Source organism: Micromonospora sp. NPDC048999 (genome assembly GCF_040649295.1).
Classification (GTDB): Bacteria; Actinomycetota; Actinomycetes; order Mycobacteriales; family Micromonosporaceae; genus Micromonospora.
The window spans coordinates 115,344-158,488 of sequence record NZ_JBEZFI010000013.1 but is presented as its reverse complement, the minus strand read 5'-3'; the positions used below and the strand labels follow the sequence as shown (position 1 = coordinate 158,488).

Annotated in this window: 44 protein-coding genes (1 of these 44 only partly in view); 17 read left to right on the top strand and 27 right to left on the bottom strand. The window is 73.4% G+C overall.

The features are described 5' to 3' along the window. Positions 1–76: 76 nt before the first annotated feature. Positions 77–913: an undecaprenyl-diphosphate phosphatase gene (locus AB0C02_RS16920; RefSeq protein ID WP_357549066.1), complete on the bottom strand. Its 837-nt coding sequence runs from the start codon at positions 911–913 to the stop codon at positions 77–79. Further along, entirely contained in the window at positions 910–1,962 is a 1,053-nt protein-coding gene (locus tag AB0C02_RS16915) for an LLM class F420-dependent oxidoreductase (protein WP_357549065.1), read from the bottom strand. Before AB0C02_RS16915 ends, AB0C02_RS16920 begins: the two co-directional genes overlap by 4 nt. Before the next feature lie 169 nt (positions 1,963–2,131). On the opposite strand from AB0C02_RS16915, the gene AB0C02_RS16910 reads away from it, so the two are divergent. Together AB0C02_RS16910 and AB0C02_RS16905 are read left to right on the top strand one after the other, a co-directional pair. Beyond that, positions 2,132–3,103, top strand: coding sequence for an aldo/keto reductase (locus AB0C02_RS16910; protein ID WP_357549064.1), 972 nt, complete (start codon positions 2,132–2,134; stop codon positions 3,101–3,103). Between the two features lie 69 nt (positions 3,104–3,172). Continuing rightward, positions 3,173–3,364, top strand: a complete 192-nt coding sequence (locus AB0C02_RS16905; RefSeq protein WP_036378156.1) for a DUF5703 family protein — start codon at positions 3,173–3,175, stop codon at positions 3,362–3,364. Between the two features lie 68 nt (positions 3,365–3,432). Here the strand turns inward: AB0C02_RS16905 and AB0C02_RS16900 are convergent, their stop codons facing one another. Continuing rightward, positions 3,433–4,089, bottom strand: coding sequence for a hypothetical protein (locus AB0C02_RS16900; protein ID WP_357549063.1), 657 nt, complete (start codon positions 4,087–4,089; stop codon positions 3,433–3,435). A 62-nt stretch (positions 4,090–4,151) separates the two neighbouring features. Further along, entirely contained in the window at positions 4,152–5,486 is a 1,335-nt protein-coding gene (locus tag AB0C02_RS16895; protein WP_357549062.1) for a M20/M25/M40 family metallo-hydrolase, read from the bottom strand. A gap of 182 nt (positions 5,487–5,668) precedes the next feature. On the opposite strand from AB0C02_RS16895, the gene AB0C02_RS16890 reads away from it, so the two are divergent. After that, entirely contained in the window at positions 5,669–6,655 is a 987-nt protein-coding gene (locus tag AB0C02_RS16890; RefSeq protein WP_357549061.1) for a LysR family transcriptional regulator, read from the top strand. Positions 6,656–6,674: 19 nt separating this feature from the next. Further along, entirely contained in the window at positions 6,675–6,905 is a 231-nt protein-coding gene (locus tag AB0C02_RS16885) for a hypothetical protein (RefSeq protein ID WP_357549060.1), read from the top strand. 74 nt (positions 6,906–6,979) lie between these two features. Here AB0C02_RS16885 and AB0C02_RS16880 read toward each other — a convergent pair whose 3' ends face one another. The 3 genes from AB0C02_RS16880 to AB0C02_RS16870 all read right to left on the bottom strand — a co-directional run bounded on the left by AB0C02_RS16880 (position 6,980) and on the right by AB0C02_RS16870 (position 10,109). After that, on the bottom strand, positions 6,980–7,330 hold the full coding sequence (locus AB0C02_RS16880) for a DUF3140 domain-containing protein (RefSeq protein ID WP_357549059.1): 351 nt from the start codon (positions 7,328–7,330) through the stop codon (positions 6,980–6,982). Beyond that, positions 7,330–7,503, bottom strand: a complete 174-nt coding sequence (locus AB0C02_RS16875; RefSeq protein WP_357549058.1) for a hypothetical protein — start codon at positions 7,501–7,503, stop codon at positions 7,330–7,332. The genes AB0C02_RS16880 and AB0C02_RS16875 overlap by 1 nt, the downstream gene beginning before the upstream one ends. Positions 7,504–7,565: 62 nt before the next feature. Further along, on the bottom strand, positions 7,566–10,109 hold the full coding sequence (locus tag AB0C02_RS16870) for an ATP-dependent Clp protease ATP-binding subunit (RefSeq protein ID WP_357549057.1): 2,544 nt from the start codon (positions 10,107–10,109) through the stop codon (positions 7,566–7,568). Between the two features lie 145 nt (positions 10,110–10,254). Between AB0C02_RS16870 and AB0C02_RS16865 the strand changes: the two genes are divergently transcribed. The 5 genes from AB0C02_RS16865 (at position 10,255) to AB0C02_RS16845 (ending at position 15,361) form a co-directional block, all read left to right on the top strand. Beyond that, entirely contained in the window at positions 10,255–10,641 is a 387-nt protein-coding gene (locus tag AB0C02_RS16865; protein ID WP_357549052.1) for a hypothetical protein, read from the top strand. Positions 10,642–10,874: 233 nt separating this feature from the next. Then, positions 10,875–11,135: a hypothetical protein gene (locus AB0C02_RS16860; RefSeq protein WP_357549050.1), complete on the top strand. Its 261-nt coding sequence runs from the start codon at positions 10,875–10,877 to the stop codon at positions 11,133–11,135. A gap of 8 nt (positions 11,136–11,143) precedes the next feature. Beyond that, positions 11,144–12,031, top strand: coding sequence for a hypothetical protein (locus tag AB0C02_RS16855; protein ID WP_357549047.1), 888 nt, complete (start codon positions 11,144–11,146; stop codon positions 12,029–12,031). Next, positions 12,024–14,696 carry an FtsK/SpoIIIE domain-containing protein gene (locus AB0C02_RS16850; protein WP_357549045.1) on the top strand — a complete coding sequence of 891 codons (2,673 nt, stop codon included), beginning with the start codon at positions 12,024–12,026 and terminating at the stop codon, positions 14,694–14,696. The genes AB0C02_RS16855 and AB0C02_RS16850 overlap by 8 nt, the downstream gene beginning before the upstream one ends. Then, the gene (locus tag AB0C02_RS16845; RefSeq protein ID WP_357549042.1) at positions 14,693–15,361 is read left to right on the top strand and encodes a hypothetical protein; all 669 of its coding nucleotides are present in this window, start codon (positions 14,693–14,695) and stop codon (positions 15,359–15,361) included. Before AB0C02_RS16850 ends, AB0C02_RS16845 begins: the two co-directional genes overlap by 4 nt. 68 nt (positions 15,362–15,429) lie before the next feature. On the opposite strand, the gene AB0C02_RS16840 is transcribed toward AB0C02_RS16845, so the two are convergent. The 10 genes from AB0C02_RS16840 to AB0C02_RS16795 form a co-directional block, all read right to left on the bottom strand. Beyond that, the gene (locus AB0C02_RS16840; protein WP_357549039.1) at positions 15,430–16,707 is read right to left on the bottom strand and encodes a cupin domain-containing protein; all 1,278 of its coding nucleotides are present in this window, start codon (positions 16,705–16,707) and stop codon (positions 15,430–15,432) included. A 9-nt stretch (positions 16,708–16,716) separates the two neighbouring features. Continuing rightward, complete coding sequence (locus AB0C02_RS16835; RefSeq protein WP_357549034.1) at positions 16,717–17,004, bottom strand: hypothetical protein; 288 nt, start codon at positions 17,002–17,004, stop codon at positions 16,717–16,719. Positions 17,005–17,193: 189 nt separating this feature from the next. Then, positions 17,194–17,622, bottom strand: a complete 429-nt coding sequence (locus AB0C02_RS16830; RefSeq protein ID WP_357549032.1) for a DUF2267 domain-containing protein — start codon at positions 17,620–17,622, stop codon at positions 17,194–17,196. Between the two features lie 341 nt (positions 17,623–17,963). Further along, on the bottom strand, positions 17,964–18,362 hold the full coding sequence (locus AB0C02_RS16825; protein WP_357549030.1) for a TraR/DksA C4-type zinc finger protein: 399 nt from the start codon (positions 18,360–18,362) through the stop codon (positions 17,964–17,966). 257 nt (positions 18,363–18,619) lie between these two features. Then, the gene (locus AB0C02_RS16820) at positions 18,620–19,249 is read right to left on the bottom strand and encodes a uridine kinase (protein WP_357549028.1); all 630 of its coding nucleotides are present in this window, start codon (positions 19,247–19,249) and stop codon (positions 18,620–18,622) included. 79 nt (positions 19,250–19,328) lie between these two features. Then, on the bottom strand, positions 19,329–19,934 hold the full coding sequence (locus tag AB0C02_RS16815) for a winged helix-turn-helix domain-containing protein (protein ID WP_357549026.1): 606 nt from the start codon (positions 19,932–19,934) through the stop codon (positions 19,329–19,331). A 283-nt stretch (positions 19,935–20,217) separates the two neighbouring features. Continuing rightward, the gene (locus tag AB0C02_RS16810; protein ID WP_357549024.1) at positions 20,218–20,781 is read right to left on the bottom strand and encodes a winged helix-turn-helix domain-containing protein; all 564 of its coding nucleotides are present in this window, start codon (positions 20,779–20,781) and stop codon (positions 20,218–20,220) included. A gap of 52 nt (positions 20,782–20,833) precedes the next feature. Then, positions 20,834–21,319 carry a rhodanese-like domain-containing protein gene (locus AB0C02_RS16805; protein ID WP_357549022.1) on the bottom strand — a complete coding sequence of 162 codons (486 nt, stop codon included), beginning with the start codon at positions 21,317–21,319 and terminating at the stop codon, positions 20,834–20,836. Positions 21,320–21,356: 37 nt separating this feature from the next. Continuing rightward, positions 21,357–21,800: a cysteine dioxygenase family protein gene (locus AB0C02_RS16800; RefSeq protein ID WP_357549018.1), complete on the bottom strand. Its 444-nt coding sequence runs from the start codon at positions 21,798–21,800 to the stop codon at positions 21,357–21,359. Between the two features lie 120 nt (positions 21,801–21,920). Then, on the bottom strand, positions 21,921–22,298 hold the full coding sequence (locus AB0C02_RS16795) for a signal peptidase I (protein ID WP_357549016.1): 378 nt from the start codon (positions 22,296–22,298) through the stop codon (positions 21,921–21,923). Between the two features lie 96 nt (positions 22,299–22,394). Between AB0C02_RS16795 and AB0C02_RS16790 the strand changes: the two genes are divergently transcribed. Then, positions 22,395–23,345, top strand: a complete 951-nt coding sequence (locus tag AB0C02_RS16790; RefSeq protein WP_357549015.1) for a DUF3500 domain-containing protein — start codon at positions 22,395–22,397, stop codon at positions 23,343–23,345. Between the two features lie 125 nt (positions 23,346–23,470). Here AB0C02_RS16790 and AB0C02_RS16785 read toward each other — a convergent pair whose 3' ends face one another. The 6 genes from AB0C02_RS16785 to AB0C02_RS16760 form a co-directional block, all read right to left on the bottom strand. Next, on the bottom strand, positions 23,471–24,229 hold the full coding sequence (locus AB0C02_RS16785) for a class I SAM-dependent methyltransferase (RefSeq protein WP_357549014.1): 759 nt from the start codon (positions 24,227–24,229) through the stop codon (positions 23,471–23,473). Positions 24,230–24,271: 42 nt separating this feature from the next. Next, positions 24,272–24,766, bottom strand: a complete 495-nt coding sequence (locus AB0C02_RS16780; protein ID WP_357549011.1) for a DUF2231 domain-containing protein — start codon at positions 24,764–24,766, stop codon at positions 24,272–24,274. A 76-nt stretch (positions 24,767–24,842) separates the two neighbouring features. After that, positions 24,843–25,583 carry a GAF and ANTAR domain-containing protein gene (locus AB0C02_RS16775; protein WP_357549008.1) on the bottom strand — a complete coding sequence of 247 codons (741 nt, stop codon included), beginning with the start codon at positions 25,581–25,583 and terminating at the stop codon, positions 24,843–24,845. Between the two features lie 191 nt (positions 25,584–25,774). Continuing rightward, positions 25,775–28,069 carry an accessory Sec system translocase SecA2 gene (secA2, locus tag AB0C02_RS16770; protein ID WP_357549006.1) on the bottom strand — a complete coding sequence of 765 codons (2,295 nt, stop codon included), beginning with the start codon at positions 28,067–28,069 and terminating at the stop codon, positions 25,775–25,777. Between the two features lie 73 nt (positions 28,070–28,142). Then, the gene (locus AB0C02_RS16765; protein WP_357549003.1) at positions 28,143–29,231 is read right to left on the bottom strand and encodes a zinc-binding alcohol dehydrogenase; all 1,089 of its coding nucleotides are present in this window, start codon (positions 29,229–29,231) and stop codon (positions 28,143–28,145) included. Continuing rightward, complete coding sequence (locus AB0C02_RS16760) at positions 29,224–30,303, bottom strand: Gfo/Idh/MocA family oxidoreductase (RefSeq protein ID WP_357549002.1); 1,080 nt, start codon at positions 30,301–30,303, stop codon at positions 29,224–29,226. The genes AB0C02_RS16765 and AB0C02_RS16760 overlap by 8 nt, the downstream gene beginning before the upstream one ends. A gap of 224 nt (positions 30,304–30,527) precedes the next feature. Between AB0C02_RS16760 and AB0C02_RS16755 the strand changes: the two genes are divergently transcribed. The 4 genes from AB0C02_RS16755 (at position 30,528) to ctaD (ending at position 35,702) form a co-directional block, all read left to right on the top strand. After that, positions 30,528–31,508, top strand: coding sequence for a glucosyl-3-phosphoglycerate synthase (locus AB0C02_RS16755; protein ID WP_357549075.1), 981 nt, complete (start codon positions 30,528–30,530; stop codon positions 31,506–31,508). A 24-nt stretch (positions 31,509–31,532) separates the two neighbouring features. Further along, the gene (locus tag AB0C02_RS16750) at positions 31,533–32,687 is read left to right on the top strand and encodes a glycosyltransferase (RefSeq protein WP_357548999.1); all 1,155 of its coding nucleotides are present in this window, start codon (positions 31,533–31,535) and stop codon (positions 32,685–32,687) included. A 458-nt stretch (positions 32,688–33,145) separates the two neighbouring features. Continuing rightward, entirely contained in the window at positions 33,146–33,613 is a 468-nt protein-coding gene (locus AB0C02_RS16745; protein ID WP_357548997.1) for a DUF4383 domain-containing protein, read from the top strand. Positions 33,614–33,701: 88 nt separating this feature from the next. After that, positions 33,702–35,702, top strand: coding sequence for a cytochrome c oxidase subunit I (ctaD, locus tag AB0C02_RS16740; protein ID WP_357548996.1), 2,001 nt, complete (start codon positions 33,702–33,704; stop codon positions 35,700–35,702). A 92-nt stretch (positions 35,703–35,794) separates the two neighbouring features. Here the strand turns inward: ctaD and AB0C02_RS16735 are convergent, their stop codons facing one another. From AB0C02_RS16735 to AB0C02_RS16725, 3 genes are all read right to left on the bottom strand, one after another. Next, positions 35,795–36,928, bottom strand: a complete 1,134-nt coding sequence (locus tag AB0C02_RS16735) for a SigB/SigF/SigG family RNA polymerase sigma factor (RefSeq protein WP_357548994.1) — start codon at positions 36,926–36,928, stop codon at positions 35,795–35,797. Between the two features lie 222 nt (positions 36,929–37,150). Beyond that, on the bottom strand, positions 37,151–38,542 hold the full coding sequence (locus AB0C02_RS16730; RefSeq protein ID WP_357549074.1) for a hypothetical protein: 1,392 nt from the start codon (positions 38,540–38,542) through the stop codon (positions 37,151–37,153). 152 nt (positions 38,543–38,694) lie between these two features. Further along, the gene (locus AB0C02_RS16725) at positions 38,695–39,819 is read right to left on the bottom strand and encodes a Vms1/Ankzf1 family peptidyl-tRNA hydrolase (RefSeq protein ID WP_357548992.1); all 1,125 of its coding nucleotides are present in this window, start codon (positions 39,817–39,819) and stop codon (positions 38,695–38,697) included. Between the two features lie 142 nt (positions 39,820–39,961). On the opposite strand from AB0C02_RS16725, the gene AB0C02_RS16720 reads away from it, so the two are divergent. From AB0C02_RS16720 to AB0C02_RS16710, 3 genes are all read left to right on the top strand, one after another. Further along, positions 39,962–40,495 (top strand): hypothetical protein, encoded by a 534-nt coding sequence (locus AB0C02_RS16720; RefSeq protein WP_357549073.1) that lies wholly within the window; start codon positions 39,962–39,964, stop codon positions 40,493–40,495. A gap of 126 nt (positions 40,496–40,621) precedes the next feature. Next, a complete protein-coding gene (locus tag AB0C02_RS16715) occupies positions 40,622–42,100 on the top strand; it encodes a glutamate--cysteine ligase (RefSeq protein WP_357548988.1) in 1,479 nt (492 codons plus the stop codon). Positions 42,101–42,163: 63 nt separating this feature from the next. Then, positions 42,164–43,015: a hypothetical protein gene (locus AB0C02_RS16710; RefSeq protein ID WP_357548986.1), complete on the top strand. Its 852-nt coding sequence runs from the start codon at positions 42,164–42,166 to the stop codon at positions 43,013–43,015. Between the two features lie 4 nt (positions 43,016–43,019). Here the strand turns inward: AB0C02_RS16710 and AB0C02_RS16705 are convergent, their stop codons facing one another. Further along, on the bottom strand, positions 43,020–43,145 hold the end of the coding sequence (locus tag AB0C02_RS16705) for a hypothetical protein (RefSeq protein ID WP_357548985.1). It continues 1,887 nt past the right edge of the window; 126 of the gene's 2,013 nt are visible here — the last part of the coding sequence; the start codon falls outside the window, past its right edge — the gene reads right to left on this strand; it ends in the stop codon at positions 43,020–43,022.

Below are 43,145 nucleotides of genomic sequence, written 5' to 3'. Positions count from 1 at the left end.
GAACAGCTGACCCCGCTTGAACGACACGTTGGCCGGCACCCCGAACCCGGGGTGCCGGCCAACGGCGTCCTGCGGATCAGGTAGGGGAAAGCACCCCGGTGAGGAGCAGGCAGAGGACCAACGACCCGAGTGCCACCCGGTAGAGGACGAAGAGGTACAGGGTGTGGTGGGCGACGTAACGCAGCAGCCAGGCGATGGCCGCGTACCCGATGACGAAGGCGATCAGCGTCGCGACGGCCATCTGGGCCGTGCTCGGCGCGGCGGTCCCCGGCGCGGACGGTTCGAAGACGTCCGGCAGGCTGAACACGCCGGAGATCACCACCGCCGGGATCGCGAGCAGGAACGAGTATCGCGCCGCCGTCTCCCGGGTCAGGTTGAGCAGCAGGCCGGCGGTGAGCGTGCCGCCGGATCGGGACACGCCGGGAATCAGCGCCATGGCCTGGGCGAAGCCCATGACGACGCCGTCGCGCATCCGGAAGTTCTCCAGCGTGCGGGTCTGCCGCCCCCAGTACTCGGCAAAGGCCAGCACCAACGCGAAGAAGATCAACGTGAAGGAGATCAGGTACAGGTTCCGGCCGGCGGTGCGGATCTGGTCCTTGAACAGCAGCCCGAAAATCCCGATCGGGATGGTGCCGACGATGACGTACCAGCCCATCCGGTAGTCGAGGCTGGCGCGCACCGAGCGGTCGAACAGGCCGACCACCCAGGTACGGACGATCCGCCAGATGTCCTTGGCGAAGTAGATGAGCACCGCCGCCTCGGTGCCGAGCTGGGTCACCGCGGTGAACGAGGCGCCCGCGTCCCGGTTGAAGAAGAGCGCCGAGGTGATCCGCAGGTGCCCGGAGGACGAGACGGGCAGGAATTCCGTGAGCCCCTGGACGATGCCCAGGACGATGGCCTCTACCCAGGTCACTCGCCAACTCCAGCAAGCTCGAATGCCTCGGCGACGGTGCGCAGGGTCTGCACACCGCTCTCCCGGTCGGCGGCGAACAGGGACACCGACAGGGTGGTCACGCCGGCCGCGGCGTACTCCCGCATCCGATCGGCGATGCGCTCCTTGGGACCGAGCAGCGAGGTGCGGTCGATGAACTCCATCGGCACCGCGGCGGCGGCGTCGCGCTGCCGCTTGGCCAGGTAGAGGTCCTGCACCTCACGGGCGGCGTCGCCGTAGCCCATCCGGGTGGCCAGCTGGTTGTAGAAGTTCTGCTGTCGGCTGCCCATGCCGCCGACGTAGAGGGCGGCGTACCAGCGGACCAGCTCGGCGCAGGAGGCGATGTCGTCGCCGACCACCACCGGGACGGACGGCACCACGTCGAAGCCCGCCAACTCCTTGCCGGCCTTGGCGCGGCCCGCGCGCACAGGGGCGAGCTGCTCCTCGGCGAACTCGGGCGCGTAGAAGACAGCCAGCCAGCCGTCGGCGATCTCGCCGGCCAGCTCCAGGTTCTTCGGGCCGACTGCCGCCAGATAGATCGGAATGTGCTGGCGTGGTGGATGGAAGCCCAGCCGCAGCGCCTTGCCCGGCCCGTCCGGCAGCGGCAACGTGTAGTGCTCCCCGTCGTACGCGACCTCCTTGCGGGCGACCGCCAGCTTCACGATGTCGACGTACTCGCGGGTGCGGGCCAGGGGCTTGGCGAAGCGGACGCCGTGCCAGCCCTCGGAGACCTGCGGACCGGAGACGCCCAGGCCGAGGCGGAACCGGCCACCGGAGAGCGCGTCGATGGTCGCCGCGGTCATCGCGGTCATCGCCGGCGTACGGGCGGGGATCTGCATCACCGCGCTGCCCACGTCGATCCGCTCGGTCTGGCCGGCGATCCAGGCCAGCATGCTCGGCGAGTCGGAACCGTAGGCCTCCGCCGCCCACACCACCGAATAGCCGAGCCGGTCTGCCTCCTGGGCCAGGGCCAGATGATCGGCCGGACTACTCCACGCCGTCTGGTATCCGAGGCTGAGCCCGAGTCGCACTGGTCCTCCCACCGTCCGCACCACAGGTCGCATCAGGTTACGCAATACGGGTGGCCGGGCCGACCCCGGCTTACCTCGAACGGATCACCGAACCCGGCCCGACGGTGGAGCAGGAACTTGACTCCGGGCGAGGATATCCGTGACGCGAGGTTCGAAATAAGGTTCACCCATGCAACAGCGACCGCTCGGCCGAAGCGGGCTGGCGGTTTCGCGGCTCGCGCTCGGCACCATGACCTGGGGACGGGACACCGACGCCGACGACGCGGCCGCCCAACTGAAGAGCTACCTGGACGCGGGGGGCAACCTCGTCGACACCGCCGACGTGTACGCCGACGGCGACGCCGAGTCGGTGATCGGCTCGCTGCTGGGCAGCCTGGTCGCCCGGGACGAGCTGCTCATCGCGACCAAGGCGGGGCTGCGGCCGGGCAGCGGTCGCCGCCGGGACGGCTCCCGGGGCCACCTGCTGCGGACCCTCGAGGCGTCGCTGCGCCGGCTCGGCACCGACCACGTCGACCTGTGGCAGGTGCACGGATACGACCCGGACACCCCACTGGAAGAGACCCTGGGCGCGCTGGACCACGCGGTGTCCAGCGGCAAGGCCCGTTACGTGGGGGTGTCCAACTTCTCCGGCTGGCAGACCGCCCGGGCCGCCGCCTGGCAGGCCGCCTGGCCGGGGCGGGCCCCGGTGGTCGCCGCGCAGGTGGAGTACTCGCTGCTGGAGCGGGGTGTGGAGCGCGAGGTTCTGCCCGCCTGCGCGGCGATGGGGCTGGGGGTGCTGCCCTGGTCGCCGTTGGGGCGCGGGGTGCTCACCGGCAAGTACCGGCACGGCCGCCCGGCGGACTCCCGGGCCGCGTCGCCGCACTTCGAGCGCTTCGTCGCCACGTACCTGGAGCCGCGCTGCTCAAGCATCGTGGAGGCGGTCGCCACCGCTGCCGGCGGGCTGGGCGTGTCGCCGCTCGAGGTAGCGCTGGCCTGGGTCCGGGACCGGCCCGGGGTGACCGCGCCGATCCTGGGCGCCCGTACCGTGGGGCAGCTCCTCGGTGCCCTTCAGGTGGAACGGATGACCCTGCCGGAGGAGATCGTCACCGCCCTGGACGACGTCTCGGCGGTGCCGGTCGGCTACCCGGAACGGGACGGCTGAGCCCGGGACGCGATGCGGGCCACTCGCAGGGGGTGGCGGTGGGCCACCGGGCTGGGCAGCATAGGGCTCATGGACTACGAATACGCGCCGCTGCGGTTGCCATCGAACGTCGACCGGTTGACCGCTGCGGCGCAGCTGGCGATCCAGGCGGAGTTCTCCGGCTGGGAACTGGCCCGGGTGCGGCTGTACCGGGACGGCACGCGGCAGGTGGTGCTGCGCCGCCGCCGGGTCAACCAGCCGCAGCCGGGCCTGTCGTACTGAGGGCCCCGGAAGCTTTCCGGGTCTCCCAAGGGCCCGACCGCGTGGTCGGGCCCCGGGAACGTCACGGCCTAATGGTGGGCGTGGTCGTGCTCGTCGTCGAGCTCGAGGAACGGGTGCTCGTCGAGCCGGCCGACGAGGCGGTCGTCGGGGGCCGGCTGGAACGGGCCCAGCGGGTCGTCGTCATCGAACGACTCCAGGTCGACCGGGGTGCCGACCTCGCTAACCATGACCAGGCCGTCGAGCGGCTCCAGCTCGGGAACGTCCAGCGCGCTGAGCGAGCCGTCGCCGCTCTGCAGCAGCTCCAGCACGGCCTCGCCGACGCCCTCAACCGGGGCCGGCTCGTCTTCCTCGGGGGTGCCCTCGCGGCGGGCCGCCTCGGCCGCGCGGATCAGGGCGGACACGCTCGGTACGCGGTAATCGCGGCGCTGCCGCACCGAGATGACCCGCGGGTGCGGGTCGGTGGCCTCGACGCCCTCGATCGCGCCGAAGCGCTCGTCGGCCTCGTCCGGGTCGATCGACTCGACGTCCCACGGGGTCACCTCGCCGAACGCGTCGAGCAGCAGCTCGTCGTACGCGAACGAGGCGTTGTTCAAATTGACGTACGCCTGCCAGACGGCGTCGTCGTCGATCCGGCCCTGGGCGGCACGGACGGCGGCCAGGTGGGCGCGGGCCGCGTCGATCACCCGCTCGAGGGCGGCGTCCAGCTCACCGTGCTGGTCGGTCATGGTGTGGCAGTCCCTTCAGAAATGGCGGAAATTCCGCGCCGACGGTGACGCGACGGACACGGTCAGCAGTTGCGGAGAAACCGGTCGAGAACCCGCACGCCGAACTGTAGTCCGTCCAGCGGAACCCGCTCGTCGATGCCGTGGAACAGGCCGGAGAAATTGAGGTCGGCGGGCAGCCGAAGCGGCGCGAAGCCGAAGCAGCGGATGCCGAGCTGTGAGAACGCCTTGGCGTCGGTGCCGCCGGAGAGCATGTAGGGCACCGGTCGGGCGCCCGGGTCCTCGGCGCGCAGCGCGGCGGACATGGCCTCGACCAGGTCGCCGTCGAAGGTGGTCTCCAGAGCGGGCTGGCGCTGGATGTACTCGATGGCGATGTCCGGACCGACCAGCTCACGCAACTGCCGCTCCAGCAACTCCGACTGGCCGGGCAGGCTGCGGCAGTCGATGGTGGCGGTGGCCCGGCCGGGAATGACGTTGTCCTTGTAGCCGGCGGCCAGCCGGGTCGGGTTGGCGGTGTTGCGGATGGTCGCGCCGATGATGTTGGCGATCGGGCCGAGCTTGGCGATCGCGGCCTCCGGGTCCTCCGGGTCGATGTCGATGCCGAGGACGTCGGAGACCTCGGCGAGGAACGCCCGCACGGTGTCGGTGACCACCACCGGGAAGCGGTGCTGGCCGATCCGTGCGACCGCCTCGGCGAGCGCGGTGACCGCGTTGTCGTCGTGCATCATCGAGCCGTGGCCGGGACGGCCCTTGGCGTGCAGGCGCAGCCAGTCGATGCCCTTCTCGGCGGTCTCGATCAGATAGAGCCGCTGCTGCTCGTCGACCGAGTAGGAGAAGCCGCCGACCTCGCCGATCGCCTCGGTGCAGCCGTCGAAGAGGCCGCGGTGCTCGCGGGCGAGGTAGTGCGCGCCGTAGTCGCTGCCGGCCTCCTCGTCGGCGGTGAAGGCGAGCACGATGTCCCTCGCGGGCCGCACGCCGGTGCGCTGCCAGCCGCGGACCACGGCGAGCACCATCGCGTCGAAGTCCTTCATGTCGATCGCGCCGCGGCCCCACAGGTAGCCGTCGCGGATTTCGCCGGAGAACGGGTGCACCGACCACTCGTCCGGGTCGGCGGGCACCACGTCGAGGTGGCCGTGCACCAGTAGGGCGTCCCGCCCCGGGTCGGTGCCCGGGATCCGGGCGACGAGGTTGGCCCGGCCTGGCGCCGACTCGTGGATCTCCGCGTCGACCCCGACCTCGGCGAGCTTCTCCGCGACGTACTCCGCCGCGCGCCGCTCTCCGACGCTGGTGTCGTTGTCCCCGGTGTTGGTGGTGTCGATACGAAGCAGGTCGCGACAGAGGTCCACGACCTCGTCGGTGGGGACCGGTCGGGCGGTGGCGGTGGCGGCGTCGCTCGTCATCGCATCTTCATACCAGCCGGCTCCGGCGGCCGGCGTACGCACCCGTCGGACCTGTCACGGCGCCGGGAGCGCCGAGGCCCGCCCGCGCCTCGGGCCGGCGCACTGCGGCGGCCCGGCTGATCGAGGTACGCCGATGACGAACGGCTCTTCCGCATACCCCTTCGTGGCCCTACGGTCGCCGTATGAACCTGGAGCTGCGACACCTGCGGGTGGTCTGTGCGATCGCGGAGAAGGGGAGCGTCACCAAGGCGGCCTCGACGCTCGGTCTGGCCCAGCCGGCGGTGACCGCCCAGCTCCAGCGCATCGAGCGGACCCTCGGCGGTCCACTGTTCGAGCGGGATCGCCGTGGCGCCCGCCCCACCGCGCTCGGCGAGCTGGTGCTGGACCGGGCCCGGGTGCTGCTGCCGGCGATGAAGGGCCTCCAGGACGAGGCGGCCCGGCTGGCCGGGGCGGGGGATCCGCCGAGCCGCTACCGGTTCGGCGGGGTGAACAGCCCGATCCTCGGCCGGCTGGTGCACCGGCTCGCCGCCGAGCAACCCGACGTGGGCATCACCACGTACGCGTCCTGGTCGGTGGACGAGCTGGCCCAGCTGGTGGCCGGCGGCCGGCTCGACTTCGCCCTCACCGGGGTGTGCGGGGACGCCAGCCCGTCGGCCGCGTTCGGGCTGAGCTGGCGGGAGGTGGCCGTCGACCCGATCTTCGTACTGCTCCCGCAGCACCACCCGCTGGCCGGCCGGGACGAGGTGCGCCTGGTGGACCTGCGGCGTGAGCAGTGGGTGGCGGCGCCCGGCGACGGGTGCTTCGGCGACTGCTTCGCCGCCGCCTGCGCCCGCGCCGGCTTCACCCCGCGCAAGCTGTACGAGGCGGACGTGCGCGGCTGCGTGGACCTGGTCGACGCGGGCGAGGGGGTGGCGCTCTGTCAGGCCACCTTCCGGCCGCCGGCCGGGCTGGTGACCCGCCGGCTGGCCGGGGCGCCGCTGCGCTGGCGGCTGCTGCTGGGCTGGCACCCGGACACGCCGGCCGCCCGGGTCGCCGGGACGGTCCTGGAGACGGCGGTGGCCGCGTATACCGACGCGCTGGCGCCGCATCCGGACTACCTGGCCTGGCTGCGGTGGCATCCCGGCTTCGGCGCCCAGCCAACGACGGCCGGTTGGGTGCGAACCGCCTGAGCGCGGGTATCAGGGCGGCATGACTGATCTGTACCCCGCCGCGGACCAGCGGGAGCTGCTGCGCCAGGCGGCTGCCGCGCACACCGCCGCCGCCGAGGACGTGGAGACGTTTCTGCGCCGGCTGCCGGAGGTGCCCGACCCGACCGACATCACCGAGTACGCGAACCTGCTCAGCCGCGAGGAGCGGGCCCGCGCCGACCGGCAGGCCGCCGCCGACGCGGTCGGGCTGCAACTGCCCAGCATGGAATAGACCCGACGAGGGGACGGCACCCGGGACGCAGTCCGGGTGCCGTCGATCGGGTCCGCCTCGTCGTGCGAGTCGGCTCAGCGTTCGATGAGGACGTCGTGGCCGAGGTCGAGCAGGGAGTGCCGCCACTCGTCGTCGGCGTTGCCCCGGCTCGGCTTCGCCGCCGCCAGCTCCCGGATCCGGTCGATGGCCTCCCGCATCACCTCGATGTCCTCCGGGGTGAGGTCCACCTTGCGCTTGGTGAGCACGGCGAGGATCTGCCGGCCCGGCTCGGGCAGGTCCAGGTCCGGGTTCGGCCCGAACGCCTCCTCCCCCGAGCCGCGGGTGAGCAGCCACTGCCGCAGCTTCTCGGACGGGACGTTCACCTCGGCGTGAAAGTCGTCCCAGATCACCTCGACCTCTGGTTCGAGTCGTGCCTCGCGTACCATCACGCCTCCTCTCGCGACGGCGGCCCGGACCGCGTCGGGTCGCCCTCGCCCTTGTCGGTGTGCTGCTTGAGGCCCTCCGGCGGCACCTTGACCCGGGACGGATTGGCCGTCGGGGGCGCGACGATCGGTTCGCTGCGCTCGGTGTCCTCCCGGGTTTCCTCGGGTTCGGTCATGTCCGCCCTCCGCTGGGTCGGGGATGACGCCGCGCCGCACGGCGCGGATGGCGCCTCATCGTTCACCGCGGATGGGACGTCGCGGCGGCGGTGTGGCCGCGTTCGCCGGCGGCCACCTGGAAGGCGAGCTGGCCGTCCTGCACGTCGACCGTGACCCGCTGGCCGGGGGAGATCTCGTCCCCCAGCAGCATCCGGGAAAGCCGGTTGTCGACCTCCCGCTGGATCACCCGGCGCAGCGGCCGGGCGCCGAACTCCGGCTGGTAGCCGTGCTCGGCCAGCCAGTCGACCCCGGCCGTGGTGAAGTCGACCTGAATGTCCTGGGCGTGCAAGCGCCGACGGGTCTCCTCCAGCAGCAGCTCGGTGATCTGGCGCAGTTGCTGGGCCTCCAGCCGCTGGAAGATGATGATCTCGTCGATGCGGTTGAGGAACTCCGGCCGGAAGTTCTCCTGGAGCCGGCGCATCAGCCGCTCGCGCAGCTCGGTGGCCTCCTGCCCCCCGGGCTCGCCGGTGGCGAAACCGACCGTGCGCTGGGTGCCGGTGATCAACTCCGAGCCCAGGTTGCTCGTCATGATCAGTACGGTGTTCTTGAAGTTCACCGTCCGGCCCTGGCTGTCGGTGAGCCGGCCGTCGTCGAGCACCTGGAGCAGGATGTTGAACACATCGGGGTGGGCCTTCTCGATCTCGTCCAGCAGCACCACCGCGTACGGACGGCGGCGGACCGCCTCGGTGAGCTGGCCGGCCTCCTCGTAACCGACGTACCCAGGTGGGGCGCCGACCAGTCGGCTGACCGTGTGCCGCTCCTGGAACTCGCTCATGTCCACCCGGACCATCCGGTCCGCCTCCCCGAAGAGCGCCTCGGCCAGGGCCCGGGCCAGCTCGGTCTTGCCCACGCCGGTGGGGCCGAGGAAGAGGAAACTGCCCATCGGCCGGTTCGGGTCGGCCAGGCCGGTACGCGAGCGCCGGACCGCCTCGGCGACCGCGCTGACCGCGTCGTCCTGCCCGATCACCTTCTCGTGCAGGTATCCCTCCAGGCGCAGCAGCCGGTCCCGTTCCTCCTCGGTGAGCTGGGTGATCGGGATGCCGGTGGCCCGGGAGACCACCTCGGCGATCTCCGTCGGCCCGACCGTCGGCACGTTCGACGGCTCACCCTCCCCCTTCGCTCGCCCGATCTGGTCCTCCAGGTCGGACACCCGGTCGCGCAGTTCGGAGGCGCGCTCGTACTGCTCGTCGGCGACCGCCTGATCCTTGTTGCGGCGAATCTCGTCGAGCTGCCGTTCCAGCTCCCGCACGTCCTCGGCGGGCGTGCGGGTACGCAGCCGAACGCGGGCCCCGGCCTGGTCGATCAGGTCGATTGCCTTGTCCGGCAGGTAGCGGTCGGTGACGTACCGGTCGGACAGCTCGGCGGCGGCGACGAGGGCCTCGTCGGTGAACCGGACCTGGTGGTGCGCCTCGTACCGGTCGCGCAGGCCGCGCAGGATGGTGACGGTGTCCTCGACGCTGGGTTCGGGCACGAAGACCGGCTGGAACCGGCGGGCCAGCGCGGCGTCCTTCTCGATGCTGCGCCGGTACTCGTCCAGCGTGGTCGCGCCGATCACCCGCAGCTCGCCCCGCGCGAGGGCGGGCTTGAGCATGTTGGACGCGTCCATGCCGCCCTCGCTGCCGGCGCCGCCCGCGCCGACCAGGGTGTGGATCTCGTCCAGGAAGATGATCAGCTCGTCGCGGTGCGCCCGGATCTCGTCGATCACCTTCTTGAGCCGTTCCTCGAAGTCGCCGCGGTAGCGGGTGCCGGCGACCAGTCCGGGCAGGTCGAGCTGGATCACCCGCTTGCCGATCAGGGTCTGCGGCACGTCCCCGTCGCAGATCCGCTCGGCCAGCCCCTCCACGATGGCGGTCTTGCCGACACCGGCCTCACCGATGAGCACCGGGTTGTTCTTGGTCCGGCGGGACAGGATCTCCACCGCCTGCTCGATCTCGTCCGCCCGCCCGATCACCGGGTCGATCTGGTCGTTGCGGGCCAGCTCGGTGAGGTCCTGGCCGTACTGGTCGAGAGTCGGGGTGCCCCGGTCGGGCCGCGGCGTGCCCCCGCGTTCCGCGCTGGCCGCCTGCAACGACTCGGGCTGGATCCGGCCGGCGGCGAGCATCCGCCCGGCCGGCGACTCCGGGTTCAGCGGCAGGGCCATCAGGATGTGCTCGGGGCCGATGTAGTTGGCGCCCATCGCCCGGGACAGCTGGTGAGCGTCGAGCAGCGCCCGCTTGGCCGCCGGGGTGAGCGACAGGTTCGGTGGCACCTCGCCCCGGGGTGCCCCGTCGCCGCGCCCGCCGAGGGCGTTTACCAGGGCGTCCGGGTCGGCGCCGGCGCGGCGGACCAGGTCGCGCAGCGGCTCGCGTTGCAGCGCCGCCCAGAGCAGGTGGTCGGTGTCCAGGTCGTTGCTGTGCTTCTGCGCCGCCCGGCGGGCCGCGTCGGCGAGCATCTCCCGCGCGTCGGCGGTCATCAGCCGGGTGATGTCGACCCGGTGCGCCGGCCGGCGTCCCCCCTCGCCCCGGCCGAAGTACCGGGCCAGGAACTCGTCCCACGGGTCGGAGCCGAAGTCACCGGGTCCCATCATCTCTGTCCTCCGCTCCTCGGGCGGGCACGGTCGCCGAGGCGACCTGGCGCGGCACGGTCTGCGGTGGCTACCCGGCGGTCGGCGCAACAAACGCGAGCGGGTCCCGGTGCACCGGTGGCAGCCGGCTCGGTGGCACGCTTGGGGGATGGACACCAGGCCGCTGCTGATCGTCGACGGGGCGAACGTGGTGGGCTCCCGGCCGGACGGCTGGTGGCGGGACCGGGCCGGGGCGGCGGCCCGGCTGCGTGACGCGTTGGTGCCACTGGCCGAGGCGGGCGTGCCGCCGGAGCTGCCGCCGCCGATCGAGGTGGTGCTGGTGGTGGAGGGGGCGGCGCGGGGCGTGGCCGCGGTGCCGGGCGTCGGGGTGGTCGCCGCGCCCGGCTCGGGTGACGACACCATGGTCGAGCTGGTCGCCGCAGCGGCGGCGCGGCGGCGCAGCGTCGTCGTCACCGCCGACCGGGAGCTGCGGGCCCGGGTGCGCGCGCTGGGCGCCGAGGTGCACGGCCCGCGTTGGCTGCCCCGGGACGGCTGAGCGCCCCGCCGGCCGCGTCTTGACCGGTGCTGCGGCCGGCCACGGCGGCGGGGTGGACCGTGGACGGGACTGGTTGCCCCGTCGGCGGGACCGGCCTGCCGGACGCGCAGCGGACGAACGCGCACGTCAGGGGCGTGATCGGACAGTCGGGCAGGAACACCGCGAGGGCGGTTGTTCTTTCCCCCAGCGGGATGGGTTGTAATGGAGATCTCCCCGCCCTCAGGAGGTCCCCCGTGGCGAGCGTCGCCGAGCTGAAGGCAGCCATTGATGTCGCCCTCCAGCAGATAGGTGACGGGCAGACAGCCGTGCAGGCGGCCGGTGAGAAGCTGGCCGAGGCGCAGCAGACCCTGGCCGGCGCACTGGAGGGCAGCGGACACGAGACGGTCGAGGCGGCCCAGGCGTCGCTGACCCAGGCCAGCCAGGAGCTGGAGGAATGTCTCGCCGCCACGCTGGTCGCGGTCGAGCAGGCGCAACTCTACGTCGCCTCCCTCTAGGACCGACCGTGTCCATCATCGAGGACATCGGCGCGCAGGTACGCGCCGTCGCCGACGAGCTGCCGCTCGCCCAGCTCGCCGTCGCGTTGGAGAAGTTCGGCCAGGCCACCGAGCGGCTGCGCTGGGTGCGGCAGGAGTCGGCCAACCCGATGGGGGCGCCGGAGCTGTCGGCCGCGACCGAGCACGCCGAGACCGCCGGGTACGCGCTGCGGGTGGCGCAGGAGCAGCTGTCGGCGTACCTGGCCGCGATCGGCCTCGCCGCCGACGGGGCGCCCGCGCCGAAGGCCGACGAGCGACAGCCCCGGCACGACGCGCCCCGCGAGGTGGCGCCGCCGGCGCCGGGCGCCGGACCGGAGCAGGGCGTCGACCCGACGGCGCGGCGCTGGTGGGCGGTGCGGGTGGCGGAGCTGACCGGCGGCCGGGAGGGCCCGTCGGACGAGCCGGACGAGCAGGTCGGCGACTCCCGGGAACTGCTGCGCCGGGTGGTGACCGGGGTCCGCTCGGGCGACCGGGACCGGCTGCACCGCGAGCTGCGCCGGGCACACGCCGACGTGGGGCTAGGGCTGGCCGCGGTCGCTCCGCCGCTGCTGCGCGACCTGGCCGGGGAGTTGCTCGGGCACCCGCCCCGCGCCGACGATCTCGGCCGGCTGCGCCGGGAGCTGGACGGGCGGGTCCGCGACCTGCTGCCCGGGCTGCCACCACCGGTGCTGGACGCCCTGCTCACCCGGGTCTGCCGGATGCCACCGCCCCGTCGCGCCGAGGACCAGGAGCAGCCGCACGCGGCGGATCCGGCGGTCACCGCCGGGGTGGTCACCGGGGTGCTGCTGGACCGGCTCGGCCGCGACCTGCCGGCGGACGCCGTCGAGCGGGAACCGTCCCGGGGTGCGCATGGCTGACGTCCGCACCCGCCTGGTGTCGCGGGTCCGGGACCTGCTCTCCGAGGCCCTCGGCGCGGCCCGGAACCGGCTGGCCGCCGCCGACGCCGAACTGGCCGCCGGCCGGGAGCGGCTGGATCGGGTACGCCGAGCCGCGGTGGCCGTACCCGAGCGGGTGGGCGCCGCCCGCGACGGCCGGCTGGCCGAGATCGACGCCCGGCACACCGCCCGGATCGCGGAGCTGGTCCGGCGGGCCGCCACGGCGGCGCAGCGGGAGGCGCCCGGCGCGGCGTCCGCGCCGTGGGACCGGTGGCGGGTCACCCCCGCCGACCGGGCCGAACCGCCCGGCGCGGTCCGGGTCGGCACGGTACGCATTCCCGGCGCCGAGCCGGTGCCGGCGCTGGTGCCGCTGCTGGACGCCGGTCACGTGCACCTGGCCGGCGGTGACCGGGCGGGCATCGCCGCGGTGGTGCCGGCCCTGCTGCTGCGCTCGCTCGGGCGCGCCGAGCCGGGCACGGTCCGACTCTTCGGGTACGACCCGGATCACCTGGGCGGCGGGTTGGCCGGGTTCGCCCCGCTCGGCACGGCTGGGCTGCTCACCTTCGTCGGCCCGGGCGGGCTGGGACGGCTGCTGGACGACCTGGTGGAGCAGATCCGCCGGATCAACGAGACCGTGCTGGCCGGCGAGCACGCGTCGCTGCGCGAGCTGGCCGCCGCCACCGGCCGCCGGCCGGAGCCGTGGCGGGTGGCGGTGCTGCTCGGCGGCGAGGAGCTGTCCCGGCACGAACGCGGCCAGCTGGACCGGGTGGTGCGGACCGGGGCGGCCTGCGGCGTGCACCTCGTGGTACGCGGGATGACACTGCCCGACGACGCGACGGTGACCCGGATCGCGGTCGAGCCGGACGACGCCCGGATCGCCGGGCTGCCGGTCGTGCTCGACGAGCCGCCCCCGGCCGGGCTGGTCACCGAGACCTGCCGGGGGGTGGCCTCCCGGGTCAACGCCGGTCCCCCGCCGGCGCCCTTCACCGATCTGCTCCCGCCGCCAGAGGATTACTGGCGGGAGGATTCAGCCCCCGGGCTGACCGCGCCGATCGGCGAGGGCCGGCATGGGCGGCCGGTGCTGCTGACCCTCGGCGACTATCCGCCGCACGCGCTGATCGGCGGCCCCTCCGGCACCGGCAAGACCAACCTGATCTTCGCCTGGATCGGCGCGCTCGCTGCCCGCTACTCCCCCGCGGAGCTGGAGTTCTATCTGCTGGACTTCAAGGAGGGGGTGTCCTTCGCCCGGTTCGCCCAGGGCCGGCGGGACCCGAGCTGGCTGCCACACATGCGGCTGGTCGGGATCAACGTCAACACCGACCGGGAGTTCGGGCTGGCCCTGCTCCGGTTCCTCGCCGAGGAGCTGCGCCGCCGGGCGGACGCGGCGAAGAAGCACGAGGTCACCAAGCTCGCCGAGCTGCGCGCGGTGGACCCGACCGGACACTGGCCGCGCATCGTGGCCGTGGTGGACGAGTTCCAGGCGCTGCTCGCGGGCCGGGACGTGGTCGCCCGGGAGGCCGCCGACCTGCTGGAGGACCTGGCCCGGCGGGGCCGCTCGCAGGGCATCCACCTGGTGCTCGCCTCGCAGGACGTACGCGGCATCGAGGCGCTGTGGGGGCGGCCGGCGCTGGTCGCCCAGTTCACCCTGCGTATCGCGCTACCGAAGGCGCTGCGCATCCTCGCCGAACGCAACGACGCGGCGCAGTCGCTGCCCCGGCACCACGCGGTGGTCAACGCCGAGTCGGGGCTGGTCGAGGGGAACCAGGTGGCGCGTATCCCGTCGGCCAGCGACTGGGAGACGTGGAGCGAGTTGCAGCACCGGTTGTGGCGGATGCGCCCGCAGGACGCCGCCCCGGCCCGGCTGTTCGACGGCGACGCGATCCCGAAACTGGCCGACGCGCCGGACTTCGGCGCGCTGACCGCCCCCGAGCAGGGGGTGCCGCGCGGCCCGGTGGCCCTGCTCGGGGAGATCATCGACGTGCAGTCCCGCTCGGCGGCGATGCGGCTGCCCCGGGCCCCCGGGCGCAACCTCGCCGTGCTCGGTACCCGGGTGGAGGAGGCGTGCGCGGTGCTGGACGCCGCCGCCCGGTCGTTGGCCCGGCAGCACCGGCCGGGCACCGCCCGTTTCTCCATCGCCTGTCTCGACCCGGACGCCGACCCGGCCGCCCGCGCCCTCTACGCGGACCTGGCCGACGACGCCGCCTGGTACGACGAGGAGAGCGTGCCCGAGCTGATGTCGGAGGTGGGCGACGGGCTCGGTGCGCCGGGCACCCCGCCCAGCCCGCACTACCTGCTGCTGTACGCGGTCGACGCGGCGGCCGCTCAGCTCGCCGCCCGGGCGGGCCGGCGGACCGGGCTGGAGCAGCTGCGCCGTATCCTGCACGACGGGCCGGAACGGCGTACGCACGTGCTGGCCTGGTGGCGCGGGGTGGCCCGGATGCGGACCGACCTGGGCGGCCCGGCCGCACGCCTGGAGAACATCGGCGCCTGGGTGGCGCTCGACGTGCAGGGCGCGGAGCTGGGCTCCTCGCTGCATCCGGGCACCGGCGGGCCGGACTGGTATCCGCGCCCGTGGCGGGGTCTGTATTTCGACCGGGCGGTGCACCGCACCGGACAGGTGATCATCCCTTACGGTCCGTCCTCATGAACGTACCGGTCGCCAGTGAGACGTACGCCGCCCAGATCCGTCGGCTCGCCGAGCTGACCGCCCGGGTCGCCGCCCAGCGCGCCGAGGCGCACGCCTGGTACGCGCAGCAGTGCGCCGCCGCCGAACGGGCCGTGACCGGGGCCGCCGAGCAGGTCCGCCGGGCCGAGTCGGAGGCGGCCGAGGCGCGGGACCTGGTGGAGCGGGTGGATGCCGAGACCGCCCACCTGTGGGAGGAGCTGCGCACCCGGGTCCGCTCCGGCGGTCGGCGGCTGGGCGATCCGCCCGGGCCTGCCCGGGAGGCCACCGGCGACCCGGTGTCGCGGCTGCGCGGGGTACGGGACCTGCTGGACCGGATCCGCCAGCGGGGCGAGCTGCCCGGCTCGGCGAACCCGCTGCTGGTGTGCTGCGGGATCGGCGGGTCGCTCGTCGCGTACGCGTTGGGTATGGGCGCGCGGGCGCTGGGCCACGGCTCCAGCGGTGACCTGGCGGTCGGGATGCCGGTGCTGGCGCTGGTGAGCACGCTGCTCGGCCCGCTGGTGGGTCTGGCGCCGGCCCGGCTGCTGGCCGACCGCCGGCACGCCGTGCTGGCCCCACGCGCGATCACCGTGGTGGTCGCCGCCGGCCTGGCGGCCACCGTCCTCCTCCTCACCCTGGCCCCCCGCTGACCGGTTGATCATGAGGGTGTTGTCGCGACACGGCGGCCTGACGGCAACACTTGCATGATCGACTTGTGTCATTGGGTGGGGGTGAGGACGGCTTCCTTGAGGAGGCGGCGGGTTAGGACCAGGCGGTCGGCGTCGTCGTCGAGGCCGGGCAGGTCGCCGACCCGGGTCACCTCGCCGGCGAGCACGGCGCGCAGCGCCGGCTCGCAGGTGCCCGGCAGGGTGATGGTGCGGTCGAACAGGCACAGCGCCACCCGGCCGTCGTTCCCGGTCGGGCTGAGGTGCCAGCGTAGGCCCTCACGTGGGGTGACCCGGCTGTCCGCGGTCAGCGCGGTCAGCGCGGCCGCCTGGGCCAGGGGCCGGATGGGCGCCGGCCGGGCGGCCGGCCAGGCCCGGTCCCGCAACCGGGCCGCCACAGCGGTCGGGTCGGCCCGCAACAGCCAGTCGCGCAGCGCCTCCACCGTCTCGGTCAGCTCGGGTTCGATGGCCTCCGGGTCGGCCACGTCCACACCGAAGGGCAGCCCGGAGCGCAGCCGGGGGTCGTCGGCGGCGAGCGCCAGCAGCTCCTCGACCAGGGCGTACCGGGTCAGCGCCCGGATGCCCACGGTCAGGTGCAGCGAGCTGGAGTCCTGCGCCTGGGCGCTGTGCAGCCAGCCCCGGGGCAGGTAGAGCGCGTCGCCCGGGGCGAGCACCACGTCCAGCGCGGGCCGGCCCTCGGCGGTGGCGCGGACCTCGTCGGCCCGCCCGCCCCAGGGCTGCCGCTCCAGCGGGTCGGGCAGCACGGGCGGGTGGATCCGCCAGTGCTTGCGGCCGTCGACCTGGAGCACGAAGACGTCGTGGGTGTCGTAGTGGGTGGCGAAGCCCTGGCTGCCGGCCGGGGTCAGGTAGGCGTTGACCTGGGTGGGCTGGGCCAGCGCGGCGGTCAGGTCGCGGGCGAGGTCGACCAGCGCCGGCCAGGTACGGTGCAGGCCCTGCAGGACCAGGGTGGCGCCATCGGCGTACAGCTGGAGGATCTGCTCGTCGAGGACCTGATCACCGATCTCGGCGCCCGCGCCACCACCGCCGGTGTAGCGCGCCGCCGGCACCAGCTCGCCGTCCTTGGCCACCCGCAGGAACGGGGTACGCAGACCGCGCCGGCTGAGCAGCTCGTCGGCGTCGGCGGGGCCGAACAGGTCGGTGAACCCGTCCGGGTTGGGCAGTTCGGCTGCGCGGGACAGCAGCGGAGCGCGTCCCCAGTGGTCGGCGGCGAACTTGGCCGGGTCGACGGCCACGCAGCGGGCGAGGGCAGCGGTGGCGGAAGACGGAACCGCCGGGCGGCCGTCGCCGCCCGGCGGGTCGAAGTGTGTCACGGCGATCCGTCAGCGGGCGCTGCCGTCAGCGCCACCGTCGCGCTGGCCGGGTGTGGCTCCGCCGTCGGCCGGTCCCTCGGCGCCGCCGTCCGCGCCGCCGTCCTGCTTGCCCGGGGTCGCCCCACCGTCGGCCGGCCCCTCGGCACCCCGGTCGGCGCCGCGGTCGGCTCCCCGCTCCGCGCCGCGGTCGGCGCCGCCGTCCGCGCCACCGTCCCGCTGGCCCGGGGTGGCGCCACCGTCGGCGGGCCCCTCCGCGCCGCCGCCGCTGGTCCGCATGTCGTCGTCGTTGAGTGCCATCGGTGCTCCCTCGGTGTGCCGCCCCGTCGTCCGCCGGGGTTCCTTGTGCGACGGGTGGTACCCCACGCGCGATCTTCTCTAACCCACGGTAAACGCCAAGGCCCGACGAAACAGACGGTTCGCCGGCCCCGTCAGCGGACGCACCCGGCCCGCCCCACCGGGTGGCGGGGCGGGCCGTGGCGGCGCCGGTCAGGGAATCATCCGGCTGAGATCCTGCGGCATGGACGACTTCACGTCCTGCCACTCGCCCTGGTTGACGTGCCGGCGCAGGGTGTCGAGCACCACCTGCACCACCCGCTGCGGGCCGCCCTCCACGTCGTACGGGAAGCCCTGGCGGACCTCGTAGAGAAAGTCGTCGCGGTTCAGCTTGATCGGCACGTTCTCCGGCTGCCAGCCGTCGAAGTAGATGCCGCGCAGCAGCACCGGCAACTGCTGGGCGAACTCGGAGCTCTCCTGCACCGGCATCCGGTCCCGGAGCAGGTGCAGCACCGTGCGCAGCGCCGCGTAGGACTGGTTGCGTTGCTCCTTTGGCCAGCCGTACGCCTGCTCGATCTCCTTGAGGATCACGTTCGTCTTGTCCAGCGAGGACTCGAACGCGGAAATCAGCTGCTCAGCCATCTGCCCACCCCCGTGCGTCGGTTTCCCAGCGTCGATCGTCGGTGCGTCGCGGCGGCCCGCTGGGCCCCCGCCACAGCCGGGTCGGGCTGAACCGACCGGGCCGTGTGCCCCGCCGAGGCGGGTCGGACCTTCCGACCACGTGCAGCACCCCGCCGCGGCGTTGATCCGCTACGACCCGCACCGTCATGGCCCACCTCCTGTCGGCCTCACGGTCGCGTCACTCGACGGACCGCACACACCGTCCAGACTGGCCGAGCGCCGGGTGAGCCGGCCTCACCCGGTGCGGGTGATTCCGCCGTCAGCCGTCCGCCGATCAAGGCCCGCCACCGGCCGGCAACCGCTCAGGCCGCCCGCCGCTCCCGCGTCTGCTTGCAGGACACACAGGACGTGGCGGACGGGAAGATCTCCAGCCGCTCCACCGGGATCGGCGCGGAGCAGCCCTCGCAGAAGCCGTACGTGCCCTCGTCGAGCCGGGTGAGCGCGTGCTCGAACTGGGCACGCCGGTCCAGGATGCTGCGCAGCAGGGACTGGGCGGTGTCCCGCTCGGCGGTCTTGGTGCCGCTGTCGGCCTGGTCATCGCCGGCCGTGTCGCCGATCTCGACCAGGCGGAGCACCTGACTCTGCAGCACGGCCTGCTCGTATTCCGCGGTCAGCTCGTCGTACCGCGACCGCAGGGACTGCCGGATCTGGTCGACCTCCGCCGGGGAGCGGCCCTGGACTGTCGTGTCATGGACGAGCATCGCTGCCTGCCTCTCCTGGCGCCTCATGCCGATCCGGGGCGACGAGCGCCCCGGACGTGGTCCGATGAAATGCACGGGCGGGATCACCCGTGCTCTGTGAGCCGGGCGATTACCCGCCCCCTGCGAGGATCAAACCGGGGATTTACGCGTTCTTCCACCGCGTTCGTGCGCAGTTGACCGAGCCGGTCCGTGCCGAGTCGGCCCCGATCGGCCCCGGACGGCGTCGGACCCGCCGGGTGTCGGATCGCGGGGTCGGGTCAGCCGGCCTCGACCAGGGCCGGGTGGCGTGGGTCGTCGGCCCGGACCACCACGTCGGCGAAGGAGGCGGGGGCGACCTCGTCGACGTACCGGGCGAAGGCCGGCAGGGTCCAGCGCAGCCCCGGGTCGGTCCGCCGGTCCAGTGCGGCCGGGGAGAGCTCCAGGTGCACGGTGACGTCGAACGACAGCCCGCCGCCGAGCAGCAGCGCCCCGCTGACCAGCACCACCCCGCCGGGCGGCAGTTCGACGTACGCCGCCCGGCTGGCCCGGTCGGCGGCGGCGTCCCAGAGCGAGGGCAGCAGCCGCCCCGACCCGTCGGAAGCGGCCGGGTCGAGCACCTCCCGGCGCAGCCCGGCCTCGTCGAGCCAGCCCGCGTAGTACGCGTCGGGATTGGTCCGGCCGTGTTCGAGCCGGACCGAGGCGGGCCGGAGGAAGTCGGCGGCCCGGACGTGCAGCACCGGACGCCCCACGGCGCGCAGCGGATCGACCAGGGCGGCGGCGAGCGCGTCCGGGTCGGCGACCGGCGGGCCGTCGACGGCAACCCGCAGCCGGCCGGGTACGGCGACGCTGGCGAGCCGATCGGTCAGCTCGGCGATGAGTCGCTCGGGGGTGATCGGACGGACGCGCACCCGACCATCGTGCCCGGTCCCGAGGTCGGCGACCCGTCGGGGCGTCGGCGGGCATTCCTGGTGGGCGTGGTGGAACGGGTCAGCCGGTGCGGTCGATCGTGACGAGAGCGTCGTCGGCGAGCCGGTAGCCGACGCCGTAGACGGTGGTGACCAGCGGAACGTCCACGCCGACCTTGCCGCGCAGCCGGCGCACGTGCACATCGACGGTGCGGACGCCGGCGTGCTCATAGCCCCAGACGGCGTTGAGCAGCTGCAACCGGGTGAACACCCGACGGGGGTGGGCGACCAGGTGCAGCAGCAGGTCGAACTCCAGCCGGGTGAGCGGCAGCGGCTCACCGTCGCGCAGCACGGACCGGGACGCGGCCAGGATGTGCAGGGGCGGGATGGTCGGCGCGAGGGGCCGCGCCGGGGACCGCCCGGCCGGCACCGGGTCGGGCCGCCGCTCCGCCGGACCGCCCCCGTTGGTGATCACGGCGTCGCCCCGTTCCAGCAGCTCGCGGGCGGCCTCCAACAGCCGGTGGGCGGCCGGGCTCAGCGGCTCGTCACCGGCCAGCGGGATGTCCAGGGTGACCGTGAGCACCGGCGTGGAACCGATGGGGCGACGCTGGCCGCCGGGGGGACGACCGGGAACCGCGGGTTGGGACGTATGCCATCCGGCGCGCGACGAGGCGGGGCTGACCGACATGCTGCTCCTTGGCTGGTCCGGGTTTTCCCCACGGCCCCGGGACGCCGCTCCATCGATGCTTCCCGGCGCCCAGGCGAGGGTCAAGGGGCGGCTACGTTGCATGAATGTGACAATTGACGCACACACCGGAGCCACGCGCTCGCTCTGCGTACGAGGCCACATGATTACAGCAGAGCGACGAGATGCCCCGTTACGGGGGGTCCCCGCCTGATTCATCACCGGCTGGGACACGTGCGCGCGGCGTACCCGGCAGCCGGGTACGCCGCGTGGCGAAAGGGTCCGCTCAGGACTCGTGGTCGACCACGATCCGCGCCTCGTCGGCGAGCCGGTAGCCGACCCCGTAGACGGTGGTCACCAGCGGCCCGCCGGAGCCGAGCTTGGCCCGCAACCGGCGCACGTGGACGTCCACCGTGCGCGCCACCGGGTGCTCGTATCCCCAGACGTTGGCGAGCAGTTGCCGCCGGGTGAACACCTGCCGGGGATGCTCGACGAGGAACAGCAGCAGGTCGTACTCGATCCGGGTCAGCGGGATCCGCTCGTCACCGCGGCGGACCACCCGGGTGCCGGCCAGGATGCGTACGGTGGCGGGCTCCTCGACCGGTGCGACCCTCGGGGCCGGGCGCGGGTCGGGCACCGTGCGGGTGGCCTCGTGCCCCTCGGGCCGCAGCACCCGCGCGCCGGACGCGGCGAGTTCGTCGAGCACGTCGACCAGACGGTCCAAGCCGGGTGTCGCCGCGGCGGCGGCCAGGTCGAGGGTGATGGTCAGGGTCGGCGTGCGGAGGGGCGACCCGGCCCGGTCGGGGCGGCCGGGCCGGTGCGCTCGGGTGGAGAGGGCGATGACGGACATGGATCCTCCTGGGCTGACGGTCGCGCCCGCCCCACCGGATGCGGTGGGGCGGTCAGCGGGGCGCCCGGCCGGCGTTGACCGGGTGCGCGGCGGACGAGGGTCGCAGCGGCGTGGTGGGGCCGAGGGTGGGCAGCCCGGCGATGTGCCAGGCGGCGAACCCGCCGGCCACGTCGGTGGCCCGGTGCAGGCCGAGGTCCTGCAGCGCGGCGGCGGCCAGTGAGGACGTGTAGCCCTCCTGGCAGAGAACCACCACTGGCACGTCGTAGTCGACGGCCTGGGGCAGCCGGGCCGGGCAGCGCGGGTCGAAGCGCCACTCCAGGACGTTGCGCTCCACGGCGAGGGCGCCGGGAACGGTGCCGTGCGCGGCGCGCTGGCCGGCGGGCCGGATGTCGACCAGCAGGGCCCCGCGCCGGCACGCGAGGTGCGCCTGCTCGGGGTCGAGGCGGCGCAGCCGGGCGCGGGCGGCGGCGAGGATCTCGTCGATCCCCTGCGAGCCGGGCGGCGGGACCGGACAGCGCTCGGTCGGCGTCTGGGGCATCGTCATCCTCTCGTACGGCGGCGAACAGGGGCAGGGCTCACCAGGCGAGCCCGGCCTCGGCCACCTCGGCCACCAGGAGTTGCCCGGCGACGAGGCGGTATCGGGTCATCCGGCGCAGCGCCGGCCGGTAGGCGTGCACGCTGACCGCGGGCCGGCCGCCGCGGTTGGTCACGAGGTGCACGTGGCGGGCCCCGAAGCGCCGGCCGGCGCCGGCGGCAAGCCGATGCGGGCGCAGCCGGCCGCCGCTGACCGTCTCCTCGGTGAGGGTGCCGGTGACGACCAGGAAGGCGCCCTCGGAGCCGCCGTGGTCGTGCAGGTCGGTGCCCTGCCCGGGCAGCCAACTCAGCGCCCACACCTCGTGCTCGTCGTCGGCGGCCAGGCGCGCGTACCACCGTTCGGGCCGGTTGAAGCGCAGCCGCACCGGCCAGCCAGTGGGGTCGGCCCAGCGGGCGGCGACGGCGAGCAGGTCGGTGCGGGTCATCGGCGGATCGTCCTCACGACGGCGGAAGCGACAGGCGATCCTCAGCATAGGCTATAAACCCTATCGGTTTAATAGGTAATACCGACTGCTGGGACGACGCAGGTGCGGGTCGGCCACTGGTCAGCGCCGAACCGGCGGATCCACCCGGTAGCCGGGCACCGAGGGCCAGCGCACGGTGAGCACCACCGACTCCCGCTCGGCGTACCAGGAGTGGTCCACGTCCCGGCCCCACACCACGTAGTCGCCCGGCTCGCGCAGCACCACCGTCCGATCCGGCAGCTCAACCCGGAACGCGCCGCTGATCAGCACCAGCAGGGCGGTACGCCGTTCACCCGTCGCCCACGCCGAGCGGGCCTCCCCGGCCGGGTGCGCGCCCCACTTCACCTCGACCTCGGTGCTGTGCCGGACGTCGCCGGGCGGTTTGAAATGACCGAGCAGCCAACCCGCGTCGGCCGCCCCGTCCACGGCCGCGTTGCCGACGTACACCCGGTCGTCCATTCCGTCCGTCCCTTCCACACCGGCCCGTGCGCACCGGCTCGGCAAGCTATCAGGGCGGGCCGGCCGGGCAGCCGGCCCGCGCGGTATACAGATGCGGTGGAAGATCCCATACCCGAGCAGATGCGTACGGCGGCCGGCGCGCTGCTGGCGGCGCTCGACGAGCCGGCCCGGCAGCGGGCCCGGCACGACTTCGACGACGACGCCGCCCGCCGGTGGCTGGAGTACCGGCCCCGACCCCGGCCCGGGGTCAGCCTCGCCGACCTGGACGTCACCGCCCGCAAGGCCGCCCACCGGCTGCTCGCCACGGCGCTCAGCCCGGCCGCGTACGCCCAGGCCATGACGGTCGTCGCGCTGGAGGAGGTGCTCGACCGGACGGAGGGCTGGCGGCGCGGCCGGCACGGCGGCGACTACTGGGTGGCCGTCTTCGGCGACCCGGCCCGCGACGACCGGTGGGGATGGCGGTTCGAGGGACACCACCTGTCGGTGAGCATGACCGTGGTCGACGACCAAGTCTCCCCCGCCCCGCTCTTCCTCGGCGCCAACCCGGCCACCGTCCGGCACGCCGGCCGCACCGTGTCCCGGCCGCTCGGCCCCGAGGAGGACCTGGCCCGCGAGCTGCTCGACGCGCTCGGGCCGGCCGGGCGGGCCGCCGCGATCATCGCCGACGAGGCGCCGGCCGACATCATCAGCGCCACCCGGCCCACCGCCCCCGGCCGGCTCGACCCGCTCGGCGCGCCCCGGGACCGGCTCGCCCCCAGTGGGCGGGCACTGCTCGACCAGCTCGTCGCGCTCTACCTGGACCGGCTTCCGCCGGAGCTGGCCGCCCGCGAGGCGGGCCGGCTCGACGGCGGGGAGCTGCACTTCGCCTGGGCCGGCCCGACCGGCCCGGGGCAGCGGCACTACTACCGGATCCAGGGCGACGACCTGCTGATCGAGTACGACAACACCACCGACGACGGCAACCATGCGCACACCGTGCTCCGCCGCCCAACCAGCGACTTCGGCGCCGACCTCCTCGCCACCCACCACGCCACCAACCCCCACTGACTCACCCCACCCCCCAGGCCTCGCCTCGTTGATCAAGGAGTTTGCGTCGGATTGAAGATCGACTCCGACGCAAACTCCTTGATCACCGCCGGCACCGCTGGGGTGGGGGGTGGGGGTGGGCGTGGTTAGGGGTGGTGGGCTTCGATGAGGAAGCGTTGGGCGTGGGCGACGAAGGGGCCCTCGGCGCGGATGCGGTCGTGCATGCGGCGCAACTCCGCGTGGTGGCGCTCGACGGTGAAGCCGGGCACCGTCCAGATCACCTTGCGCAGGAAGCAGACCACCGCGGCGATGTCGTGGAACACCGTGCGCAGGGTGGCCGTACGCAGGTCCACGACGGTCAGCCCGGCGGCCTCGGCGGCGGCGACCGCCTGCTCCGGGTGACGGTTGGCCGGCGGTGGGAGCGGGCCGAGGATGGCCTCGCTCAGCTCCCGCACCGTGCCGGGGCCGATCTGCTGGGACAGGTAGCTGCCGCCGGGGCGTAGCACCCGGGCGATCTCGTCCCACGGCGTGTCCACCGGGTGCCGGCTGACCACCAAATCGAACGTGGCGTCCCGGAACGGCAGCGGCGCCCGCTCCGCCACCTGGACGACGGTGGCGCCGACCCGGCGGAGCGTACGGCGGGCCACCGCGACGTTCGGCGGCCAGGCCTCGGTGGCGACCAGCAGCGGCGGCGGGGCGGGCACCTCGGCGAGCACCTCTCCCCCGCCGGTGTCGATGTCCAGCGCGGCGTCGACGGTGGCCATCCGGGCGCCGACCAGGCGGGCATATCCCCAGGGCGGCCGCTCCTCGGTGGCCCGCCCGGCGAACCAGGAGAAATCCCAGCCCTCGACCGGCACCCCAGCGCCCTCGGCGATCAACTCCTCGACGTCCCGGTTCGCACTCACGAGCCGACTCTGCCCGTCGATCCGCGGTGCGGCAAACAGATTTCACCGCGTGATCTCCACGGTGGACGCGGGGACGTCGACGAGTGCCTCCAGGCTGGCCGGCTCGGTGGCCCGCCCCCCGTCGAACTGCCGCATGAGCCGGGCGCCGAGCCACACGCCGACCGACCCGACGGCCAGCGCGAGCAGTTCGGTGGCCAACTCGAGGCCGGTCGCGCCGCGCTGCGGCGCCTGCGCCCGGGCCAGGCAGGTGAGCAGGAACAGCGCCGCCATCGCGGCGTTGACCAGACTGCAGGTGACTGCGGTACGGCGGGTCCGGTCAGGGCGCACGTCCCACAGGTCGACCATGCCGGCGACGGTGGCGAGCGCGGCGGCGACCAGGGCGGCGACCGCGCTCCAGTAGCCCACCTCGCCGAGGAACGCCGGACCGCCGGCGACGTCGGCCAGGTCGAAGACCGCGGCGCTGACGAAGAGCCCGAACGGGAACGTCACGAGCATCGGTTGAATGGGCTGCCCCTGCACCCGCAGTCGGCTCTCCATCGGTCCCTCCCCGGGTCGGCGCGGCTCACCAGTCCAGGGTGCTACCCGGCGGCCACCGGGGAGAAACGACTGTCGCTCAGTTGTCCCGGGGCCGGGAGACGGTGAGGACCAACCGCTCGGCCACCTCGCGCAGCGGGATGTCCAGCGAGGACGCGGCGGTGCGGAGCACATCGAGGGCCTCCGGCGCCGGGCAGCCGCGCTGGGTCATGATCACGCCGACGGCCTGCCCGACCACCCCCTCCGCCAGCAGCGCCGAGTCGAGCTGATCGGCCCGGGCGGCCTGCCGCTCCCGGTCCCGGACGGCGGCGAGGAGCAGCCCGGCGTGCTCGGCGAGGAGCATCGCGGTGAGCTGGTGCCGGGTGGCGAGCTCGTCGGCGGACTCGGCGTACAGGTTGATCGCGCCGATCACCTGCTCGTCCACGTCGACCGGCGCGGAGATCACCCCGCGCACGCCGAGCCCGCGGGCCCGGTCGGCCCACACCGGCCAACGCGCCTCCCGGTCCAGGTCGGGCGCGGTGATCATTTCGCGGCGGCGGATGGCGGTCATCGCCGGCGTGTCGGGACCGTCCCGGAGATCGTCCAGCTCGGCCCGGCCGACGTCCGAGGCCGCCACCCCGACGGGCTCACCGGCCCGCAGGGCGGTGAAGCCACAGCAGTCGACCCCGGGTACGGCGTCCCGCGCGATGCGGACCAGTCGGGTCAACGCCTCGTCGAAGTCGCCGACGGCGATGAGGCCGGCGGTCAGCTCGCGCAGCAGCGCGGCGGTCTCCAGCACCCCGAGCATGTCGAAGAGGGGCTCCCGCGTGTCGAGGTTCACCGGGCCACGGCCTCCGCCACCCCCACATACGACCGCGCGATGTACCCGTCCGGCGCCATTGCCTGTGCCATCCGCTGCTCTCCCCCTGACTCGAAGCCTCGGCGTACTACCCTCGCAAACCAGGTTCGAAACAGTGCAAAGGGGTCCCTTCGGGCGCGTGCGCCTGTCGGAAGGGACCCCTTTGCCTGAGGTCAGCGCGACCCGGAGATCAGTCGCCGGCCCACCGAGGCGATCAGCCGGTCCAGTTCCGAGCCGAACGGGTTGTCGTGCACCAGGTACGTCCAGGTGGCGCTCGGCCGGACCAGCTTCGCGGCGTCCGGCTCCCAGCCCTCGTCGAACTCGGTCTCCTCGAAGGTGGCGATGGTCCGCGCCTCGATCTCGGGGACGAGCGCGTTGAACGCCGGCACGGCGCTGCGGTGGAACTCGTCCAGCGGGTCGAGCCGGCCCAGCGCCCGCAGGTGCACGCCCTCGCGCACCTCCGACAGCTCGGCCAGGTGCTCGGCCCAGAGCCGGTCCAGGTGGTAGAGCGCGATCTTGCGGGCCACGTCGGCGAGCAGGTCCTCGTCCATCTCGCCGGCCTTGTCCGGGCACCGCTCCAGCAGCATCAGCGCGGCGATGTCGCTGGTGAGCAGCCGCTCGCGGCGCTCGGCGAGGGCCTTGCGCTGCTGCTCGATCACCACGCTGTACCGCCAGGTGTTGCGGTGGATCTCGTGGTTGACGCCCTCGGCGACCCGCTGGGCGTGCTCCACCGCGTAGTCGACCTGGGGGTCGGTGACCAGGCCGTCGGCGTTCATCCGGGGCGAGGCCGGGACGGTGTCGCCGGCGTGCCGGACGACCAGGTCGTCCTCGAGGCTGACGAAGAACGCCGAGCCACCGGGGTCGCCCTGCCGGCCGGCCCGGCCGCGGATCTGGTCGTCGACCCGACGGCTGTCGTGCCGGCCGCTGCCCATCACGTAGAGGCCGCCAAGGTCGGCCACCCGCTCCCGGTCGGCCTGGTCGCTGCCGCCGAGGCGGATGTCGACACCCCGGCCGGCCATCTGGGTGGAGACGGTCACCGCGCCGTACGCGCCGGCCTCGGCGATGATCGCCGCCTCCTCGTCGTCGTTCTTGGCGTTGAGGACCACGCACGGCACCCCGGCCGCGTGCAGCCCGGCCGCCAGGCCCTCCGACTCCTTCACGTCGAGGGTGCCGACCAGCACCGGGCGACCCGCCTCGTGGCAGCGCTTGATCTCGTCGATCAGCGCCTCCTCCTTCTCGGCGCGGGTGGCGTAGATCCGGTCCGGCTCGTCCTCACGGATGCACGGGGTGTTCGGCGGGATCACCGCCACCTCGAGGCCGAAGAACTCGCGCAGCTGGTCGCCGACGAGCACCGCGGTCGCGGTCATCCCGCAGATCTTCGGGTAAAGCGCGATGAACGCCTGCACGGCGACGGTGCCCAGCACCTCGCCCTCGGCGCTGGCGTCCAGGCCCTCCTTGGCCTCCACCGCGGCCTGCAGCCCGTCCGGCCAGCGACGGCGCTGGGCGACCCGGCCGCGCATCTCGTCGATCAACTCGACCGAGCCGTCCCGGACGATGTAGTCGACGTCGCGGTGCAGCAGGGCGTGCGCGTGCAGCGCCACGTTGACCGCGGACAGCTGCCCGACGTGCTCCTCGTCGTACAGGTCGATGTCGCCGAGCTTGGCCTCGACGGTGGCCAGGCCGGCCGAGGTGAAGGCCACGCTGCGCCCGTCCTCGGCGATCGTGTAGTGCTTGCCCTTGCGCAGGCCGCGGACCAGCGCCGCGGCCGCGTGCACCGGGTCCTGCTCCCCGGGCACCGCGCCGGCCAGCACCATCGGCACCCGGGCCTCGTCGATGAGGATCGAGTCGGCCTCGTCGACGATGGCGGTCTTCAGCGCCGGTTGGACCCGGTCGGCGAGGTCGGTGGCGAGCTGGTCGCGGAGGAAGTCGAAGCCGGCCTCGCTGACCGAGACGTAGGTGACGTCACAGGCGTAAGCTTCGCGGCGCTCGTCCGGCGTGGAAGCCTCGTTGACCCAACCGACGGTGAGCCCGAGCAGCCGGTAGACCGGGGCCATCCACTCGGCGTCGCGACGGGCCAGGTAGTCGTTGACGGTGAGCACGTGCACCGGACCGTTGCCCATCCGGACGTGCCCGTACGCGGCGATGGTCGCGGTGAGCGTCTTGCCCTCACCGGTGGCCATCTCGGCCACCTTGCCGGAGAGCAGGGCCATGGCGCCGAGCAGCTGGACGTCGTACGGCCGCTGGTCGAGGCCGCGGCGGGCCGCCTCACGGCCGATCGCGCAGATCTCCTCGTAACCCTCGGCCTGCCCGGCGGCCTCGGTCAGCTCGGCGTCGGTGAGCTTCTCCAGCTCCGCCTCGCGGACCTCGACGGCCGGCAGCAGCTTCTCCAGCGGAGCCAGGTCGACCGTCGTCCCCGGGCGCTGGAGGAACCGGCGGAACCTGCTCTTCAACCGTTGCGACACACCCATGAGCGGCAACGGTACGCGAACCGGAGCCGGTTGTGACCCCCGCCCGGCGGTGGTGTCGCCCGCAGTGGGGCTTTCAGGCGGTGAAGACCACCTGCAGCTCCTGGCGGCGGCGCTGCGCCAGGTCGGTCAGCAGCGTCGGCGCCTCCGCCAGCGGCACCACCGCCGAGACGAGGTGCGCGCGGATCAGGTCCCCGTACTGCCGCAGCAGCTCGATGGTCTCCGCGGACAGCCGCTCCCGGTCCCAGGTCGGGGCGAGCCCCCGCGGCACCCGCCCGATCTGCGCGCAGCGCAGCGACAGCCCGTTGTGATGGAACTCCTCCCCGAACCGGACCTCGTCCGCGCCGGACTGGTAGAAGGCCAGGTCGATCACGGTGCCCTGGGGGCGCAGCAGGCGCAGCGCGAGCCGCAGCGCCCAGGCCTGGCCCCGGCACTGGAAGACCACGTCGGCGCCCCGGTCGCCGGTGGCGTGGTGCCAGCGGGTCTTGAGCACCGCCGCCGGGTCGTCCGCCGCCGGGTCGAGCGTCTCCAGGCCGAGCGCCTCGGCCACCTCTCGCCGGGCCGGGGTGGGGTCGAGCACCACCACGGAGGCGGCGCCGTGCCGCCGGGCGAAGAGCGCGGTGAGCAGGGCCACCACCCCGGCGCCGACCACCGCCACCCGCCGGCCGCGCACGCCGTCGCCGAGCGAGCGTACGTCGGTGCCGCACAGGTCGGCGGCGGCGTGCAGCAGGCCGTTCGCGCAGATCGGGCCCATGTGCGCGACGTAGACGCCGAGCAGCGGGTCGAGGTCGTCGGGGAGCGCGACGAAGCGCTCAGCGAGCGGGTCGGCCACGTACCCGCTGCGGTGGCCGTACGTCATCGCGGCCACCGCGCCCACCGCGATCGCCGCGGTACGGCTCTCCACCACCCGGCCGACCTGCATGTAGCCGAGCCGGGTCACCGGGTACGGGGCGCTCGCCGGGCCGGGCTGGAACAGGCCGAGATCGGCGTTCCAGGTGACGTTGAGGTATGGGTTGGTGCCCTTGACGTAGCTCAGCTCGGTGCCGGCGGAGACGCCGCTGAACAGGGTCGCCACCCGGAAGGTGCCCTCGCGCGGCTCGGCCGCCGGCTGCTCGACCAGCTCGACCGTGCCCGGGCCGCTGACCACCACCACCCGGTCACGCATCGATGGTCACCCCCGGCAGGGTCGGCTCGGCCCCTGGCAGGGTCGCCTCGGCCTCCGGCGGGGTCGGTGCCGCGTCGGCGACCGGCGCGGTGAGCCGGGCGGCCGGCCCGGTGGGCAGCGCCACGGCGCGTCCGGTCCGCGCCGACTCGGCCACCGCGACGGCGAGCCGCTGGGTGCGCAGCGCCTCGGCGTACGGGACCCGCACGTCGTCACCGACGCCCCGGACCGCGTCGACGAAGGCCCGGTCGACGGCCACCCGGGCGCCGTCCGGGTCGGCGGGCAGCTGCCGCTCGCCGTCGGCGTCGCGGATCAGCAGGCCGTCCTCGGCCAACGACAGCGCCAGCCCGTCGGCGAGGATCTCCACGCCGGCCCGGTGCTTCCAGGTGAGCACGCAGGCCGCGGCGAGGGTGCCGACCGCGCCGGTGGCGAAGCGCAGGGTGGCCGCGGTGACCGAGTCGATGTCGGCGTCCGCCACCGGTGGCGGGCTGCCGTCGCCGTACGCGATCACCTCGGTCACCTCGCCGGCCAACAGTCGGACCAGGTCCAGCACGTGCGCGGCCTGCTCGACGACCGGGCCGCCGGAGCCGTCGTGCCGGGCCCACCAGGGCACCGGGGGCACCCGGTCCAGCCAGGCGCCGTTGACCATCCGCACCGGGCGGTCGGCCAGCAGCTCCCGGGCCTGCCGCACCACGTGCAGATAGCGCCAGTGGTGGCCGACCGCGGTGAGCAGCCGCCGCCGCTGCACCAGCGCGGCGATCCGCTCCGCGGTCTCCAGGTCCACCGCCACCGGCTTCTCCACGAACATCGGCACGCCGGCCTCGATCACCAGTTCCTCGATCGGTCCGTGCGCGAACGGCGGCACGCACACGTACACCGCGTCCGGGCCCGCGGCGAGCAGTTCCGCCGCGTCGGCGAAGGCCCGGCCGCCGTGCGCCTCGGCCAGCTCCCGCGCCGCGTCCGGGGCGACGTCGGTCACCCCGAGCAGCTCCACGTCGTCGAATCCGGTCAGCACCCGGGCGTGGCGTCGCGCCACCCCGCCGGCTCCCACCAGTCCCACCCGGCACGTGCGCATGGCCTCGTCCCTCTCGCCGTGGCATCCGAAGAGCTCCGTCAGCTCTCCCCGGGTGGACCCGCGATCAAACGTTCACCGGTGGGGAACCCGCCGGCGCGCGGGTGGGGGGCAAGCTGTCAGGCATGATCCGGTTAGCGCGGGGCGATCGAGGGGAAAACCTCGTCCCGCTTCCACGACCTGGGGGTGTGCCAGTGCGGGCTTCGGAAACGATCGTGTCACCCGTGGTGGAGGCGTGGGCCACGTACCGCACCACGTCGGCCGAGGACTGGCCGGCGCGGCGGCTGCTGCGGGCCAAGGGCGACAGCCGGGTCAGCGTGGTGCTGCCGGCGTGCAACGAGGAGGCCACCGTCGGCGCGATCGTGTCGACAATCCGGGAGCACCTGATGGACCGGGTCCCGCTGGTGGACCAGTTGCTCGTGGTGGACTCCCGCTCCACCGACCGGACGGCCCAGGTCGCCCGGGCGGCCGGCGCCGAGGTGGTCAGCCAGGACGCGATGACCCACGGGCTGCCCCGGCTGGCCGGCAAGGGGGACGCGCTCTGGGCCGGGCTGGCGGCGGCCGAGGGCGACGTGGTCGCGTTCATCGACGCCGACCTGCGCGAGTTCCGGCCGCACTTCGTCACCGGGCTGGTCGGCCCGCTGCTGACCGACCCGTCGGTCGACTTCGTCAAGGGCTTCTACCACCGGCCACTGGTCGGGGTGACCGGGGTGGAGGCCGACGGCGGCGGACGGGTGACCGAGCTGATGGCCCGCCCGCTGCTCAACCTGTTCTGGCCCGAGCTGGCCGGCTTCGTACAGCCGCTGGCCGGCGAGTACGCCGGCCGCCGCGACGTGCTGGAGCAGGTGCCGTTCGTCTCCGGGTACGGCGTGGAGACGGCCATGCTCATCGACCTGCTGGAGCTGGTCGGGCTGGACGCCCTCGCCCAGGTGGACCTGGGTGAGCGCAAGCACCGGCACCAGGACACCGCGGCGCTGGGGCGGATGTCCGCCCAGATCCTGCTCGCCGTCTGGGCCCGGTTGCAGCGGCGGGGCTGGGCGAGCCCGGCCGCCGTGCCGACCGCGCTGCTGACCCAGTTCCGGCGCGGCGGCTCAGAGGTGCTGCCCAACCTGGAGCGGGAGATCGTGATCACCGACGTCTCGATCGAGGAGCGCCCACCGCTGGCGCAGCTTCGGCACCGGTTGCCCAGGCGGCGGGTCGCGGCGTGACCCGATCGGAAAGGAACCGGCGCGATGAGCCTCACCGTCCTGATGAACGCGGGTCCCTGGCTGTCCGTGCCGCCGCCGGGTTACGGCGGGATCGAGAACGTGGTCGCCACCCTGGTCCCGGAGCTGCGCAGACTCGGCGTACGGGTGGTGCTCGCCTCGGTGGAGACCAGCACGCTGCCGGTCGACGAAAAGATCTCGGTCTTCCCGGACGGGCAGTTCCACGCCCTGCAGCGCCCGTACAACCAGGTCTGCGGGGTGTCCCAGGCGCACCTCAACGGGGTGGTGCGGGCGCTGCGCACCCGCGACGACATCGACCTGGTGCACGACCACGTGGAGGCGGTGGGGCTGGCCACCATGGCCGCGATGGGGCCGGACGGGCCGCCGGTGCTGCACACCCTGCACTGGGACCTGGCCAAACACCCGGAGCTGTACGGCAACCTCGACGGCGGCGACCGGTTACGGGTCAACGGCGTCTCCGCGTCGCAGCTGGCCCGGGCGCCCCGCGCCCTGCGGGAGCACTCGGTCGGGCACGTGCACCTGTCCACGCCGTTGGCGGTCGACGCCGACCGTCGGCCCGCCGTGGCAAAGGGCGACCACACGGTCATCCTGGGCCGGATCAACCCAGGCAAGGGGCAGGACCTGGGCGCCCGGCTGGCCCGGCAGGTCGGCTTCCCGCTGGTGCTCGCCGGCCCGGTCGGGCCGTACCACCGGCCGCAGGACCTGGCCGCGGCGGGCGACGACGCCCGGCAGAACCCGGATGTGCGCTTCTTTTACGACCACGTCGCCCCGTACGTCGACGGCGACCTGGTCCGCTGGGTCGGCACGGTCGCCGGCCGGGAGCGGGACGACCTGCTCGCCGGGGCACGCGCCGCCCTCTTCCCGTTGCGCTGGGAGGAGCCGGGCGGTACGGCCGTGGTCGAGGCGCTCGCCCTCGGCACCCCGGTGGTGGCCGTCGCCCGCGGCTGCCTGCCGGAGCTGATCGAGCCGGGCCGCACCGGCCTGCTCACCATCGACGAGGAGGAGCTCGGCGACCTGGTGCTGGCCGCCGGCCTGCTCGACCCGGACGAGTGCCGGCGCGAGGCCGCCGCGCGGTTCACCCCGGCCGCGATGGCCGAGAAGTACGTGGCCCGCTACGAGCGGGTCCGCCAACTTGCCGCGCCACCGCTGCTGCCGACCTGAGCCGGTGGTGCCGACGTTCGGCGCGCCCACTGCCGGTTGACAGCCTTCTGATAACTGTGGGTGACAGTCGCCGGCGGAAGGGCCGCCATCACTCCGCGTGATGACACCGAATACATCCCCCGCGCGGGCTCCTGCCGCCTCAGCCGTTTGACCAGCAGAAACCCGTCAAGCAGCCGGCCGCGCGGAAACCTCCTTCATCCGCCTTTGCTCTGCAGCCACATACGCAGCAGTAGCCGTACGTGACCGTTGCGCCCGTGGCTGCAGAGCAAAGTCACTCTCGGCCCCTTCGGTCGCACCAGGGGGAATGTAGACGGAGAGTAGCGACTCGCCGGGCGTGATGTCACGGCTCACCGGTGCCGGGCAGCTGACGCAGGACCGGTGGCGCGGCCGGGCGGCCGCGTTTGCCGTCGGCAACGCCGGGAATGCCGCGCGGCCCTGGGTCAGGTGAGGAGACCAGCATGACGAACGCGACGGCGCACTCGCGTGGGCGGCGCAATCCGGCCGACGGCCGCGCCCCGGCACGCCGGGCGTCCGCGAGCGTCGGCGTGGTCTTCCTGGTCGTCGGGGTGCTCGGCTTCCTTCCGGGGGTCACCAGCCACTTCCACGAGCTGTACTGGGCCGGGCACGAGTCGGGCGCGAAGCTGTTCGGCACGTTCCAGGTCTCCGTGCTGCACAACCTCGTACACCTGATCTTCGGCGTCGCCGGGCTGGCGATGTCCCGGACGCTCTCCGGCTCGCGCACCTTTCTCGTCGGCGGTGGGGCGATCTACCTCGTGCTCTGGCTCTACGGGCTGGTGATCAACCGGGGCAGCGCCGCGAACTTCATCCCGGTCAACCTGGCCGACAACTGGCTGCACTTCGGGCTCGGCATCGCGATGATCGCGCTCGGTCTGCTCACCGTCCGCGACCCACTACCGACGAACTGACCGAATTCACCGCTCTCGCCTGGTTTTATGGGCAGAGGCACGGGTAGGCGTGCCCGTCCCTTTCTGTCACCACGACGGGGTGAGAGCTATGCCCAAGCGGGTAGTCACGGAACCGCCACGGGACCGCGGGCCCGCGATCCTCGCGCCGGCCCACTTCGGCGGATATCCCGGCCCGGTCCGGGAGGTGGTCAAGGGCAACAAGCTGATCAAGCTGCTCGGTACGACCGACGCCAAGCAGATCGGCCTGCTCTACCTCGCCACCGCGTTCATCTTCTTCCTGGTCGGCGGGGTGCTCGCGCTGCTGATGCGGGCCGAACTGGGCGAACCGGGCATGCAGTTCCTCTCCCCCGAGCAGTACAACCAGGCGTTCACCATGCACGGCACCATCATGCTGCTGCTCTTCGCCACCCCCCTGGTGTTCGCCTTCGGCAACTACATCGTCCCGCTGCAGATCGGCGCGGCGGACGTGTCGTTCCCGCGACTGAACGCGTTCGCGTACTGGCTGTACCTCTTCGGCGGATCGCTGGTGCTCGGTGGCTTCATCGCGCCGGGCGGCGCCGCCGACTTCGGCTGGTTCGCCTACACCCCGCTGAGCAACTGGCAGCACAGCCCCGGGATCGGCGGGAACATGTGGGTCGTCGGCCTGGTCATCTCGGGTCTCGGCACGATCCTCGGCGCGGTCAACATGATCACCACCATCGTGACCCTGCGCGCCCCCGGCATGACCATGTTCCGGATGCCGATCTTCACCTGGAACATACTGCTCACCAGCGTCCTGGTGATCCTGGTCTTCCCGCTGCTGGCCGCCGCGCTGCTCGCCCTCGGCGCGGACCGGCTCCTGCACTCGCACGTCTACGATCCCACCACCGGTGGGCCGATGCTGTGGCAGCACCTGTTCTGGTTCTTCGGGCACCCCGAGGTCTACATCGTGGCGCTGCCGTTCTTCGGCATCATCACCGAGATCATCCCGGTCTTCGCCCGCAAGCCGATCTTCGGCTACACCGGTCTGGTGCTCGCCACCATCGCGATCACCGTACTGTCGATGACCGTGTGGGCGCACCACATGTTCGGCACCGGTCAGGTGCTGCTGCCGTTCTTCAGCATCCTCAGTTATCTGATCGCGGTGCCGACCGGGGTGAAGTTCTTCAACTGGATCGGCACCATGTGGAAGGGGCAGATCACCTTCGAGACCCCGATGCTCTTCGCCGTCGGGTTCCTGGTCACCTTCCTGTTCGGTGGGCTGACCGGGGTGCTGCTGGCCAGCCCGCCGGCCGACTTCCAGCTGACCGACACCTACTTCGTGGTGGCGCACTTCCACTACGTGCTCTTCGGCACGATCGTGTTCGCCGCCTTCGGCGGGGTCTACTTCTGGTTCCCGAAGATGACCGGGCGGCTCCTCGACGAGCGGCTGGGCAAGATGCACTTCTGGACCATGTTCGTGGGCTTCCACACGACGTTCCTGGTGCAGCACTGGCTGGGCGCCGAGGGCATGCCCCGCCGGTACGCCGACTACCTGCCCAGCGACGGTTTCACCCTGTTGAACGAGATTTCCACGATCGGCTCGTTCATCCTCGGCGCCTCCACGCTCTTCTTCATGTACAACGTCTGGAAGTCCTGGCGGTACGGGGCGATGGTGACCGTGGACGACCCCTGGGGCTTCGGTAACTCGCTGGAGTGGGCCACCACCTGCCCGCCCCCGCTGCGCAACTTCGACCGGATGCCGCGGATCCGCTCCGAGCGGCCGGCCTTCGACGCCAAGTACGGCCCCCTCGTCGCCGACCTCGGCCGTGACCTGCCGCAGCGCACCACCAAGCCACCGCAGCACTTCGCCGAGGAACTGCGCCACGTGCCGAAGGTTCCGGAGTCGCCGGCCGCCGAGGGCGCGCACGGCGCCCGCGAGGCCGTCGAGTACCAGCCGGCGCCGCAGTCCGGTGCCCGGCCGGTCGACGTGCCGGAGCCGGAGGAGATTCGCCGGCCCAGCTTCGAGCAGACCGACGCGCCGGAGGAGCCCACCCCGGGCGCGCAGCGCGGCGAGCAGCCCGACCGGTGGCGGCACCCGCGCGGGCCCGAGGACACCCCGGAGCGCTGACCGGGCCACCGGGAGACGGGCCGACGCCGCGAGGCGTCGGCCCGTTTCGCGTACGAGGTCGGAATGCCGGCGCCGAGCGGCGGCGTGCCCGGTCAGTCGATCGCGGGCAGGCCGGCCGCGGCGAGCGAACGGCGGACCGACGGCTGCACCCGGGTCAACCGCAGCGGCACCCCGGTACGGGCGGCGGCGTCCCGGCCGGCCATCAGCGCGGCGATCCCGCCGGCGTCGAAACCGCCCGCGCCGACCAGGTCGACGACCACCTCGCGGGGCTGCCCGGTCACCGCCTCCAGCATCGCCTTGCGGAGTTGGTTCGCGCCGTCCCGGTCGACCTCACCGCCCACCTCGACGACCACCCGGTCGCCGTTCTGCTTGACCGAGATCTTCATCTTCGTCCGCTCGGGCTCGGCCGTGCCGTTCTGCCAGGGCGGCGGGGCGTCGGCGAGCATCGCCTGCCGGAGCCAGGTCAGCGCCCGGGACAGCAGCCGGGAGACGTGCATCTGGGAGATCCCGAAGCGGGCCGCGATCTCGGCCTGGGTCTGGTTGCCGTAGAAGCGCATGGCCAGGATCCGCCGCTCCCGCCAGGGCAGCCGGTGCAGCAGGCCGCTGACAGTGACCCGGTCGTCGACCGATTCCAGGGCGTTGTCCGACTCGCCGACCAGGTCACCGAACTCGGCGGAGCTCTCCCCGCCGACCGGGGCGTTGAGCGAGGCCGGACTGTAGCCGGCGGCGGACTCCAGGGCGGCGAGGATCTCCTCCTCCGGCGTCTCCAGCCGTTGGGCCAGCTCGGCGACCGACGGCGCCCGGGACAACTCGCTGGTCAACGCCGCGGTCGCCTGCCCCACCTCCAGGATCAGGTCACGCAGCCGACGGGGCACGTGCACGCCCCAGGTGCGGTCCCGGAAGTGCCGTTTGATCTCCCCGACGATGGTGATCGCCGCGTACGCGGTGAAGGAGCCCCGTTCCGGGTCGTACCGGTCGACGGCGTTGACCAGGCCGAGGCGGGCCACCTGCTCCAGGTCCTCCAGCGGCTCCCCACGGCCCCGGTAGCGGCGGGCCAGTCGGCCGGCGAAGGGCAGCGCGAACCGGACGAGATCGTCCCGCGCCTCCTGCCGTCGCTCCGGCGGCAACCCCTCGATTCGCGCCGCGTACGCCAGAGCCGCCGCGTCGAGGTCCTCCAGGCCCCGTTCGGTCGGTGGTGGTGTGGGTGTGGTGGTCTGTCCGAACATCCGCGCCTCCCTCAGGAAGGTCCCCCGCCCGGATTGGGAAACCGGTCGTGCGCGTGGTCGGGCCACGCACCGGGCCGGAAGTTGGGTTACGTGACGGAACGCCCGAAGCGGCGGCAGCCCGCCGCACGGCGTCGTGGACCGTCTTCGCAGCGAGCGGTGTTCCCGCTCCGTAGGTACTCAATCACGGACCGCATGATCGCGAGGATGTTTCGCCGGGGTTGGTCAGGAGACCAGTAACCCCTGGTGGGCGCCCGCGTCCCGCAGCGCCGCAAGGGCCTCAGCCATCCGCAGCGGCGGCGGGACGGGCAGGTCGTACGGCTGGTTGCGCAGCACCTCCGTGGCGCGCCGGGTGGGCACCGCGGCGACCGGGTAGCCGCGGGCCGCCCCCCGGTCCAGCGCCCGTCGGCGGAGCCCGAAGCCGGCCACCGCGAGCCACTGCGGCAGGCCGGCGAGGGCGGGCGACCGGACGCCCGGCGGCTCCGGCAGCACGTCCACCGAGCTGAACGGCTCGCTGCCGGCGAGCCACCACTCCGCACCCTCCACCCGGCGTCGGGTCGCGTTCTCGCACCAGTACGGCACCAACCCGGCCCGGACCACCTGCCACGGGTCCAGCAGCCGGCCGCACTCGACCACCAGGCGGTCACCGGTCTTGCCGGCCCGGCGCAGCCAGCGCCGGTACAGGTCGGCGGTGGCGGCGCTCAGCGCGTCGGGCTGCGGGACGAGCACCCGGTGCAGGGGGTGGCCGTGCCGGCCGGTCCAGTACCGGGCACTGTGTTCGAAGCCGGGCTCCACCCCGTTCTCGGCGTACGCGGCCGGGCAGGAGACGTCCGGCATCTCCCAGTGCCGCCCGTCGCCACCGGCGGTGCGCAGCACCTGCCGCAGCGCGGGCGCGTCGGGATGGAAGTCGACCGGTTCGAGGCCGCTGGTCGGTGAGCCGAGCTGGAAGCTGTGCCCCCGCCCCTCGTCCAGCACCGGCCAGGTACGGGCGTCGTGCAGCAGCAGCACCGGCGCGCCGGGGGCCAGGTGTTCGGCCACGAACCGGGCGTACGCCCCGGGCAGGGCGCGCCACCGCACCGTGAGGGCCACGGTGGCGCCGGCCGACGCGCCCCGGCTGGCCGGGCAGTGCACCTGCCGGACGTGCACGTCCGGGTTGCCGGCGAGCAGCCGGCCGGCGAGGGCGGCGCCGTGGTCGAGCGCGGCCCGGGGCCGGTCGACCGCACCCCGGGTCCAGTGCGCCGACATCTCGAACGCGGCGGGCAGCCAGGGCACGCCCAGCGCCACCGCCAGGTGCGCCGCCGCGCCGTGCGGCGAGCCGAGCACCACCCCGGGCCAGCGGCTGGGTGGGTACTGGTCGACGATCCAGGCCGCCACCCGCTCGGCGTCCACCTCGGCGACCTGCTCGGGGGTCAGCGCCAGCCGGCCGGCGGCCCGGGCTGCGGCGGCCCGCCGCACCGGTTCGGGTGCGCCGGTGAACCGGGACAGCGGGGAGGCGTGGCCGAGGTCGGCGCAGTCATCACCGCGCAGCGCGCGGACCGTCGCCGCCATCAGGACCCGGGCCGCGCTGCCCGCCGCCAGCACCCGGTCCCCGGTCAGGCCGGCGCCGCCAGCCGCCAGCCCCACGGGCACCTTCCGCACCGGCCCCACCTTGCCTCGTTCGCTCACCACGCGGCCCGGCTTCCCGTCCCGATGGGGTCTAAACGGGGCATCACCCCACGGGCCGGGCTAATCCTCGGGTGTCCGGCGTCGACGCCGAGACCGCGCAACGGTCAGCCATTGCCCCGTCCGGGCGTGCTCGCGTCGACGTATCGGAGCACCGCGCCGACCCCGTCGGTGAGTTCCGGTGCCTCCTCGGGCGCGAGCACGGTGAGTTCCGCGTCGGTGCCGACCAGCGCGCGCAGCAGCGCGGCGTCGGCGCGGACCCGTTGCGGGTCGGCCACCGACATCGCCTCCAACTGCCGCGGGTCGGTGGCGATCTCGGTCGGCTCGGGGCCGATCCAGAGTTCGCCGTCGGCGGAGGGGTCGTCCACGATCAGCATCGTGTCCACCTGGTTGCGTTGCAGGGCGGCGACCACCGCGTCCAGGCCCGCCCCGACGTCCTCCTGCATGCCGAACCGGTCCAGCGCGGTGGTTATCCGCTTGTCGGCGACCTCGGCGATGGTCTGCACCGTGAGGTCGTCCATGGCGGCCGGGTCCGCGCCGCCGGTCCGCGCGCCGGCGTCGGTACGCACCAGCACGTCCTGCCAGCGCTCCGGCAACTGGGCGGCGATCATGCCGGTGGCCCGGATGTCCCCGGCCACCACCACCACGTCCGCGCCGACCCGGTCGGCCAGCTCGGCGGTGGCTGCGGCGGCGTCGCCCGCGTTGTGGTGCCAGGCCTCCATCGCGGCGCGCTGGTAGCGGGACTGCGACCAGCCGCCCGGCTTCACCCGGCGCAACTGGTAGCTTTCCCGCCCCTTGACGTGCGCCCGCCGGGGCACCCCGCCGGCGCTGACCGCGATGGCGTCCGCCCCCGTCCGGTCGGCCAGCACCCGGACCCAGGCGACCTGTTCGCCCCGCTGGGCGACCAGTGGCATGGTGTGCGGCGCCAGGGACCAGGTGGCCAGGTCCCGCAGTGGCGGCGCGGACAGGTACTCGGTGAGCACCACCCGGCCCCGGGTGGCGAACACGGCCAGGCCGTAGTCGCCGGGCATCGGGTTGTGCCGGCGGACGACGTCCTCGACCGCGTCGATGGTCACCGGGTCCGCGCCCTGTTCCAGCAGGTGCCCCTTCAGGGACCGCCAGCGGAGGTCGACCGCGGGACGGGAGTCGTGGGTGTCCCGGGAGGCGTCCAGGTACACCGAGCACCACGGACCGGGACGGTTGTAGAGCGGACGCAGGAAGGACAGCTGCATGCTCGACCCCTTTCCAGCTCGGCCGCACGCATACCCGCGCCATCGGGGATGTCACCTGAGCCGCCCGCCGCGTGACCGAGTTTCATTCACGTCGCTCAATCAGCAAGACCCGCTACGATCAGTGAACCAAACCGGACTCTGGGTGGCGATCATGGACACTGACCTTCAAATCCGACGCGTCGTCCACCCGACCGGACGGATCGTCACCGGCCGGCTGGTTCGGTTCATGGCGTCCTACCCGCGCGAGGTTCGGGTAGGACGGCCGGTGCTGGTCGCGGTGCTGGCCGCCGCCGGCGTGATACGGCTGGTGCGGGCGCTGCGCAGCAACAGCGGGGGCAGCCGGCGCAGCTTCAAGGACATGAAGAAGGGCCCGGAGTTCCTGGTCACCCCGGTCCGCGTGCGCGACGCCGCGGGCCGGCTGCTGGAGGTGGAACTGCACGGCCACCTGCCGCAGAGCGCGCTGCACCCCGGCGACCACGTGCAAATCACCCTGCGCCCCCAACGCGACGCCGACCTGCCGCCGCGGATCGAGCGGATCATCAACCTGACCACCCGCCAGTTGCTGACCCCGCGTACCGCGACGATGTGGTCGCACCTGGGCCCGCCGCTGCTGCTCGACGCGGCGCTCGGCGTGCTGCTGGTGCTCGGCATCGCCGCCTGCTCGGCGCTCACCTGACGTTCGCGCCGCACCCGCGAGGGATCGCGCCGCCCACGATTGGGTAGGTAGAAGTCTCTTCGGGTCTTCCCCACTCCGCCGTCCCGTGCGAGGTTAGGGGAAGCCAACGGTGACAGGGTGGTGACCATGGGCGAAGACGTCAGCGTGCGCACCTTCAGCCGCGAGGACCGGGCCCGATACCGGGAGAAGGTCCGGCGCTGCCTCGACGTCTTCGCCGAGATGCTGCGCGAGTCCCGCTTCGACGTGGGGCGGCCGATGACCGGGCTGGAGATCGAGCTCAATCTGGTCGACCACGACTACCAGCCGGCGATGCGCAACGCCGATGTGCTGACGGCGGTCGCCGATCCCAGCTTCCAGACCGAGCTGGGCCAGTTCAACGTGGAGATCAACGTGCCGCCGCGCCGCCTCACCGGCGACGGGACCGCACAGTTCGAGGAACACGTACGGGCCAGCCTCAACGCCGCCGAGGAGAAGGCACGCACGATCGACGCGCACCTGGTGATGATCGGCATCCTGCCGACCCTGCGCCCGGAACACCTGACCGCCGCCACCCTCTCGGCGAACCACCGCTACGGGCTGCTCAACGAGCAGATCTTCGCGGCGCGCGGCGAAGATCTGCAGATCTCGATCAGCGGGGTGGAGCGGCTGGCCGTCACCGCGGACACCATCACCCCCGAGGCCGCCTGCACCAGCACCCAGTTCCACCTGCAGGTCAGCCCGGCCCAGTTCGCCGACCACTGGAACGCCGCCCAGGCCGTCGCCGGCGTCCAGGTGGCGCTCGGCGCGAACTCGCCGCTCTTCTTCGGCCGGGAGCTGTGGCGGGAGACCCGGGTGCCGCTGTTCCAGCAGGCCACCGACACCCGCTCCGACGAGATCAAGGCCCAGGGCGTACGCCCCCGGGTCTGGTTCGGGGAACGCTGGATCACCAGCGTCTTCGACCTGTTCGAGGAGAACGTCCGCTACTTCCCCGCGCTCCTGCCGGTCTGCGACCCGGAGGATCCGGCCGCGGCCCTGGCCAGCGGCGGCGTACCCAAGCTCGCCGAGCTGCGCCTGCACAACGGCACCGTCTACCGCTGGAACCGTCCGGTGTACGACGTGTTGAAGGGCCGACCGCACCTGCGGGTGGAGAACCGGGTGCTGCCCGCCGGCCCGACCGTGCTGGACACCGTCGCCAACGGGGCCTTCTACTTCGGGCTGGTCCGCGCGCTGGCCGAGTCGGACCGGCCACTGTGGTCGCAGATGTCGTTCAGCGCCGCCGAGGAGAACTTCGCCACCTGCGCCCGGTACGGCATCGACGCCCAGGTGTTCTGGCCCGGGCTGGGCTACCTGGCGGTCACCGAGCTGGTGCTGCGCCGGCTCCTGCCGCTGGCCCACGACGGACTGGACCGGTTGGGCCTCGACCCGGGCGAACGGGACCGGCTGCTCGGCATCATCGAGCAGCGCTGCCTCACCGGCCGTAACGGCGCCACCTGGCAGGTGGAGACGCTGCACCGGCTGGAGTCCGCCGACCACCTGGACCGGCCGGCGGCGCTGCGCGAGGTGGTCCGCCACTACGTGGACCTGATGCACAGCAACCGCCCCGTCCACGAGTGGCCGATCCCCTGACGGGCTCAGCCGGGCCGGTATCGTGCTCGTTCAACGACGGACGGGCGCAATGGGCGGAACGGCGTGAGTGAATATCAGTACTACGAGTTCCTGGCGGTCGACCGGCCGCTGACCACCGACCAGATCGACGAGCTGCGGAAGCTGTCGAGCCGTGCCCGCATCACCTCGACGGGCTTCGTCAACACCTATCACTGGGGCGATTTCCGGGGCGACCCGGAGCGGCTGGTGGCAGACTATTTCGACGCATTTCTCTACCTGGCCAACTGGGGCACCCGGCAACTCATGTTCCGACTCCCCCACGGATCGCTGGACCTGGACACCGCTCAGCGTTACTGCGACACCGAATCGGCAGCCGCGTGGGCCGTCGGTGACCAGGTCGTCATCGACCTCACCGACGAGGACGAGGAGAGCGAGTGGACGGACGACGACGGGGAGGGCCGGCTCGCCTCGATCATCCCGGCCCGCGCCGACCTGGCCGGCGGTGACCTGCGGCTGCTCTATCTGGCCTGGCTGCTCGCGGTGGGGCGGCACGAGGTCGGCGACGACGTTCCGGAGCCCCCGGTTCCGGCGGGTCTGGGCACGCTGACCGCACCGCTGCGGAGCCTGGTGGAGTTCCTGCGGATCGACACCGACCTGCTCGCCGTCGCCGCCGAGGCGAGCCCGTTGCTGTCCCACTCCGAGCCGCCGACGGCTGAGCTGCGCCACTGGCTGCGCAGCCTGCCGGCCGACGAGAAGGACGAACTGCTGCTGTCCGTGCTGCGGGACGGGGACGTACCCGTGCGAGCCGAGCTGCGGCGGCGGTTCCGGGCCGCGCAGCCCGACCACGACGCGGCGGATGCCGCGCCCGGCGGCCGTACGGCGGGGCAGCTCAGGAAGGCCGCCGAGGCGCGGTGGGCCGAACGCCAGCAGCACTGACGCCTCACAGCCGCAGCGCGGCGACGGCCTGGACGAGCGTGGCGGCACAAGCGAGTGGCTGGACGGTGTCGTGCTCGGCCAGCCAGAGCCGGCAGCCCGCCCGGTCGAACGACGCCACCACCGGCGTGCC

Coding starts and splice junctions, on each gene's coding strand:
- AB0C02_RS16890 (WP_357549061.1), top strand. CDS start 5,669: ATGAACCTGGAGCTGCGACACCTGCGGGTGGTCTGTGCGATCGCGGAG.
- AB0C02_RS16815 (WP_357549026.1), bottom strand. CDS start 19,934: ATGTCGGTCAGCCCCGCCTCGTCGCGCGCCGGATGGCATACGTCCCAA.
- AB0C02_RS16780 (WP_357549011.1), bottom strand. CDS start 24,766: ATGGAGAGCCGACTGCGGGTGCAGGGGCAGCCCATTCAACCGATGCTC.
- AB0C02_RS16895 (WP_357549062.1), bottom strand. CDS start 5,486: ATGACGAGCGACGCCGCCACCGCCACCGCCCGACCGGTCCCCACCGAC.
- AB0C02_RS16745 (WP_357548997.1), top strand. CDS start 33,146: ATGACGAACGCGACGGCGCACTCGCGTGGGCGGCGCAATCCGGCCGAC.
- AB0C02_RS16885 (WP_357549060.1), top strand. CDS start 6,675: ATGACTGATCTGTACCCCGCCGCGGACCAGCGGGAGCTGCTGCGCCAG.
- AB0C02_RS16795 (WP_357549016.1), bottom strand. CDS start 22,298: ATGGACGACCGGGTGTACGTCGGCAACGCGGCCGTGGACGGGGCGGCC.
- AB0C02_RS16800 (WP_357549018.1), bottom strand. CDS start 21,800: ATGACCCGCACCGACCTGCTCGCCGTCGCCGCCCGCTGGGCCGACCCC.
- AB0C02_RS16845 (WP_357549042.1), top strand. CDS start 14,693: ATGAACGTACCGGTCGCCAGTGAGACGTACGCCGCCCAGATCCGTCGG.
- AB0C02_RS16900 (WP_357549063.1), bottom strand. CDS start 4,089: ATGACCGACCAGCACGGTGAGCTGGACGCCGCCCTCGAGCGGGTGATC.
- AB0C02_RS16765 (WP_357549003.1), bottom strand. CDS start 29,231: ATGCGTGACCGGGTGGTGGTGGTCAGCGGCCCGGGCACGGTCGAGCTG.
- AB0C02_RS16715 (WP_357548988.1), top strand. CDS start 40,622: ATGGGCGAAGACGTCAGCGTGCGCACCTTCAGCCGCGAGGACCGGGCC.
- AB0C02_RS16805 (WP_357549022.1), bottom strand. CDS start 21,319: ATGCCCCAGACGCCGACCGAGCGCTGTCCGGTCCCGCCGCCCGGCTCG.
- AB0C02_RS16870 (WP_357549057.1), bottom strand. CDS start 10,109: ATGATGGGACCCGGTGACTTCGGCTCCGACCCGTGGGACGAGTTCCTG.
- AB0C02_RS16905 (WP_036378156.1), top strand. CDS start 3,173: ATGGACTACGAATACGCGCCGCTGCGGTTGCCATCGAACGTCGACCGG.
- ctaD (WP_357548996.1), top strand. CDS start 33,702: ATGCCCAAGCGGGTAGTCACGGAACCGCCACGGGACCGCGGGCCCGCG.
- AB0C02_RS16875 (WP_357549058.1), bottom strand. CDS start 7,503: ATGACCGAACCCGAGGAAACCCGGGAGGACACCGAGCGCAGCGAACCG.
- AB0C02_RS16825 (WP_357549030.1), bottom strand. CDS start 18,362: ATGCTCGTCCATGACACGACAGTCCAGGGCCGCTCCCCGGCGGAGGTC.
- secA2 (WP_357549006.1), bottom strand. CDS start 28,069: ATGGGTGTGTCGCAACGGTTGAAGAGCAGGTTCCGCCGGTTCCTCCAG.
- AB0C02_RS16760 (WP_357549002.1), bottom strand. CDS start 30,303: ATGCGCACGTGCCGGGTGGGACTGGTGGGAGCCGGCGGGGTGGCGCGA.
- AB0C02_RS16835 (WP_357549034.1), bottom strand. CDS start 17,004: ATGGCACTCAACGACGACGACATGCGGACCAGCGGCGGCGGCGCGGAG.
- AB0C02_RS16865 (WP_357549052.1), top strand. CDS start 10,255: ATGGACACCAGGCCGCTGCTGATCGTCGACGGGGCGAACGTGGTGGGC.
- AB0C02_RS16750 (WP_357548999.1), top strand. CDS start 31,533: ATGAGCCTCACCGTCCTGATGAACGCGGGTCCCTGGCTGTCCGTGCCG.
- AB0C02_RS16725 (WP_357548992.1), bottom strand. CDS start 39,819: ATGCAGCTGTCCTTCCTGCGTCCGCTCTACAACCGTCCCGGTCCGTGG.
- AB0C02_RS16830 (WP_357549032.1), bottom strand. CDS start 17,622: ATGGCTGAGCAGCTGATTTCCGCGTTCGAGTCCTCGCTGGACAAGACG.
- AB0C02_RS16910 (WP_357549064.1), top strand. CDS start 2,132: ATGCAACAGCGACCGCTCGGCCGAAGCGGGCTGGCGGTTTCGCGGCTC.
- AB0C02_RS16810 (WP_357549024.1), bottom strand. CDS start 20,781: ATGTCCGTCATCGCCCTCTCCACCCGAGCGCACCGGCCCGGCCGCCCC.
- AB0C02_RS16735 (WP_357548994.1), bottom strand. CDS start 36,928: ATGTTCGGACAGACCACCACACCCACACCACCACCGACCGAACGGGGC.
- AB0C02_RS16880 (WP_357549059.1), bottom strand. CDS start 7,330: ATGGTACGCGAGGCACGACTCGAACCAGAGGTCGAGGTGATCTGGGAC.
- AB0C02_RS16850 (WP_357549045.1), top strand. CDS start 12,024: ATGGCTGACGTCCGCACCCGCCTGGTGTCGCGGGTCCGGGACCTGCTC.